The 57,013-nt window shown below is 62.5% G+C and carries 52 protein-coding genes and 4 pseudogenes (2 of these 56 only partly in view); 18 read left to right on the plus strand and 38 right to left on the minus strand.

Annotated features, from left to right (window positions below; all coding sequences use genetic code 11):
* Positions 1 to 360, plus strand: partial view of a hypothetical protein gene (locus OKW43_RS02955; RefSeq protein ID WP_429445137.1) — the 3' portion only. The gene continues 9 nt to the left of window position 1, outside the view; 360 of the gene's 369 nt are visible here — the last part of the coding sequence; its start codon lies beyond the left edge, outside the window; it ends in the stop codon at positions 358 to 360.
* 41 nt (positions 361 to 401) lie between these two features.
* Here the strand turns inward: OKW43_RS02955 and OKW43_RS02960 are convergent, their stop codons facing one another.
* The 4 genes from OKW43_RS02960 to OKW43_RS02975 are packed head-to-tail and all read right to left on the minus strand — an operon-like array spanning position 402 to position 4,812.
* Positions 402 to 740, minus strand: coding sequence for a hypothetical protein (locus OKW43_RS02960; protein ID WP_429445139.1), 339 nt, complete (start codon positions 738 to 740; stop codon positions 402 to 404).
* A gap of 36 nt (positions 741 to 776) precedes the next feature.
* On the minus strand, positions 777 to 1,862 hold the full coding sequence (locus tag OKW43_RS02965; RefSeq protein ID WP_429445141.1) for a sugar-transfer associated ATP-grasp domain-containing protein: 1,086 nt from the start codon (positions 1,860 to 1,862) through the stop codon (positions 777 to 779).
* 2 nt (positions 1,863 to 1,864) lie between these two features.
* A complete protein-coding gene (locus OKW43_RS02970) occupies positions 1,865 to 3,247 on the minus strand; it encodes an undecaprenyl-phosphate glucose phosphotransferase (RefSeq protein ID WP_187633491.1) in 1,383 nt (460 codons plus the stop codon).
* Between the two features lie 44 nt (positions 3,248 to 3,291).
* Positions 3,292 to 4,812 carry a mannose-1-phosphate guanylyltransferase/mannose-6-phosphate isomerase gene (locus tag OKW43_RS02975; RefSeq protein ID WP_429445143.1) on the minus strand — a complete coding sequence of 507 codons (1,521 nt, stop codon included), beginning with the start codon at positions 4,810 to 4,812 and terminating at the stop codon, positions 3,292 to 3,294.
* A gap of 638 nt (positions 4,813 to 5,450) precedes the next feature.
* On the opposite strand from OKW43_RS02975, the gene OKW43_RS02980 reads away from it, so the two are divergent.
* Positions 5,451 to 6,764, plus strand: a complete 1,314-nt coding sequence (locus OKW43_RS02980) for an O-antigen ligase family protein (protein WP_429445145.1) — start codon at positions 5,451 to 5,453, stop codon at positions 6,762 to 6,764.
* On the opposite strand, the gene OKW43_RS02985 is transcribed toward OKW43_RS02980, so the two are convergent.
* The 6 genes from OKW43_RS02985 to OKW43_RS03010 all read right to left on the minus strand — a co-directional run bounded on the left by OKW43_RS02985 (position 6,740) and on the right by OKW43_RS03010 (position 15,383).
* Complete coding sequence (locus OKW43_RS02985) at positions 6,740 to 7,930, minus strand: glycosyltransferase family 4 protein (protein WP_429445147.1); 1,191 nt, start codon at positions 7,928 to 7,930, stop codon at positions 6,740 to 6,742. The two genes, OKW43_RS02980 and OKW43_RS02985, sit on opposite strands and share 25 nt — an antisense overlap.
* Before the next feature lie 52 nt (positions 7,931 to 7,982).
* Positions 7,983 to 9,299 (minus strand): lipopolysaccharide biosynthesis protein, encoded by a 1,317-nt coding sequence (locus OKW43_RS02990; RefSeq protein ID WP_187633247.1) that lies wholly within the window; start codon positions 9,297 to 9,299, stop codon positions 7,983 to 7,985.
* A gap of 16 nt (positions 9,300 to 9,315) precedes the next feature.
* Positions 9,316 to 10,326 carry a glycosyltransferase family 2 protein gene (locus OKW43_RS02995; protein ID WP_429445149.1) on the minus strand — a complete coding sequence of 337 codons (1,011 nt, stop codon included), beginning with the start codon at positions 10,324 to 10,326 and terminating at the stop codon, positions 9,316 to 9,318.
* 69 nt (positions 10,327 to 10,395) lie between these two features.
* Positions 10,396 to 11,865 carry a hypothetical protein gene (locus OKW43_RS03000; protein WP_429445152.1) on the minus strand — a complete coding sequence of 490 codons (1,470 nt, stop codon included), beginning with the start codon at positions 11,863 to 11,865 and terminating at the stop codon, positions 10,396 to 10,398.
* Between the two features lie 18 nt (positions 11,866 to 11,883).
* Positions 11,884 to 12,999, minus strand: coding sequence for a glycosyltransferase family 4 protein (locus OKW43_RS03005; protein ID WP_429445154.1), 1,116 nt, complete (start codon positions 12,997 to 12,999; stop codon positions 11,884 to 11,886).
* A 59-nt stretch (positions 13,000 to 13,058) separates the two neighbouring features.
* Entirely contained in the window at positions 13,059 to 15,383 is a 2,325-nt protein-coding gene (locus OKW43_RS03010; protein WP_429445156.1) for a polysaccharide biosynthesis tyrosine autokinase, read from the minus strand.
* An 813-nt stretch (positions 15,384 to 16,196) separates the two neighbouring features.
* On the opposite strand from OKW43_RS03010, the gene OKW43_RS03015 reads away from it, so the two are divergent.
* Positions 16,197 to 17,129 (plus strand): helix-turn-helix domain-containing protein, encoded by a 933-nt coding sequence (locus OKW43_RS03015; RefSeq protein WP_187633252.1) that lies wholly within the window; start codon positions 16,197 to 16,199, stop codon positions 17,127 to 17,129.
* Positions 17,130 to 17,188: 59 nt separating this feature from the next.
* The gene (locus OKW43_RS03020) at positions 17,189 to 18,205 is read left to right on the plus strand and encodes an ATP-grasp fold amidoligase family protein (RefSeq protein ID WP_429445158.1); all 1,017 of its coding nucleotides are present in this window, start codon (positions 17,189 to 17,191) and stop codon (positions 18,203 to 18,205) included.
* A gap of 49 nt (positions 18,206 to 18,254) precedes the next feature.
* Here the strand turns inward: OKW43_RS03020 and OKW43_RS03025 are convergent, their stop codons facing one another.
* The 4 genes from OKW43_RS03025 to OKW43_RS03040 all read right to left on the minus strand — a co-directional run bounded on the left by OKW43_RS03025 (position 18,255) and on the right by OKW43_RS03040 (position 22,109).
* Positions 18,255 to 18,971: a substrate-binding domain-containing protein gene (locus tag OKW43_RS03025; protein WP_429445160.1), complete on the minus strand. Its 717-nt coding sequence runs from the start codon at positions 18,969 to 18,971 to the stop codon at positions 18,255 to 18,257.
* Positions 18,972 to 18,976: 5 nt separating this feature from the next.
* Entirely contained in the window at positions 18,977 to 19,660 is a 684-nt protein-coding gene (gene ligK, locus OKW43_RS03030) for a 4-carboxy-4-hydroxy-2-oxoadipate aldolase/oxaloacetate decarboxylase (protein ID WP_429445162.1), read from the minus strand.
* Positions 19,661 to 19,662: 2 nt separating this feature from the next.
* On the minus strand, positions 19,663 to 20,688 hold the full coding sequence (locus OKW43_RS03035; RefSeq protein WP_429445164.1) for an amidohydrolase family protein: 1,026 nt from the start codon (positions 20,686 to 20,688) through the stop codon (positions 19,663 to 19,665).
* Positions 20,689 to 20,759: 71 nt separating this feature from the next.
* Positions 20,760 to 22,109, minus strand: coding sequence for an MFS transporter (locus OKW43_RS03040; protein ID WP_429447308.1), 1,350 nt, complete (start codon positions 22,107 to 22,109; stop codon positions 20,760 to 20,762).
* Between the two features lie 959 nt (positions 22,110 to 23,068).
* Here OKW43_RS03040 and OKW43_RS03045 point away from each other — a divergent pair.
* From OKW43_RS03045 to OKW43_RS03065, 5 genes and pseudogenes are all read left to right on the plus strand, one after another.
* Positions 23,069 to 24,162: pseudogene (locus OKW43_RS03045) on the plus strand (porin).
* A gap of 292 nt (positions 24,163 to 24,454) precedes the next feature.
* Positions 24,455 to 25,036, plus strand: coding sequence for a cytochrome b/b6 domain-containing protein (locus OKW43_RS03050; protein ID WP_429445166.1), 582 nt, complete (start codon positions 24,455 to 24,457; stop codon positions 25,034 to 25,036).
* A 3-nt stretch (positions 25,037 to 25,039) separates the two neighbouring features.
* The gene (locus OKW43_RS03055) at positions 25,040 to 25,834 is read left to right on the plus strand and encodes a molybdopterin-dependent oxidoreductase (RefSeq protein ID WP_429445168.1); all 795 of its coding nucleotides are present in this window, start codon (positions 25,040 to 25,042) and stop codon (positions 25,832 to 25,834) included.
* A 48-nt stretch (positions 25,835 to 25,882) separates the two neighbouring features.
* Positions 25,883 to 26,497: a hypothetical protein gene (locus tag OKW43_RS03060; RefSeq protein WP_429445170.1), complete on the plus strand. Its 615-nt coding sequence runs from the start codon at positions 25,883 to 25,885 to the stop codon at positions 26,495 to 26,497.
* 218 nt (positions 26,498 to 26,715) lie between these two features.
* Positions 26,716 to 27,117: a DUF3597 domain-containing protein gene (locus OKW43_RS03065; protein WP_090809158.1), complete on the plus strand. Its 402-nt coding sequence runs from the start codon at positions 26,716 to 26,718 to the stop codon at positions 27,115 to 27,117.
* Positions 27,118 to 27,272: 155 nt separating this feature from the next.
* On the opposite strand, the gene OKW43_RS03070 is transcribed toward OKW43_RS03065, so the two are convergent.
* Both OKW43_RS03070 and OKW43_RS03075 read right to left on the minus strand, forming a co-directional pair.
* Positions 27,273 to 27,545 (minus strand): hypothetical protein, encoded by a 273-nt coding sequence (locus OKW43_RS03070; RefSeq protein ID WP_187633261.1) that lies wholly within the window; start codon positions 27,543 to 27,545, stop codon positions 27,273 to 27,275.
* Between the two features lie 271 nt (positions 27,546 to 27,816).
* The gene (locus OKW43_RS03075) at positions 27,817 to 29,508 is read right to left on the minus strand and encodes a Na/Pi cotransporter family protein (protein ID WP_429445172.1); all 1,692 of its coding nucleotides are present in this window, start codon (positions 29,506 to 29,508) and stop codon (positions 27,817 to 27,819) included.
* A 378-nt stretch (positions 29,509 to 29,886) separates the two neighbouring features.
* Between OKW43_RS03075 and OKW43_RS03080 the strand changes: the two genes are divergently transcribed.
* Positions 29,887 to 30,627, plus strand: a complete 741-nt coding sequence (locus tag OKW43_RS03080; RefSeq protein ID WP_429445174.1) for a 3-ketoacyl-ACP reductase — start codon at positions 29,887 to 29,889, stop codon at positions 30,625 to 30,627.
* 108 nt (positions 30,628 to 30,735) lie between these two features.
* Entirely contained in the window at positions 30,736 to 31,206 is a 471-nt protein-coding gene (locus OKW43_RS03085) for a Fis family transcriptional regulator (RefSeq protein ID WP_246529978.1), read from the plus strand.
* A 15-nt stretch (positions 31,207 to 31,221) separates the two neighbouring features.
* Here the strand turns inward: OKW43_RS03085 and OKW43_RS03090 are convergent.
* From OKW43_RS03090 to coxB, 5 genes and pseudogenes are all read right to left on the minus strand, one after another.
* Positions 31,222 to 32,596, minus strand: a pseudogene (locus OKW43_RS03090) (c-type cytochrome).
* Positions 32,581 to 32,997: a hypothetical protein gene (locus tag OKW43_RS03095; protein WP_187633265.1), complete on the minus strand. Its 417-nt coding sequence runs from the start codon at positions 32,995 to 32,997 to the stop codon at positions 32,581 to 32,583. The pseudogene OKW43_RS03090 and the gene OKW43_RS03095 overlap by 16 nt, the downstream one beginning before the upstream one ends.
* Positions 32,994 to 33,635, minus strand: coding sequence for a cytochrome c oxidase subunit 3 (locus OKW43_RS03100; RefSeq protein ID WP_429445176.1), 642 nt, complete (start codon positions 33,633 to 33,635; stop codon positions 32,994 to 32,996). The genes OKW43_RS03095 and OKW43_RS03100 overlap by 4 nt, the downstream gene beginning before the upstream one ends.
* 1 nt (position 33,636) lies before the next feature.
* Positions 33,637 to 35,634: a cytochrome c oxidase subunit I gene (ctaD, locus tag OKW43_RS03105; protein ID WP_429445179.1), complete on the minus strand. Its 1,998-nt coding sequence runs from the start codon at positions 35,632 to 35,634 to the stop codon at positions 33,637 to 33,639.
* Positions 35,635 to 35,662: 28 nt separating this feature from the next.
* Complete coding sequence (gene coxB, locus OKW43_RS03110; RefSeq protein ID WP_429447310.1) at positions 35,663 to 36,652, minus strand: cytochrome c oxidase subunit II; 990 nt, start codon at positions 36,650 to 36,652, stop codon at positions 35,663 to 35,665.
* A gap of 427 nt (positions 36,653 to 37,079) precedes the next feature.
* Between coxB and OKW43_RS03115 the strand changes: the two genes are divergently transcribed.
* A complete protein-coding gene (locus OKW43_RS03115) occupies positions 37,080 to 37,517 on the plus strand; it encodes a DUF2778 domain-containing protein (protein WP_429447312.1) in 438 nt (145 codons plus the stop codon).
* Entirely contained in the window at positions 37,514 to 37,789 is a 276-nt protein-coding gene (locus OKW43_RS03120; RefSeq protein ID WP_187633268.1) for a hypothetical protein, read from the plus strand. The genes OKW43_RS03115 and OKW43_RS03120 overlap by 4 nt, the downstream gene beginning before the upstream one ends.
* Positions 37,790 to 37,977: 188 nt before the next feature.
* On the opposite strand, the gene OKW43_RS03125 is transcribed toward OKW43_RS03120, so the two are convergent.
* On the minus strand, positions 37,978 to 38,373 hold the full coding sequence (locus tag OKW43_RS03125; protein ID WP_429445181.1) for a hypothetical protein: 396 nt from the start codon (positions 38,371 to 38,373) through the stop codon (positions 37,978 to 37,980).
* A gap of 193 nt (positions 38,374 to 38,566) precedes the next feature.
* Between OKW43_RS03125 and OKW43_RS03130 the strand changes: the two genes are divergently transcribed.
* Positions 38,567 to 41,023, plus strand: coding sequence for a penicillin acylase family protein (locus tag OKW43_RS03130; RefSeq protein WP_429445183.1), 2,457 nt, complete (start codon positions 38,567 to 38,569; stop codon positions 41,021 to 41,023).
* 43 nt (positions 41,024 to 41,066) lie between these two features.
* Here the strand turns inward: OKW43_RS03130 and OKW43_RS03135 are convergent, their stop codons facing one another.
* Together OKW43_RS03135 and OKW43_RS03140 are read right to left on the minus strand one after the other, a co-directional pair.
* Complete coding sequence (locus tag OKW43_RS03135) at positions 41,067 to 42,032, minus strand: PDR/VanB family oxidoreductase (protein WP_429445185.1); 966 nt, start codon at positions 42,030 to 42,032, stop codon at positions 41,067 to 41,069.
* Positions 42,029 to 43,114, minus strand: a pseudogene (locus tag OKW43_RS03140) (Rieske 2Fe-2S domain-containing protein). Before OKW43_RS03140 ends, OKW43_RS03135 begins: the two are co-directional and overlap by 4 nt.
* A 182-nt stretch (positions 43,115 to 43,296) precedes the next feature.
* Between OKW43_RS03140 and OKW43_RS03145 the strand changes: the two are divergent.
* Positions 43,297 to 43,797 carry a MarR family winged helix-turn-helix transcriptional regulator gene (locus tag OKW43_RS03145; RefSeq protein WP_187633273.1) on the plus strand — a complete coding sequence of 167 codons (501 nt, stop codon included), beginning with the start codon at positions 43,297 to 43,299 and terminating at the stop codon, positions 43,795 to 43,797.
* Positions 43,798 to 43,816: 19 nt separating this feature from the next.
* Here the strand turns inward: OKW43_RS03145 and OKW43_RS03150 are convergent, their stop codons facing one another.
* Positions 43,817 to 44,755, minus strand: a complete 939-nt coding sequence (locus OKW43_RS03150) for an NADP-dependent oxidoreductase (RefSeq protein WP_187633274.1) — start codon at positions 44,753 to 44,755, stop codon at positions 43,817 to 43,819.
* A 237-nt stretch (positions 44,756 to 44,992) separates the two neighbouring features.
* Here OKW43_RS03150 and OKW43_RS03155 point away from each other — a divergent pair, with 237 nt between their 5' ends.
* Both OKW43_RS03155 and OKW43_RS03160 read left to right on the plus strand, forming a co-directional pair.
* A complete protein-coding gene (locus OKW43_RS03155; protein ID WP_187633275.1) occupies positions 44,993 to 45,226 on the plus strand; it encodes a DUF2795 domain-containing protein in 234 nt (77 codons plus the stop codon).
* 79 nt (positions 45,227 to 45,305) lie between these two features.
* Entirely contained in the window at positions 45,306 to 46,217 is a 912-nt protein-coding gene (locus tag OKW43_RS03160) for a DUF72 domain-containing protein (protein WP_187633276.1), read from the plus strand.
* Here OKW43_RS03160 and OKW43_RS03165 read toward each other — a convergent pair.
* From OKW43_RS03165 to OKW43_RS03200, 8 genes and pseudogenes are all read right to left on the minus strand, one after another.
* On the minus strand, positions 46,209 to 46,877 hold the full coding sequence (locus OKW43_RS03165; RefSeq protein WP_187633277.1) for a UdgX family uracil-DNA binding protein: 669 nt from the start codon (positions 46,875 to 46,877) through the stop codon (positions 46,209 to 46,211). The genes OKW43_RS03160 and OKW43_RS03165 overlap by 9 nt on opposite strands.
* Before the next feature lie 27 nt (positions 46,878 to 46,904).
* Positions 46,905 to 47,057 (minus strand): DUF6496 domain-containing protein, encoded by a 153-nt coding sequence (locus OKW43_RS03170; protein ID WP_018437257.1) that lies wholly within the window; start codon positions 47,055 to 47,057, stop codon positions 46,905 to 46,907.
* A gap of 115 nt (positions 47,058 to 47,172) precedes the next feature.
* Positions 47,173 to 47,844, minus strand: a complete 672-nt coding sequence (locus OKW43_RS03175; RefSeq protein WP_312892494.1) for a hypothetical protein — start codon at positions 47,842 to 47,844, stop codon at positions 47,173 to 47,175.
* 8 nt (positions 47,845 to 47,852) lie between these two features.
* A complete protein-coding gene (locus tag OKW43_RS03180; protein ID WP_429445189.1) occupies positions 47,853 to 49,259 on the minus strand; it encodes a selenium-binding protein SBP56-related protein in 1,407 nt (468 codons plus the stop codon).
* A gap of 126 nt (positions 49,260 to 49,385) precedes the next feature.
* Positions 49,386 to 49,499: pseudogene (locus tag OKW43_RS03185) on the minus strand (ABC transporter permease); the annotation flags it as partial.
* Positions 49,500 to 49,614: 115 nt separating this feature from the next.
* Complete coding sequence (locus OKW43_RS03190) at positions 49,615 to 50,499, minus strand: TauD/TfdA dioxygenase family protein (protein ID WP_429445191.1); 885 nt, start codon at positions 50,497 to 50,499, stop codon at positions 49,615 to 49,617.
* Between the two features lie 166 nt (positions 50,500 to 50,665).
* A complete protein-coding gene (locus OKW43_RS03195; RefSeq protein ID WP_429445193.1) occupies positions 50,666 to 51,106 on the minus strand; it encodes a zinc-finger-containing protein in 441 nt (146 codons plus the stop codon).
* A 113-nt stretch (positions 51,107 to 51,219) separates the two neighbouring features.
* Positions 51,220 to 51,903, minus strand: a complete 684-nt coding sequence (locus OKW43_RS03200) for a DJ-1/PfpI family protein (RefSeq protein ID WP_429445195.1) — start codon at positions 51,901 to 51,903, stop codon at positions 51,220 to 51,222.
* A gap of 151 nt (positions 51,904 to 52,054) precedes the next feature.
* Between OKW43_RS03200 and OKW43_RS03205 the strand changes: the two genes are divergently transcribed.
* Positions 52,055 to 53,029 (plus strand): GlxA family transcriptional regulator, encoded by a 975-nt coding sequence (locus tag OKW43_RS03205; RefSeq protein WP_429445197.1) that lies wholly within the window; start codon positions 52,055 to 52,057, stop codon positions 53,027 to 53,029.
* Positions 53,030 to 53,070: 41 nt separating this feature from the next.
* Here OKW43_RS03205 and OKW43_RS03210 read toward each other — a convergent pair whose 3' ends face one another.
* From OKW43_RS03210 to OKW43_RS03230, 5 genes are all read right to left on the minus strand, one after another.
* Entirely contained in the window at positions 53,071 to 53,631 is a 561-nt protein-coding gene (locus OKW43_RS03210) for a hypothetical protein (RefSeq protein ID WP_429445200.1), read from the minus strand.
* Positions 53,632 to 53,932: 301 nt separating this feature from the next.
* Complete coding sequence (locus tag OKW43_RS03215) at positions 53,933 to 54,928, minus strand: MxaL protein (protein WP_429445202.1); 996 nt, start codon at positions 54,926 to 54,928, stop codon at positions 53,933 to 53,935.
* Positions 54,925 to 55,470, minus strand: a complete 546-nt coding sequence (locus tag OKW43_RS03220) for a tetratricopeptide repeat protein (RefSeq protein WP_187633286.1) — start codon at positions 55,468 to 55,470, stop codon at positions 54,925 to 54,927. Before OKW43_RS03220 ends, OKW43_RS03215 begins: the two co-directional genes overlap by 4 nt.
* The gene (locus tag OKW43_RS03225) at positions 55,467 to 56,453 is read right to left on the minus strand and encodes a vWA domain-containing protein (RefSeq protein WP_429445205.1); all 987 of its coding nucleotides are present in this window, start codon (positions 56,451 to 56,453) and stop codon (positions 55,467 to 55,469) included. The genes OKW43_RS03220 and OKW43_RS03225 overlap by 4 nt, the downstream gene beginning before the upstream one ends.
* On the minus strand, positions 56,450 to 57,013 hold the 3' portion of the coding sequence (locus OKW43_RS03230) for a calcium incorporation protein MxaA (RefSeq protein WP_429445207.1). Its footprint extends 360 nt past the window's final position; 564 of the gene's 924 nt are visible here — the last part of the coding sequence; its start codon lies beyond the right edge, outside the window; it ends in the stop codon at positions 56,450 to 56,452. Before OKW43_RS03230 ends, OKW43_RS03225 begins: the two co-directional genes overlap by 4 nt.

The following is a 57,013-nucleotide window of genomic DNA, read 5'->3' on the forward strand; positions in this document are numbered from 1 at the left end:
GGTGAAACCGGTAAAACCATGAGGGTACGATTCCTGACCTTCGGCCTGCTGCTCGCCAGCGCGCATGCGATGGCATCGGGGCGGGCGATCCTAACAGCGGATCAGGCAGCGGACCGGGCAGCCGAAGTCACCCAGACCTACCACCTATCCTCCAACCGCACCCAATGCCTGCTGTTCGACGTATCGGACGAGAAAAGCTATTTCATGGTCGGCGTTCACGAGAAACATACGCCCGAATGTGCCGGCGATCCGAATACGGCGCCTGTGCTCTTCTTTATGAAGTTACACAAGCGAGATGGCTATATCGTTACCAATCGACGTGATGGAGAACATTTCGCGCCACTCCCCCGCAAACCGTGATCCAGGACCCGCCATCATTGCCGAGGCGGGCTCGTACCGGGTCATGCATCGTCCTTGCCCGTGCGCGCGACGCTCAGCAGTTCTCTGACGCGTCGCGCGAGATTGGCCAGCCCACCGCCGCCAGACCGCGCGACGGCCTGTTGTTTGTGCGGCATACGTTGCAGATCGTGCCAGTCGTCATCGAGCGCTCTTGCGTGGGCGTCGGCGCTATACGGCCATTCGACCACCACCGCGCGCAGGCGGGCGGCACGCGAGCTTCTGTCGGCACGATCGATATACGCATTGATCTCCGATGCCTCGCTCCGCGCCGCTTCCTCCGAATCGACGGCAATGAAGTCGTTCAGTCCTTCAATGTGGACGCACCATAACTGTTCGCTCACGTCGTGTCTCCCGCTGCGTTTTTTTGGCCTGCCCGATCAGCCTGGCGGCAGCCGTGCAGACTCGGGTTCGGCTCTGAGCCGTTCCCAGTTCAGATCCGCGAAGCACGGACCTTGCGTAGCCTCACTGAATTTGACGTCGTTGTGCTTGCCGTTCCACTCCATCACCTTGACCTGGTCGTTCGCATCGACCGTGACGTCCCAGCCGATGCAGCGCGCAAATGGAATCTGCCTGTGCAGGCGTAGTACGGTGGTCATGCATTTGTCGAAACACGGAATCTTTACACCCGCAAAGCGCGCGCCCGAGTCTGGATGCGCATCCACCGCCCCCCAGTCGCTCATATACCCGTCGTCGCACAACTCGCCCGTTTCGAGTTTGACCGGCACGCATACCTCGCGATCGCTCAGCACATGCGTATCGTCCGCTCTGCCGAGCCGCAAGTAGCAGGCCCGAATCGAAATGCGGCCGGCGTCGTCCACCACGGTCGTGAAGCGCAATGTCGCCACGGGCTTCGAAGCAAACGTAGTGAACAGACGGTGCTGGTCGATGAACGTCTGAATCACGCCATTGCCGAGCGACCGGATGACCGCCGGGTCGAAGTTGGCGCGGTCGAAGAAATAGACGCCATTGCCCTGACCGGAGCCGTCGAGCTTGAATACGACGCGCTCGGCATGCTCGAACACGACGTCTTTCAGATCGCGCTCGGGCACCACGACGCTTTTATCCGTAAAGAACAGCCCATTGGCAAAGTACGCGACGTCCGGCAATTCGTCGCCGTCGAAGATCAGCCGTGAAATCGGCTTCAGGCTCGAAATCTTGCCGTACCAGCCTTGCAGATGCGGCACGACGACGATGCCGTAGTAGTTGTCGGGAATCCAGCCTTCCTTGAACGTGCCGCGAAACGCGGTATAAACGCGCAGCCAGGGTGCGTAGACCGCGTCGCCGAACACGTCTCGCGCGTAGGTGTCTGCAAGCCGCAGGTTGTTCGGATCGGGTTTGCCGTACCTGCTTTCGAGTCGCTGCAATATTTTTCTCGCCTGCAAACCGTGATCATGATGGAAGCGGTACAGCGAAACCCGCTTCGCGGTTCGTCTCACTACCTTCTCAACGCCAGATAGCATCATGCTCAGTATGCGTTTGGATGATGAAGTCCCTTGAAAATCGTGGCCAGAATGATCTTCACGTCGAGCCAGAACGACCAGTTGCGCAGGTAGTACAGATCGTGTGCGACGCGGCCCTCCATCTTTTCGAGGCGATCGGTCTCGCCGCGATAGCCGTTGATCTGCGCCCAGCCGGTGATGCCGGGTTTGATCCGATAACGGTGGATATAGCCCGACACGATGTTCTGGTACAGAACGTCGTGTTCGAGCGCATGCGGACGCGGCCCCACTACCGACATATCGCCGCGCAGCACGTTGAAGAACTGCGGCAGTTCGTCGAGACTCGTGCGGCGCAGGAACGCGCCGACGGTCGTGATGCGTGGATCGCCGCGCGTGGCCTGTTCGAGAATGCCCGGCTTCTGCTCGTGCAAGCGCATCGTACGGAACTTGTAGATCGTAAATACGCGGCCGTCCGCCCCTTTGCGGCGCTGCCTGAAAAACACCGGCCCGCGCGAACTCAGTTTGACGGCAATCGCGCAGCCCAGCAGAATCGGCGCAATCGCGATCAATGCGACGAGCGCGAACAGACGGTCGAACAGTTCTTTCTGCACCAGCGCATTCGGCGGCAGCGGCGACGCGGCGAGATTGATCGTCGGCAAGCCAAGCAACTCGGTCATGCTCCCTTCGAATAGCGCGAGCGTGCGCACGTCGGGCATGAAGCGCACATTGATCAGGTCGTTGCGAAACTCCGCGGCCAGCTTGAGAATCGCGCGCTCCTCGGTGAGCGGCAGTGCCAGCCACACTTCGCCGATCTGCTGTTCCCGCACGTAGCGCGCGAACTCGGCCTGCTGTTCGAAGACCGGTACCGACGAACGCGGCGGGATGCAGCAGCCGGGATGCAGGTTATACAACGCATTCGCGCGAAAGCCGGCGGCGGGCGACATCTCGATCTTGCGGATGATCTCATCGCAATGTTCGCCGCACGCCGCCACCGCGACGTGTTGCAGATTGATCCCGGCGTGGCGCATGCGGCCGAGCAGCGCATGCGTGGCCATCCGGCCGGCCATCATCGCCGCGCCCGAGATGCCGGTCCAGTACACGAACCAGAGCCGCGACACGAAGTCGATCTGGTGCAACGAGAACATCAACGCCATCGCGCAAGCCTGGACGACGAGCCAACCGAGCGCCACATGGCTCGCGAGCGCTCTTTTCGAGCGGCCGCGCCACGACTCGTAGACGCCGAGCGCCGGAAAGACCGCCAGAGCAAACGCCGCGGCGAAGGCGACGAACGCGAAGTAGAAGTTTCTTTGCGAGCCGCCGTCGAAGCGGATCTGCGAGGCCGCGCAGGCGCCCCCCACAATCATCGCGACGTCGAAAATTCTCGCCAGTAGACCGCTTAGCAAGCGCATCACAGCCCCCTCATAGCCGGTATCGGGTCGACTCCGCGGCATCATCAGTCACAGCGCCCGTACTTGTCGTCGAAACGGACGATGTCGTCTTCGCCGAGATAAGTACCCGACTGCACCTCGATGATCTGCAGCGGCACCCGGCCCGGATTTTCGAGCCGATGGCGAACACCCAACGGGATGTAGGTCGATTCGTTTTCGCCGAGAAGAAACTGCTCTTCTCCGCGCGTGACGAGTGCCGTTCCGCATACCACGACCCAATGCTCGGCGCGATGATGATGCATCTGCAACGACAGGCGGCCGCCTGGCATCACGACGATGCGCTTCACCTGAAAGCGATCGCCATGATCGATCGAGTCGTAAAAGCCCCACGGGCGGCGGACTTTTCTGTGCGCATCGGCTTCCGGAGATTTTTCGCGTCTGATCCGCGACACGAGTCCCTTGACGTCCTGCACATGCGAGCGATCCGCGACGAGCACCGCGTCGTCGGTTTCGATCACGATCATGTTGTTGGTGCCGACGCAGGCAAGAAGCCTGCCTCCTTGCGAGCGTGCATATGTCGCGGTGGCCCCTTCAAACAGCACACGGCCGCTCGCGGCGTTGCCGCAGTCGTCCTTGTCCATCGCTTGCCAGACGGCATCCCACGAGCCGAGATCGGACCAACCTGCTTCGAGCGGCACCACCACGCCGGAAAACGCCGACTCCGGTTTGCCAAGCTGCTCCATCACCGCATAGTCGATCGAGTCGGACGGAGAACGCAGAAACCCGTCAGCGTCCGGCATGATGCATTCTTCAGTCTTCTTCGCATCGCGGCACGCCTGAACGCAGGCCGCGTGCATGTCCGGCTGAAACTGTTCGATGATCGATAGCCACACCGACGCGCGTACCACGAAGATGCCGCTATTCCACCAGTAACTGCCCGATGCGACGTATTGGGCCGCGAGTTCCGCCGCAGGCTTCTCGACGAAGCGCTCGATGCGGCGCGCACCATCGGGCAACGCATCGCCGAGGCGGATGTAACCAAAGCCCGCGTCGGGCCGTTCAGGCGGCACGCCTAGCGTGACGATCGCGCCGTCGCGCGCATGCGTCGCGGCGATGTCGAGCGCGTGATGAAGCGCTTCCAGATTCGCGATCGCATGATCGGCGGGCATCGCGACGAGGATCGCGTCTTCGTCTTCCGCGCATGCCGTCAGCGCGGCAAGCGTCAGTGCCGGCGCCGTGTCGCGACGGCCGGGCTCGACCACGATCCGCGCGTTCACGCCGATCTCGCGTGCCTGTTCGTAAGTGGCGAAATAATGCTCGGTGCCGCAGACGATCACGGGATCGGCCGCGATGTTCCATGCGCCATCGAAACCCGCCATGCGCCCCATCGTCGCTTGCAGCAAAGTCTGATTGCCGATCACGTCGATCAGCTGCTTTGGAAACTGTTCGCGCGACACCGGCCACAACCGGGTGCCGGAACCACCAGCGAGAATCACCTGCACGAGCGTCGGAAACTCCAACTCGGCAGAGTCCGGCCGTATCGTTTCGACATCCAGCGCGGCCGCTGCCGCCGTAACCTTGCCCATTGCCAACTCCTTCGCATTGAAACCGCCCAGGAACGCCTCTGCCTGGACGACACCGTATAACGCGGTGTGCCGCGATCCACGCAAATGCTGTCTCATGCGATTTATCGACAGGGCGTCCGCATCGAACGGACCAAGACCAGCAGTTCAGTTCGCAGTGACAACATGCATGCGCCGACAGCGAATCCGGTTCGACCGGGAGGTACGGAAACTGACTGGCGGGATCGCAGTAGTCTGCTCGACAACGACGATCGGAAAACGATTGAAATCGAAAGAACGAGTGCGGCAAGACGTGCATCGAATCCTGTCGACGTCGTGCCCCGATGAATTCATCATAGTGAGGCCGCGTTGCGACGCGGCCCATCTGGCGCGAAGCGCGGAAGTTTTGGCGGCGCTCGCGGACTGCGTTTAGCAAGCTTGCGAACGAGCTTGCACTTGTATTGCAGTGGAAGCGCGCGATTGGAAATAACCGCTCACACGTGCTACCGTTTGATGAACGTGCCGCGGCATTCATGTCAAAGACAAACAATGGTGTGATGCTGCGCGGCCACACTGTGAGTTTTCCGCTTTTCCCAATCTCGCCATCGTCCAGCGCATGGGCACAACCCAACCGGCGCGCCATCCGCTATTCTGGAGTTGCAATGGCCTATCTCTCGCTACTCGCACTTTTCCTGACGGTCACGAACTTCGTGCCCATCAGTGCGATCGGCTTTGTTCCGCTGCTATTGCTCGCATGGCGCTTTTACGGCCGCAGTTACCCGGCGTTCATCACGCCGCTCACCGCTTTTTCGGCGCTCGCGATCGTCTCGACGCTGCTCTATGATCCGCAGTCGTTCGTCGACTTCGACTTCTATCGGCGCGATGGCAATTTTTTCATCTCCTATGCGCCCATTTTTGCCGGCTGCGTGTACGCCCATCGCTGGGATCTGAACAGGATCCTGCGCGCGTTGTTCATTTTCGCGGTCCTCGTCAATCTGCCGATGTACGCCTATTACATCGCCACGAACGGGCTGTTCAGCATCTTCGTGAACCCGGCCGACAGTTTCGGCAGCTACTTCATTGCCCGCAACGCGGCCGGCGGCTTTCTGGCGATGCTGTTCTGTCTCGGCGTAGCCTGCTACCTCCAAAAGCGCAGCAAACTGCTGATCGCGCTGCTCGTCTGCAATGTGCTGATGCTGTTTTCGACCTATAGCCGCGGCTCGCTGCTTGGCGCCGCGGCGGTTCTGCCCTATCTGTACTTTGGCCGCAAGCGCTGGATTCTGGGCTCGCTGATCGCCGCGCTGCTGGCCGCCTCGCTCGCCATCGCGATCTACCATACCGAGCCGAACGTCGACTACATGGGCTATACGTTCGCGTTTCACGCCAATGACGCCAAGGTCAACAACCTGAACATTCGCTACGAGTGGTTGTGGCCGCGAGCGCTCGCGTATTTCGAGCAAAGCCCGCTCGTCGGTCTCGGCTTCGGCTCCTTCGACGACCATATCGGCAGCCTCGCTTCGTACTTTCATCTGTTCGCGGTGCCGTCCGACATCGTGATCGAGCACAGCGACTCGCATGCTCACAACTCGTTCCTGAATATCCTGGCAGAGCTCGGCGCCCTCGGCTTGACGCTGATCCTCGCGTTCTTCTGGAGACTGATCGACTGGAGCAAGCAGGGGGCGGCGTATGCCGCGTTGGTCGCGGGGGGCCGGCAGTTCGCGGCGTTCCGCTTCGTTGAGATTTCGTCGGTTTGCCTGCTGGTGATGTCGGCAACCGAGCATCGGCTGGTCACGCCGTCGAATGTATTGATTCTTTCTCTGGTGATCTCGCTGCTGCTCGCCGCGCGTCCGCTAGCGGTCACCGCATTCCGGCCCGGTCCGCGCGGAGCGCGCAAGGCGGGCATCGCGGGTACGCGAGCTACACAACCCCCGCTCGTACCCCAGCGCCCGACTCACGGCGTAACGTCGGCAAGATGACGCTCTTCTGCCGGCAGCGACTGACTCGGCGCATAGGGAAGAAACTGTTCGACGCACGCATACGGAAGCCGGGCGTCGACGAAGCCCATCAGCGCGTTCTTGAAATTCTCCGACGAAAAACGCTCGGCATTCTTGCGGCACACGCGTGCGTCGAATAAGGCTACGTTGCTCTCGAACCGGCTAACGGCTTCGAGCAAGGACCCAGTGGTTTGCTCACCGAAGAAAACGCCGGTGGGTCGTTCTAGCGGCAATCCCACCACCGATTCAAGCGCGCCGCCGCGGCCGAAGGCGATCACCGGCGTGCCGCATGCCTGCGCTTCGACCACCGAAATGCCGAAGTCTTCTTCCGCCGCGAACACGAATGCGCGCGCGCGCCGCAAATGATCGACCAGCACATCGGAGGGCTGATGCCCGAGAATCTGTACGTTACCGCCGGCCGCCGATTTGATCTTCTTCATCTCGGGACCGTCGCCGATCACGACCAGTTTGCGCTCGGGCGTTTGCGAAAAGGCCTGAACGATCAGATCGATACGCTTATAAGGCACCATCCGCGACGCCGTCACGTAGAAATCCTCTTTCTCCGTACCAATGGACATATTCGCCAGATCGACCGGCGGATAGATCACGGTCGCTTCGCGCTGATAGGCCTTTTTTATGCGGCGCGCAATGAACTGAGAATTCGCGACGAGATGATCGACGCCGTTCGCGGAACGCGAATCCCAGCCTCGAATGTAATGAAGCAGCACCCGCGCCAAGACCGAGCGCAGACCTGTGTCCAGATGAGATTCGCGCAGGTACTGGTGTTGCAGATCCCACGCATAGCGGATCGGCGAATGAATGTAGCTGATATGCACCTGGTTCGGCCCGGTCAACACACCTTTGGCGACCGCGTGCGAACTCGAAATGACGAGATCGTAGCCGGACAGATCCACCTGCTCGATCGCGATCGGCATCAACGGCAGATAGGCGCGGTATCGTCTTCGCGCAAAGGGCATCTTCTGGATGAACGACGTGTTGACGGACTTCCCCTTCACGCAATCGCGGTCTTCGAGAAAATCGACAATCGAAAAGACGTCCGCGTCCGGAAAGCACTCGATGATGTTCTTCAATACTTTCTCGGCGCCGCCGGACACTACCAGCCAATCGTGAACAATAGCGACTTTCACTTCGACCTCCTGGTCACGAACCAACCAAACTTCCGCACACCCACGCGCTACTTCAGTCGTCCTTTGCGCCGCCCGCCTGCGTACGAAGCCCACACACCACCCGCACCCGCGCTAGTGCCCTCTCGGCGCCGGGCAACAGGCCGACCAGCTCGAGGTGAATCAATACGCTGAGCAGCGTCACCGACAACGCCGCTTCGCCGATCACCCGAGCAGACGCCATGCCAATCGCGCCGAAACGCGGCGCGAGAACCAGCGCCGACGCGAGATTGACCAGCGCCGCGGCGGCGCCGGCAATCGCGAGCACCCGGTCTTTCCTGCGCGGCACGAATACATAGAATGCGACCAGCTCATTGAAGGCCGCGAACGGGAACATCCATGCGAACACCTGCAATACATGCACACTCGGCTCGAACGCAGCGCCGAGGATCAGCGGCAACACGAAGGGCGAAAGCGTCAACGCGCCGCACAACACGAGTACGCCGTAGCCGATCAGCAACATGGCGCCGCGCCGCGTCGTGACATGCGCGCCTGCCTTGTCGCCCTGCGCGAGTTGCCGGGTTATCGTCGGAATAAAGACCTGCGCCGCGGGGGCCATCAGGCCCAGTCCGATCGTCGCGAAACGCTCAGCCGCGCCGAAATAGCCGACCTGCGCGGGCGTTGAGAACAAGGTCAGCAAATACGTCGACGATGCCGTCAACACGATCGAGCCAGACGAATAGCAGAACAGCATCGTCGAGTTGCGCACGAGCGGCACGACGCCGGAAAACCTGAGACGTGGCAAGCCGAGTTGCCATGTCGCCAATCCATACGAAACGATCGACGACGCGATAGCCGCGATCAGCGAACTCGCCAACACCCATACGGCGTCATCCGGTCCTTTGACGAGCGTCAGCACCAGCGCGAGACTCAGAGCGAAGCCGAACACTTCGATGATGATCGGCGTGCGAAAGTAATGCCGCCCCTGATATAGCCAGCCGAGATTCAGCGCCTGCACGATGCCGAGCAAGGTCGCGAGCAGGCCGATCAGCGGCTGCTCCGACAAGACCGGCGAGCTCCACGTCGCGACGATGCCGATGACCGCGCCGATCGCGGCGAGCACCAGGCGCGCGCTGACATGCAGCGAGTAAATCGCATTGCATTCCCGCGGCGACCGCGCTTTCGCCATCTCGCGCATGCCGACGAACGTGAAGCCGAAGCTGACGAGCATCCATATCACGTTCGACAGCGACATCGATGCGAGCACCCGCCCATACTCCGCCACACCCAGCACTCTTCCATAGAACGGCACGACAATGAGGAGGTACACATACCTCAACAGGTAGCCGCCGTACATAAATGCGATTACGTTTGCGCTCGCTCGTCTATCCATGCCGTCCCCCTTCGCCTCAGCGTCCTGCGACACGATGGCGCGCAAGCGGGTTCGCGATATAACGCACCGCGAAATCCGACAGCGGCGAGTAAGGCACGAGACATAGACTCGACAGTACGAGCGTGCCGAGCTTCTTCTTCAGGCTCCAGAACGGATTCGCGATGATCGTATGCAGATAGTTGCGCGAATCGAGCAGCATCCAATGCCAACGCCTGAAAAGCGTGGCGCGATAAACGGAAGAGCAGAACCTCGCTTTCTCGTGCGAGAAGTCGAGAAATGTCGCCGGTAGTTCGATGTCGAGCCGGACGTTGGCAATGTTGCGCAGGATGGCCCAGCGCATGTTGAACGCGCGCGGCGCTTTGGTCAGTTGTTCCGAGTTCGCGAACGACACGGATTCACTGCCCGCGTTATGCACCCGATAGCCGCCTAGCGACTTCGGCACGGTCGCGACAGGTCCAGTCAGCGCGACGCCATAGATTGCGTAAAAGTCCGCGCCATAGCGATTCACGCCCTCTTCGGGGACCGGGAAGATCTGCTTGAGCGCACTCACCCGGTAAGCATTGCCGGAGGCGGGCGGCGACGGATAAAGCCAACCGCGGCGCAACAGCCTGCCGCAGTCGTGTGGCGGCTCGCTATGCGGCACGTAGGCCCCCGTCAATGCACCTTCGTGGTCCATCACGTCGAGCCGGAATTGCACCTTGGCCCACTCGCCGTCCTCGAAAAAGCGCATCACTTCGGTGACCGCGGAGGGGTACAGCACGTCGTCGGAATCGAGAAAGATCACATACCCGGTGGTGAGCGACGCGATTGCGCAGTTGTAGGCGGATACCTGTCCGCCATTCTTCTTGCACAGCGGCAGCACGCGATCGCCATAGCTTGCGATGATTTCGCGTGAAGCGTCGGTCGAGCCATCGTCGACGACGATCACCGTGGTTGCCGGATAGTCCTGCGCGAGCGCCGAGTCGATCGCCGCGGCCAGATAGCGCTCGTAGTTGTAATTGCAAATCGCAATGGTGACCTGTTTCATGATGTGTCAACGCTATCCATCAGGTTCGATCCGCCGGCTCCCGGCGGCCGTCAAGCTCGCGAAATATCGCTATGCCACTCCCTGCGTCACACGACGTACCACCAGATAAGCCAGATGTTTGGGCGGATTGTTACCTGCGCCGTTCACCTGGTCGGGTACCTTGAATCGCACGTTCATCAAATCGTTGTCCCAATTCAATACAACATTGCCCGATGTGCTCGCCTCGCCGCTCAGCGCGTCGATGAAATCGGCCTGTACCGCGCGCGCGCGCAGCGCTTGCAGCCCGCCGATGGAAATGTTCTGCCAGCCCGCGCTGCTGCTCACCTGCATCACGAGGTCGCTGTCGGAAAGCAAGGAATTCGCAGCAACCCCCGGAGCGCACTGCAGCGGCTTCGAAAAACTCGCCAGATGCCCACCCGCGGTTTGATGCAACACGATCAAGCTTCGACCGGAAACGTTGTAGGTTCGTTCAGGCGGACCGGGATGCGTGAGGCGAAACGGTTCATAGCCGTCCCAGTGATAGATCATCGACACGTACTTGTCCGGATCGTCCCAATTCCTGCCGAGCGCCCACACCGCGAAATCGAAGAAATAGCGCGGCAAATAGTGCGGGTCTTTGATGTACTCGTTGCCAATCTCCGTTTGCCAGATGCCGCGCGCGGGACCGTTCTTCACGTATTGCTGATACAGCGATTCCATATCGGCGACCGGCAGATAATGCGTGTCGATGTAGTCGACCCAGTCGAGCATGCGCTCTTTCAATATGGGGCTGCGGTATTCGAGCCAGCGGCGGAAGTTGTCGAGTCCGCCCTGATCCGGCCAGCCGCCATAGACCACATACGAGCGATAACTGCGAATGATGCGTGCCGCCGGAATATGAACGCGCTCGACGTAATCCTGCATCGCGCGTTCGTACGGTTTCGAGCGCTTTTCGTCCTTGCTGAACTCCGGGCCGTGCCAGAACACGGACTGCGGCAAGCCGCCGGACAACTTGCCGGCCGCCTCGTTCCAGATCTGGAAATAGCGCAGGTTATAAGGCGGCGCAGAATACTTGCGGACCACCGCGTCGACATACCGCTTCCACGCGCCCACATCGACCGGTGCCGAATTGCTGTCGCCCGGCACACTCGCATTCCATCTCGGCGTAAAGCCGAGCAGCAGCAGCGAACCGATTCCATTGCGTTCGTTTCGCAACAGTGCCGGCGGCAGATCGCCATTGAACGCCGAGCCCGTTTTGTCGATGCGCATCGCCTCGCCGGGCCCATGAGGCTGACCGGGGCCGACCGTGTCGCGCCCCCAACTGATGCCCATCGCTCGCCACATCTCGATGTCAGCGGCCGATCCGGCCCAGCCGTTCGCGCCGATCAGATCGGTGATCATGCGGGCGCGCGCGTTGGCGGGCGCTGCGTCCCGTACCAATGCGACAGCGGGCCTGAGATTCGACAACGGCCCGGCCGCACCCGCCGCCAACGCGGCGAGTGTGCGCAATGCACGTCTTCTGCCAGCACGGGTCTTCATGCGATCCATGTTCGTACTCATGTTCGTGCTCACCCATCGCTAGCTCGTCGACGCGCGCGGCGTCAGTTCGGACAGCCGTTCGCCGGTCTTGACATCGAGGATGTCGAGCACCGTTTGCGCCGCGCGCTCCCAGCGAAACTCGCGCGCATGCAGCAGCCCCGCGTTGCGGTAACGTTGACGAAGATCGGCGTCGCTCATCATCTGCGCGATCCTTGCGGCGATGTCGTCCGCAGACGTCGCGTCGCAGTACATCGCGGCGTCTCCGCAGGCTTCCGGTATCGACGTGCGCGCGGACGCGATCACCGGACAGCCGCAATACATCGCTTCCAGAGGCGGCAAGCCGAAGCCTTCGTACAACGACGGAAACACGAGGCATCCAGCGTTCTCGTACAGCCCCTTCAGCTCCGCGTCCGACACGAATCCGGCCCACACCACCTGCCGCGAATGCACCGGATGCTCGACGCCTGCACTGCTGAAGATGCGCGGATACTGTTTTCCCACAATGACGAATTTGACGTCGCTCAGATGCCCGAGCCGCACGATCGCATCGAGCACGCCGCGCAGATTCTTGCGCGGGTCGAGACTGCCGACGACCACGCAATAAGCGTCCCTGTTCAATTCGAGCCGTTGCAACACCGAGGGGTCGGCAACGATACGGTCGAGATGATCTGCGCCGGGTGCCACCACTTTCACACGCGATTCGTCGATCTTCAGATGATGGCAGATACGCATTTTCGAAAACGTCGACACCGTAAGAACGATCGGACGCGTGCGGGGCAATAGAGCGAAACAGATGCGATACCAGAGCCGGAATTTCCTCGAGAAGCCTTGCGGCACGTCAAAGATGGCCATGTCGTGAACCATCACGACCTGATGGTGCTTGAACAGTGGATTCGTATTGCACAAACTCAGCAGTGTGACGCCGCGTGCGGCGATCGGCAGCGTGATCTGCTCCCACAACGTGCCGCGCAGCCACGGAAAGCGCCGTTGCCGCTTGAGCAATGCGCCCGGCTCGATCGTATTTTGCGGCACGAACACCTCGGGTTCGTCACCCGGTGCGGCGCGCATCTGCATGGCCCTCGTCAGCTCATACGCAACGCGTTGAACCCCCGTGACGGGCTGCGAAGTAAACTTTCCGTTGATTGCAAAGGCCATCTGATTCTCCGTTTTACGCCATCGCGAACCCGCGTTACCGCGTTGATGTTCCCCCACGCTCAGGCGCGTCGCGGCGCTTGCTGCTCGACGTCGTTGTTGCCAAAATCGCTGGCATAGTTCGTTTCGTAGCCATAGTTCTTGGTGCTTCGACGCAGCGGAATGCCGTTGAACACCGCGCCCGCAATGCGCCCTTCCGCGCGCTCCACCTTTCTGAGCGTGTCGGCGATCTCCTCCTCGCTTTGCATGCCCGAGCGCAACACGAGCAAGGACGCGCCCGCCTCGTTCGCGACGATCGATGCGTCGGTCACCGCGAGGAAAGGCGGCGTATCGATGATCACCAGATCGAACTGGGTCGACAGCCGCTCCAGTACATCCTTCAGGCGCGGCCTCATCAACAGCGCGGCGGGGTTCTCCGGGCGCACGCCGCACGACAGGAACGTCAATCCGTCGATAGGAGTCGCGCGCAACGCATTGCGTAGCGGCAAGCGTTCCGACAGCACTTCCGAAAGACCGCCACGATTGCTCTCGTTGAATAGCGAGGCGAGATGACCGCGCCGCATATCGGCATCGATCAGTACCACGCGCGAACCGATTTCCGCGTGCAGGATCGCCAGATTCGCGGCGACGAAGCTCTTGCCGGCGGACGGCGTGGGCCCGATGATCATCACGATGTTGTTGCGCGCGTGCGCGAGATCGCGCGTGAGGGCGGTCCGTACGCTGCGCAGCGCTTCGACCGACGTGTCGTGCGGAAAGCGCGCGGCGAGAATCCTGCTCTGCCCGCCGGCATCGAGCTGAATGTCGTGCAGACTTTTCGGCACCGGTGGATGGGCACGCCCGGCCATTGACGGCAGCGATTTGCGCCCCGCTGTCGTCGCATCCCGATCGAGCAGCAGTTGCTGATGGCTGAACAGAATCTCGCCAAACATCGGCACGCTCAACTCACGCTCGACGTAGCGCGGATCCGTCACGCCGATCATCACGTGGCGGCGCATGAAGACCAACATGACACCGGACACGATACCGAGTACCAGGCCACCGCCGAGCACGAGAATCGGCTGCGGCCTGACCGGCATATGCGGTCTCATCGCCTGGTCGAGAATGTGCGCGCCACCCGTCGTGCTGGCGCGGCGCACCTGCAATTGCTCGGCTTTCTGCACCATGCCGAGATAAACCGTTTCCGCAACCTTCTGCGCACGGATCAGATCGACGCTCGCGCGCTCCGACGCCGGCATGCCGTTGAAATGGTCGGAGAATTTCGCTTTCGCTTCTTTCAACTGCGTCAGTTGCTCGTCGACGTTCTGCACCCAGCGGCTCTGTTCGGTGTAGCGCTCGAGCAATTGCGTGCGCTGCAATTGCAGCGCCGCGATCTGCTTGTCGAGATCCAGACCGCCCTGCAAATAGGCTTGCGCCTCGTTGGTCGGCTGCATCGATTGCGCGTTCGAGCGGAAGTTCTTCAGCGCTTCCTCGGCTTTTCGCAGATCGCCGAGTAGGCGCGGAAGCTCACCGTTAATGAACGCGAGCGTCTGCGTGTCGTTCGATTGCCGGCTCGCCACCGCGTATGCGAGGTATTGCTCTCCCAATGCATTGGCGACGGCCGCGGCTTTGTCCGGACTCTTGTCGCGGTACTGTATCTGCAGCAGCCCCGAGTCCTTCACCTTGTCGCCGATCTTGACGAGACCCGTGAAGCGCTTGATGGCATCCAGTTCGTTCCAGCGGATCACTTCGAACTTCGTGCCCGGCCGCGCGTCGAGTTCCTTCACGAGCATCGACACGCCGTTCTGCTTGACCGGCATGCCGACCACGCCTGTCGCCAGCAACTCGCCGGACGGGGCGTGCAATTCGTAGGCGCCGTGCTCGAGCGCGGTCAAGGTCAGCTTCTCCTCCTCGAGTTCGCGCGGTACGTCGAGCGCGGCGATCTGCACACGCTCGCCGCCCCATGCATACGATTTCAGCCCGAGCCACGGCGCAGAAGGCTGTCCTGGCGTAGCGAATTTTTCGGCAATGTCGCCGAGCACCGGAAGCTTGTGCGGCTTCACCGAAATGTCGAAACGGAACTGGTCGATGACCGGCTGCAAAACCGACCGGCTTTCCATGACCGCCATTTCGGTGACAGACGACGGCGCCGGCGGCGGCATCAGTTCCTGGTTTTGCAACGCGAGTCCGAGCGCGTTCGGTTCAGGCGGGTCCACGCGGACGATTACGTCGGCAGAATAGATAGGTGTGGCAATCATAAGATACGCGACAGCGAGCGTGAGGACGACGACCGTCGTCACCACGATCTCCCAGATGTGGTCGCGCATTAACGTGAGCATCCCGCTGGCAGTCAGCTGTCTGCGCTCGGTATCAACAGCGGGATAGAGCGAGTTTTGCGGATAGTAATCCACCGGTCTGATCCTTGCAGGTTGATGAAACAAAACGATCGGAGATCGCCTTGCGTCGCCACGTCGTCGCCGTTTATGCCGCCGGCCGGATAGGCCCTCGATTGGCTGGCAGCACGGCGAAGCGACGTGCTGTGTCGGGTTAGGTCGGGGAGCCGTGTTCGGGGACCTCTCGAACCACGGAAGGCTACACACCTATTGCTTATCCACCGCGGCATTGCCGATTGTTCTTCTCACGAATCAGGGAACGCGAAGCCCGCCATTCACGTAATCCGCGATTGACAATTTCTCTCTCGATGTTGCGGTGAAGCATAGTCCGCAAAGGATCAAGGCATTCGCCGGCGGCCCAAAGTAAGGTGCTATTGGCCGATAACGCGGAGCCTTTTACAAATGAAACAGAAGCCAGAAAGGCTTGTTGCGATCTGCAATTGCTGTAACAGAGTTATACGGCAAGCACCGTTCATCGCGACAGAACGCGAATTGCACGGTCTATGTGCGAGAAATGACGCCGTTATCCCGCTAATCGCGCCGAAACCATGCCACTCGGCGCATTCCGTTGATCCCGGTTGATTTCGCTTGCAAGAATCGCGCTAATCGATCGGGAAAAAAATGCCGCGCAACGTTAATTGGTAGCACGCATTTCAGCGAATAGCGAGGTAATAATTTCTGCGATCCTGTCGATTACGCCAAAACACCCACGCATGCCGGCCAAGCTCGTCTCGCCCAATTCGATGCGCTAATCTCAATGCGTAGATTTTCCTGACTGGAGAAGCTCGCGTGATGAAGCACATTGGTCTATTCGTCTTTCAGGATTGTTCGATGGCAAGTACCGGCGCGATCGGCGACGCGTTCCGGCTTGCCAATGAGTGCAAGAGAACGGCTGGCGAAGAGGCGCCATACCGGTTTACCGTGGTATCCGACGGCGGCGGTCTCGTGACCAGTTCCTCTGGCATATCGATCTGGACGCAAGGACTCGAACGGTACTGTCTCGCCGATTTCCACGCGTTCTTCGTCGCGTGCCGCGACGTCACCGAAGTCGCGGAATCCAACGACCGCTTTCTATCGTGGATCTCGCTGCAAGGATCGATCGCATCGTTCGGCATGCAACAGGGCGCCAATCTGGCGGTCGTCTGCAACGATCCGCTGCAATCGATCGTGCCGATCTTTCTGTTCGATGACAGCGGTGACGCCGCGCGCACGCAAAGCAATGTGACGCCGACCGATCTTGCGCTTGCGCAGATCGAACGCGACATCAATACCGATACCGCCCGCAAGATCGGCCGCGTCCTGCAAACCGGCTACGCCGAGAAAAGCCGCTCGGAGTTCGACGACGTCAACATCACGACGACGACGGAGAAGATTCGCGAATCGGCGCGCTGGATAAAGGAGAACTACAGCAAGGCAATTTCGGTTGCGCAGGCCGCCGAATCGGTTGCAATGAGCAAGCGCAACTTCCAGCGCCGCTTTAAATGCGAGTTCGGCATGACGCCGCTCGAATATCTGCTGCGCACACGCTTCGAGATCGTTCGCTCGATGCTGAAGAACACCGATTTGCCGGTCGACAAGATCGCGCGCCGCTGCGGAATGGGCGACGGCAATCGGCTCGGGCGGCTATTCAAGGAGCGCTATGGCATGTCGCCGACGCAATTCCGCGCGCAACAGCATGTCGATGCGGAGGACCGCTGGCTGACGCCGGAGGAAAGCTGGAGCGCCGCGACCGAGATGTTGCGGCAGGCACCGCTGACACTTTGATTTCAATTCCCTGTTACTCCGAGGACGATTCGTCGACTCGACCGCAAAGGGATTAGAACATGACAATCATCAAATCGGCCCGGCTAGCCGCGGACGACGGGGCCGTCGCGCCGGAAAACATGGCCTCCCTACCGACCGGCGACGACGCCTTGTCCTCGCCCGGCGAGCGGCCGGGGCTGCACGCCGGTGCGCATGCCTCGCACGGGGAATCGCCGTCGACCGTGAGAAAGGTCAAGGAAGCGGCGAAAACGCTGTTGCCGGACGCCCTTTTCCTAAGCCTGTTACATCACAAATGCATTGGCCGCTATCCGAACCTGATTCGTCCAGTGACGTTCAACGAGAAGATCCTGCAGCGCAATCTTCACCCGGATCCGCGGTATATCGCGCTGACCGACAAGCTGCTGGTGCGCGAATATGTTGCCCGGAAGATCGGCGACCAGCATTTGATACCGCTGATCGCGGCGCCCGATGCGTTCACGCCCGAAGTGTTCGACGCGCTCCCCGATGCTTTCGTGATGAAAGCCAATCACGGCAGCAGCTACGTCGAACTGGTGAGAAGCAAATCGGAGACCTCGTTCGAGAAGCTGAAGAAGCTCGCCGACCAATGGCTGCGCGCCGAATTCTATTACGTCGGGCGCGAGCGGCACTATCGGAAGATCAAGCCACGCATTTTCTTCGAGCAACTGCTGCTCGATCAGCGCGGCCAGATTCCGGCCGATTTCAAGCTGCACTGCTTCGGCGGGCGGCCCGGGCGGCCGATCATCTATATCCTCGTGATCTCGGATCGATTCGGTAACGCGACGCACGGCGACGTGTACGACATCGACTGGAATCATCTCGACATCGCAATCGGCGACTACAAGCGCAGCGCGGCGCCCGCTCCGCGCCCGCCGCATCTGCAGGCCGTGCTCGATGTCGCGGCCCGTCTGTGCGAAGACTTCGACTACGTACGCGTCGACCTGTATGCGCCGGATAATCTCGTTTATTTCGGCGAACTGACGTTTACGCCCGGCGCGGGCGTGCTGCCCTTCACGCCGGACAGTATCGATTACGAGTGGGGCAAGCTGTTGGCCTGAACGCGCTTTCATGCTTAGATCGGTCCACCGCGGCGAGCGCGGCCGGCGATCAAGCCGGCGACATGCCGTTTTGCAGCTTCGCGCCGTCGGCCTCGCGTGATGCCAGAAACGCCAGCAGCGCCTGCGCCGCTTCGCGCTGGCGCGCCGCCGTGCAGATCGCGGCGGTGAAGCTCGTCGTGGACTGGACGGCGGCCGGAAGCTCGCCGAGCACGTCGACGCCCGGTACGTGAATCAATTCGCTCATCTGCTGAAGGCCAAGCGCGACTTCTCCACGCGCGACGAGCGTGCCGACCGGCACTCCGGGCGGCGCCTTCACGAGGCGCGACGCAATTTGCCGGGCAATGCCCCAGCGTTCGAACAGCTTCTGCAGATACGTGCCGCTCGGCCCCGTCGAGTAACCGATGCTGCGCGCACCGAGAATCGCGTCTCGCAGCGCCGCTTCGGTCGCGATGTCCGGGCGCGGTTCTCCGGCCGCGACCGCGACCGCGATGCCCGAGCGCGCCAGCCCGACGCGGCTCGTCGCATCGACGCGGCCTGCCGCCACGAGCCGCTCGATCGCGCCCGTGGCGAGCACGACGACATCGAATACTTCGTCATCCTCGACACGGCGCGCCGCGTCGACGCCGCCAACCGATTCGATCGCGACGCCCTGCCCCGTGCGCCGCGCGTATGACGCGGCGAGTTCGGCCAGCACGTGGCGCGTGGCCATCGACGAAATGCCGGTGATCGGCGCGCGCGTGGCTTGATCGTTGATTACTGGTACCACGCCTGTCAGTCCTTGTAATGCAGTCCGGCCTGTTCGAGCGGCCCGCGCATGTTGTACATGTCGAGACCGAGCACGCCCGAGGCGAGTTTCGCGCGTTTAGCGGCTTCGTTGGCCTCGCGCGCCGCGGCCTTGTCGAGCACCGCCTGCGCGGCGGCCGCCGGCACCACGGCCACGCCATCGTCATCGGCGACGACGACGTCGCCCGGCGCAACGAGTGCGCCCGCGCACACGACCGGAATGTTCACCGAGCCGAGCGTCGCCTTGACCGTGCCTTTCGCGGAAATGGCCTTGCTCCAGACCGGGAAGTTCATTTCGGTTAGCACGCTGACGTCGCGCACGCCGGCGTCGATGATCAACGCATGCGCGCCGCGCGCCTTGAAGCTGGTTGCGAGCAGATCGCCGAAGTAGCCGTCAGTGCTCTCCGCGGTGACGCCCGCGACCACGACGTCGCCCGGCCGGATCTGTTCGGCCGCGACGTGCAGCATCCAGTTGTCGCCCGGTTGCAGCAGCACCGTGACGGCCGTGCCGCTCGCGCGCGCGCCGGTATAGATCGGACGCATATACGGTTTGAGCAGGCCCGTGCGGCCCATGGCTTCATGCACGGTGGCCGAACCGAGCACGCCGAGTTTCGCGGCAACGTCCGCATCCGCGCGCTGGACGTTGCGATAGACGACTCCGATTTCATACATGATTACAGCCCCTTCGTTTTCAACAAGGCATCGAGACGCGGATAAACCCGCCGCGCGTTCCCTTCGTAGATCTTGTGACGCTCTTCTACGTCGACGTGCGCCGCTTCGATATAACGCTTGGTGTCGTCGAAATAGTGACCGGTTTCCGGATCGATGCCGCGCACCGCGCCGATCATCTCACTCGCGAACAGGATGTTGTCCACCGGGATCACGCGGGTGAGCAGATCGATACCCGGCTGATGATAGACACAGGTGTCGAAAAACACGTTGTTCAGCAGGTGATCCTTCAGCAACGGCTTTTTCAGTTCCTGCGCGAGGCCCCGGAAACGACCCCAGTGATACGGCACCGCGCCGCCGCCGTGCGGAATCACGAAACGCAGCGTCGGGAAATCGCGGAACAGGTCCGAACTCAGGCATTGCATGAACGCGGTGGTATCCGCATTCAGGTAGTGCGAACCCGTGGTGTGAAAGCAGGCATTGCAACTCGTGCTCACGTGAATCATCGCGGGAAGGTCGTACTCGACCATCTTCTCGTAGATCGGGTACCAGTAGCGCTCAGACAGCGGCGGGCTGGTCCAGTGGCCCCCCGAAGGATCGGGATTCAGATTGATCGCGACGTTGCCGTACTGTTCGACGCATTTGACGAGTTCGGGAATGCAGGTGGCCGCATCGACACCCGGACTTTGCGGCAGCATCGCGGCCGGCACGAAGTTCTTGGGAAATAGCTGGCTCACGCGATAGCACAGATCGTTGCAGATCGCGGCCCACGTGCTCGAGATTTCGAAGTCGCCGATGTGGTGCGCCATAAAGCTCGCGCGCGGACTGAAAATCGTCAGATCGAGACCGCGCTCGCGCATCAGTTTCAGCTGGTTGCTTTCGATCGACTCGCGCAGCTCGTCGTCGCTGATCTGCAATTCCGACACCTTCGGCATCCCGGACGGATTCCTGATGCCTGCGATCTGGCGGTTACGCCACGTCTCCAACGCTTTGGGCGCGGTGGTGTAGTGGCCGTGAATGTCGATGATCACCGTGATTCCTCAGTAGATGAATTTGACCAGCGGCGCGCGCCAAACGCTCGCGCGCCGCGTTCCTGCCTGCATCAATGCGCCGTATTCGGCTGGGCCACCACTTCGCCGCCGCCCACACGCTGGCTCGCCAGGATGGCGATGGCGGCCAGTGTGGCGGGAATCGCGAGCATCGCCAGGATCGCGCCGAACTGCCAGCCGAGGCCGAGCAGCGCGCCACCGATCGCCGAGCCGAAGATGCTGCCGAAGCGGCCCATGCCGAGCATCCAGCTCACACCGGTCGCGCGCGCAACGGTCGGGTAACGGCCGGGCGCAAATGCGTTCAGGCCGGTTTGCGCGCCGCTCATGCAGAAGCCCGCGGCAAACACGAGCAGGGCGAGCGACGAAGACAGCGCGCCGATGTAGCCGAGCCCGAGCACGCACAGTGCCCCGCCGATATACGCGGCGCTGATGACCGGCGCCGGACGCGTCTTGTCCATGATCCAGCCGACGAGGATCGCGCCGATCGTACCGCCGATCTGGAACATCGCCGTGACGTTGGCCGCGGTCGTGACGGACAGGCCCGCATCCTTCATCAGCGTCGGCAGCCAGCCGGTCAGCAGATAGATCACGAGCAGGCCCATGAAATACGTGACCCATAGCGCGATCGTCATCGAGCCATAACCTTGCGAGAACAGCACGCCAATAGGCTTGCGAGTCGGCAGCGGCGGTTCGTTCGACACGAACACTTCATTGCCGGTGAAGTGCACGCCGCACACCCGGCCGAGCACCTTGCCGATGCGCTGCACAGGCGCACCGCGCACCGCGAGCAGACGGGCCGACTCAGGCAGCAGCCAGATCTGGAACGGGATCAGCACGAGCGGCAGCGCGCCGCCGAAAATCAGCACCGAGCGCCAGTCATGAACCGGAATCAGCCAGCCGGCTGCGAAACCGATCAATGCCGAGCCGAGATTGAAGCCCGTAAACATCACGGTGATCAGCAACGCGCGCTTGCGTTGCGGCGCGTACTCGGACAGCAGCGTCGTCGAGTTCGGCATTGCGGCACCCAGGCCGATACCGCTCAACAGACGCAGCGCCGCCATCGAAAACGGCGATTGCGTGAACGCAGTTGCGATCGTGAACACGCCGAACACAAACACCGACGTAATCAACACCCACTTGCGGCCGATGCGATCCGACGCCGGACCCGCGAACAATGCGCCGATCACGAGACCGATCGGCGCCGCGCTCATCACGAGCCCGAATTCAGGGCGCGAAATCGCCCATTCATGAATGATGGACGGCGCGACGAAACCCATGATCGCGACGTCCATTCCGTCGGCGGTTACGATCAGAAAGCACAGCGCTACCAATAGCCACTGGTAGCGCGAAATAGGCCGTTCGTCGATGAACGCCTTGATATCAATCCGGTTACCGCTGGTAATACTCGTCATCGAAACTCTCCTGTCTCCTTCATTGGTCTCATCGCGTGCCCGAAGCGGGTTGCTTCGCAAACTACGTCGATCCCGTAACCATCGTGGCGATGGGTCCTTACACGCCTTACTCAAGTAACTGGCGTGAAGGTACGTTTCGTCTTTCGCGGGCCAAAGCGCGGGTTAACCATGTGATCGAAGCGAGTATCCGCATTTTCACCGTTCCGCATAGCGCCGGCGAAGCGGGGCCGATTCGCGCAAAGCCCCGTCGGACAAGCGCTCAGGTCAGACCGCAGGCCCTTGGCAGCGGGCTCGCCGAGTGCGACTTTGTGCACACCCTGATAAACACAACAGATGACTCGGGAACGAACTCGCATAACCGGTGTACCTGGCGACCGCCGGGTACGGATAGACCGGACGCGACGCCGTCACGTTGCTCGACGAATCGGTCTGATACGCCATCACGGAAGTCGGCACCTTGGCTTCTTCGGCGGCTCTCCGATACGCCGGCTCGTCCATCCAGATTACGCTCGGCACCATCGACATCTTGTGCGACTGCACGCCATAACTTTTTTAGATGCGAAAAGAAACAAATTGAAATGCATTGGGCCGCGATGAGTCGCGCTGAGATTTTCGAGTACTTCTTCGATCCCTATTGATCCGACTCGAACATAAAACTTTTATCTTTCAATGAACTACGATGCATACCAGGAAATGATGTGATCAGCGCGCCGCCGTTCGAGTTCGCATAAACCCCGCGATGTCAAACAGCCTGCTGTTCAATCAGTTGCGCTTTTCGGACCGGCCGCGCCACTTCCTCATCAACATCGCGCCGACTATATTGAGCCTCGTTCACCGGTGCTCGACTTGTTTTGCACCACGAAGACCAACCGAGATTTTCGTGATCCGCCAACACGGCACAGCTATACGGCTTCGTTTGGCAAAGCTAAATATAAAAGGAGATCATTTCGATGAAGAAGACGCAGATCGCGCTCGCCGTTCTCGCGCGTACCTCGATGTCGACGGCAGCGCATGCGCAAAGCAGCGTCACCCTCTTCGGCCTCATGGATACCGGGGCGACGTATGTGAGCAACCAGGGGGCAAAAGCAACATCAAGATGGATGACGGCGTCAACGGCCCGAACCTGTGGGGCATCAGAGGTTCGGAAGATCTCGGCGGTGGCACCAAGGCCATCTTCGAGCTCGTGAACCAGTACCAGTTGAACAACGGGCAATTCATGCCTAATTCGAGCTTGTTCAGGCGTCTTTCGTACATGGGGCTCGTCAACGATCGCCTCGGCCAGTTCACGCTCGGTAACCAGTACGACTTCATGACGGACTCGCTGTTCGCCAGCGGTAACGATCCCGCCAACGTTTCCGGCCACTTCTACGCATTCCGCGCGGGTCCGTTCCAGAAACTCGCTCTGCCGCAGAATCCGACCGGCGCCTTCGACTGGGACCGCATAACCGGCGTCAGTCTCAATGACTCCGTCAAATATCAGTCGCCAGTGTTCGGCGGGTTCAGCGCGGGCGCGATGTATGGCTTCGGCAACGTATCGGGCTCCATCGGCGCGGGCAATGCGACCAGCTTCGCGCTCAACTATGCGGCGAATTCTTTCTGCGCCAACGCCGCCTATACGAATGTGAAGTACTACACCGCGGGCTCGCCGCAGGTCAGCGTGCGTAACAGGGGTCTCGGCGTGCACTACCGGTTCGGCGCGTGGTTCACCAACGCGCTGTTCACGACCGTGCACAACTCGGCGAATGGCTGCTCGGTCTATGAAGGCTCGGTCGGTGCGCAGTACCGGTTCACACCGGCACTCACCACGGGCGCGTCGTATATGTACATGAAGGGCAATTCGGTCGTCGACAATCATCACGCTCACCAGGTCGCGGCGATCGTCGACTACTCGCTGTCGACGCGCACGAGCGTCTATGTGATGGGCCTGTATCAGCGCGCAAGCTCGGGTGGCCTGGCGCAGATCAACGGCACGAACAGCGCGAACGGCTCGTCGAGCGGCCAGACGCAGGCAGTCGCACGCGTCGGCTTGCATACGCACTTCTGATTCAACAAGTATTCGTGAATGGCCTGAAGGGCGAAGCCGCCACTCAGGTCATTTTTATTTTGCGGCGGCATAACGCGCCCCATCGCCCGGTGAAACCATCGAACCCTCTGCGCTGCAACCTTCGAGCCAGCGTCTGCCCGTCGTCAGGAATGTCGCATGCTGCGTTTCCCAAGCGGCGGGACGGCGTTCCTGTGCGGTGTGAATCCGTACCGACGCCGACGGCGTCCGCGTTGACGGCTCCCGCGGCACCGGAATGATCGTCAACAAGCATGGAGCGGTCTTGAGGCGCAACATGGTTCAACCCGGATGGGTGCGAATTACGCACTGGATCAATGCCGTCGCGGTCGTGCTGATGGTAATGAGCGGCTGGCAGATTTACGACGCGTCGCCGATCTTTCCCGCAATTGAGTTTCCACCTTCGATCACGCTTGGCGGCTGGCTCGCCGGAGCGCTGCAATGGCATTTCGCGATGATGTGGCTGCTGGTCGCCAATTTCATCGTCTATCTGGCGCTGAATCTGGCGTCCGGACGCTTTCGACGCAAGCTGCTGCCGGTCCGGCCGAAACAGCTGGCCGCCGATCTGCTCGCTGCGCTGCGCGGGCGCCTGAAACACGACGACCTCGCGCACTACAACTCGGTGCAAAAGTTTGCCTATCTCGTCGTGATCGCGGACATCCTGCTGATCGTGTTGTCGGGGCTCGCCATTTGGAAGTCGGTGCAGTTCCCGCTGCTGCGCACGCTGATGGGCGGATATGACAACGCGCGCGTGGTGCACTTCATGTGTATGAGCGTACTGGTGGTGTTTTTCCTCATTCACGTTGCGATGGTTGCGCTCGTGCCGCGCTCACTGCTGCTGATGCTACGCGGACGGTAGATCATGACGATCCGAAAACGAACCCCGCAACAAGGCACCTTCCTCGCGACGCATGGCGAATCGATCATTCGCGATGCTCAGCGCGAACTCAAATCGCCTGCGCGCCGGCTGTTCGGCCGGCGGCTGCTGACGTTAGGCGGCATCGCGCTGCTGTCCGGTTGCGATCTGACCGACGACAAGGCGGTGAACACCGCGCTGCGCCGCATCTCGTTCTTCAACGACGACGTGCAGGCACTGCTGTTCGATCCGAACAAGCTGGCACCCACGTATCCGGCATCGATGATCACACGGCCGTTTCCGTTCAATGCGTTCTATGGCGTCGACGAGGTGCCCGAGATCGATGCCGCGACCTACCGTCTGCAGGTCAGCGGCCTCGCGCACGGCAAGCGTACGTGGGCGCTCGACGAACTGCGCGCGCTGCCGCAGGAAAGCCAGATCACGCGTCTTATCTGTGTCGAAGGATGGAGCGCGATCGGTCGCTGGGGCGGCGTGCGCTTTTCTGATTTCCTGCGCCGCGCGGGTGCGGACACGAGTGCAAAGTACGTGTCGCTTCATTGCGCGGACTACAACTACTGGACGAGCATCGACATGCCGACGGCGCTCCACCCGCAGACGCTGCTCACGCTGACTTACGACGGCGACGTGCTGCCGCCGAAATATGGCTTCCCGATAAGGCTGCGCGTGCCGACCAAGCTCGGCTTCAAGAATCCCAAGCATGTCGTCGCTATCGAGATCACGAACCAGTATCCGGGCGGCTATTGGGAGAACCAGGGCTACAACTGGTTCAGCGGCTCGTGACGCAATGAGGTTTTTCTCCTTCCATTAACCATCCCGTTAGGAGTTCCTATGTCATTCCTCATCAAATCAGGCGCAGCCTTGTTGACCGCAACGCTCGTGGGCGCTGCTTTCGCGCAGGCGCCAGCCACGAACTCCGCGCGCATCCGGGGCGAAATCGTGTCGCACGACGGTGACACGCTCAAGGTCCATCGACGCAGCGGCGATACCGTGTCGATCGATACGAAGCCGGCAGCGAGCGTTTCGGCTGTGAAGACGATGCAGCTATCGGATATCAAGCCGGGCACATTTATCGGCACGGCTGCAACCACGGGCACCGACGGCAAGCTGACAGCAACGGAAGTGGTCGTGTTCCCAGAGTCCGCGCGCGGCACGGGTGAAGGACATTACGCGTGGGACCTGGGCCCGAAAAGCTCGATGACGAACGCGAATGTCGACACCGTCGTGCAGAGCACGAGCGGCCGGGATCTGAAGCTGTCGTACAAGGGCGGCAGCAATGTGGTGACGGTGCCGCCCAACGTGCCCATCGTCACGTTCACGCCCGCGGAGCGCAGCGACCTTACGCCGGGCAAGAAGGTGTTCATAGTCGCTACGCCCGCGTCGCAGGGGACTTATGTTGCGCAACGCGTCGTGGTCGAAAAGGACGGCGTGGTGCCGCCGATGTGAAGGCTGAGCTGGGCCTCGGATAGCGCCGCGCACGGCGTCATGTGTTGAGGTGACGCGGGCTGAGTCGTGTCAGGATCATTGCGCGCGGACCAACACGAGCAGTCGACGGATTGACAAAATATTACGTTTTTCACCGTGGTAGATCGCGTAGCATAGTGGGGGCATGTCCTGCGAGCGCCCCCACTCGCATTCGTCATTCAACCGCGGAGATTTCGGAAATGAGTATTTTTGGTGACATCGTGCACAAGCTGTTCGGCAAAGCGAAGCCGGACCAACCTCCCCCCGCGACAGAACCCACCCCCGACCCGGCCGCCGCGCAAGCCGCGACGCCCAGCGCTCCCGCGGCGCCCGCGCCGCTGACCGACGTCGACGTGGCCGCCGTGATGGACCAACTCGTCAGCGAAAGCGGACAGACGTTGAACTGGCGTACGTCGATTGTCGACACGATGAAGGCACTCGGCGTCGACAGCAGTCTCGAACACCGCAAGCAACTTGCGCAGGAATTGAAGTACAGCGGGGACATGAACGACTCCGCGAGCATGAACATCTGGCTGCATAAGCAGGTGATGCAGGCGCTCGCGGCAAACGGCGGCAAGCTGCCGCCCGATCTGGCAAGTTGAGCAGGACGAAACAGGCGTTTCGCTGTAGGCGAAGCGCAGTGGAAGTCGCGCAGTAAAAGTCAAACACTCAGAGCAGGTTGCCCGGTCGAAGCACGAAACCGGGCAACCGGGAACTTCTCCGCGCGGCTGAACACATTCCGATGGAAGACACGCGGCTATTGCGCCGCGGTGAGCTTGAGTCCCGGCCGCAACGGCTGGGGAGGCTCTTGAGGAGCCTTGCGTTCGTCCGATACCTGTTCGATGCCCTTTCTCGTGACTTCTTCGAGGAAGGTCAGGCGAGCCCGATAGTAATCGGCACGCAGCTGTGCGTCGAGCACCAGCTGTTCGGCCTGAAACAGTTCCATGCGCAAGTTGTTCAGCGCGCGTTCGGCCTGTTTCTCGGGAGTAGGAGCATGTTGTGAAGCCCAGTTAGCAAGCCACCTGATCATGGTGAAGCCCTCCTTGAGTTCAGTGCTCTGCGGCGACACAGGCTATCAAATTCCGGACGCGATGTGTGTTAATTCACTACTGATACCACAACACGCGCGAAGCGAAAAAAAGCCCGCACAGCAAAGGCGGGCAATCCCACTCTCCGTGAAAGCCTGTCACGAGGATGACACGCTGAGATCTTAGCGTTCTCGCAACGTGAGCGTCCGTGTGCTGGCGATCACTTCCGCGCGAATATATCGATCGTTGGTCCTCGCTCGCGCGCGATGGAAGCTACTGAAGCGCCGCCACATTTTTCGCAATGGCCCGCGCAAACTGCGCGATCTGCCGACCCTGCTCGATCAGATCCATCGCGAGCCGGAACGTGACCACGTCCGCCTTGTCCGCCAGCTGAAGCTTCGCGAGCACGACCTGACGCGCGGTCGCGGCGAGCTTGTCGATGCCGGCTTTCGCGTCGATCACCTTCGCGACTTCCTCCGGATCGGGCGCCTCGATCGTGCGGATCGCCTGCTCCAGATTGCGGATCACGGCCTCGGAAAACTGCGTAGTCGTCGCATCGCGCAGGCGCAGCAGGTCGATCTGCTGCGTCATTCGCTGCTGCCCGACGTTCATCAACGTCGTGCCGACAATGCCGCTGATGCTCTCGAGATGGCTCGTGACCTGCGTATAACCGACTATCTGCTGACCTTCGTCCTCAGAGTGCTGCCCCTGCGACAGGCGGCCGATATATTGAAGAATCTCGAAGGCGAGCCGGTCGCTTTCCCTGTCCTGGTCGAGCATCTGATTGATCTCTTCCATCGTGCCCGTGGACACCATCTGTGAGCCGCGTTGCACGACCTCGAGCACCTGCGCGCCGAGCCGGGTCAGCTCGATACGCACGCGCTGCAGTCCAAGCGCCGGCACGGTCAACGACGACTCGTCGAGATACTGCGGATCGCCCGCGGGTTTGGCCGCCTTCGTGCGCCTCGGCACGACCCGTTGCGCGAACCGCGCGATCGGACCGGTAAACCAGATCAGCAGCAGCGTGTTCGCCACGCTGAAAAGCGTATGCACATTCGCGACCTGCCGCGGCGCCTCGGCCGACAGGCGCGCGAGGCCTTGCAGTTCCGGATGCGACGGCGAGACCCAGCGCACGAACTCGGCCATCTGCGGAATCAGGAAGAGCGCGATCACGACGCCGAGCACATTGAACACCAGATGCACGACGCCGACCTGCACCGCCTCCGGTGGCTTGCCGATCGAGGCGAGCAATGCCGTGCCGCAGGTGCCGACATTCGCGCCGAGAATCAGCGTGATGGCGGCTTCGAGCGGCATCAGGCCCTGGCCGCTCAACGCAATGACGATCGCGAGCGTCGCCGCCGAGCTTTGCACGATCGCGGTGAAGACCGCCCCCACGATGACGCCGACGAGCGGATTGCGCATGTCCTGCATTGCGTCGATGAACGGCTGGTAGGTGCGCAGCGGATGCGTAGCCTCTCCCATCAGCTGGATGCCCATGAACAGCAGCCCTAGCCCCATCACGACGCGGCCGATCTCCCGCAGCAGTTCGCGCGGACCAAACGCGTGCAGCACGAAGCCGATCGCCAGCATGAATGGCGTCAGACGCGAAACGTCGAAGGCGATGATCTGCGCGGTGATGGTCGAGCCGATGTTCGCGCCCATGATCATCGGCACCGCCTGGGCCAGCGTCATCAGGCCGGCGGACACGAAGCCGACCATCAGCACCGTCGTGATGGTCGACGAGTTCAGCAGCGCGGTCACGACGGCGCCCGCCACCACGCCGCGAAACCGGTTCGCGGTCAGCACGCCGATCAGCGACTGCAGTCTCGATCCCGCGATCGCCTTCAGGCCGCCGGTCAGGAACTCCAGACCGAGAAGAAACAGCGCGAGGCCGCCGATCAACAGCCCGAAGATCCCAACGAAGTTCAATTTGCCGGGATCGATGTCAGCAAGGTAATCAGACATCCTGATGTGCCTCTGATGGTCACACGAATAGACACAGGAACGATGGACGGCTTTGCGCCCTGAATCGACGATCGTGCAGGCAGTCTGTTGCACTGTGTCCGGGGCACGTACTTAAGGCTAACGCTAAGGGTAAGAGGAAGATGGCGCGCAGGCAAGGACAGGAGGCCGGCCGGCGGGATCGGGCTACCCGGAGTTCGCAAAGCGCTGATCCGGCAATCGACGTAAATCATTGCGCCGTCAAGCAACCCTTCCGCACCTGATTTGGCAGTTAACCCGTAGGTGAAAATGCCCATCGTGCGGCCCGTTGGCGGCTGCCAATAATAGCTTCATCCTCCAATCGAACCTGCTCCAACTCACCCGAGACAACAAGGAGGACTCATGGCAAATCGTATTGCATACGTAACTGGCGGGATGGGTGGTATCGGAACCGCCATCTGCCAGCGCTTGCACAAAGAGAACTACACCGTCATCGCGGGCTGCGGCCCGAACTCGGCGCGCAAAGCCCGATGGCTGGAAGAACAGAAAGCGCTCGGCTATGACTTCGTCGCTTCGGAAGGTAACGTCGCGGATTGGGAATCCACCACGAAAGCGTTCGAGAAGGTCAAGAATGAAGTGGGTGAAGTCGACGTGCTCGTCAACAACGCGGGCATCACGCGCGACGGCATGTTCCGCAAGATGACGTACGAAGACTGGCAAACGGTGATCGACACCAATCTCACGAGCCTGTTCAACGTGACCAAGCAGGTCATCGAGGGCATGGTCGAACGAGGCTTTGGCCGCATCATCAATATCTCGTCGGTCAACGGCCAGAAAGGCCAGTTCGGGCAAACCAACTACTCCACGGCCAAGGCCGGCATTCACGGCTTCACGATGGCACTCGCGCAGGAAGTCGCCACCAAGAACGTGACGGTCAACACCGTGTCGCCGGGCTACATCGGCACCGACATGATCAAGGCCATTCGTCCGGAGGTGCTGGAAAAAATCGTCGCGACGATTCCGGTGCGGCGCCTCGGCACGCCGGATGAAATCGCGTCGATCGTCGCGTGGATCGCATCGGATCAGGCGGGCTTTGCGACCGGAGCGGACTTTTCGCTGAACGGCGGTCTGCATATGGGCTAACGGGAACGGCGCCGCGCGGTACGCGGCGCAACCGTTTTCCGTTATCGCCGTTGTCGGGTTCCGTGATGATGTCGCGGTCCGGCGCAAGCCGGACGCGTCAGTAAGCTTATGGCCAGAAAAGCGAGCCCCACTCGCGATGCAAACGCGAAGTCGCCGCGCCCGCGCCCGAAGGCGATGCTGCGGCCGATCGTACCTGCCAAAGCGGGCGAGATCTCGCTCGACTATCACATGACGCTCGAGGCATTGCGCAGCGGCGTCGCTAATCAATATCACGTCGGCAGCATGGCGCAGGCCATTTACATGGCGATGCTGCTGAATCAGCGCGGCTATGGCCCGGCCGTACCCGAGCTGTTTCGCGACGCGGAGGGCGCGATTCTGCGCTGCCGGCAGGCGGGACTCGAAACCGGCGTCTGCGTCGTCGATCACGACGCATACGCGCTACTCGGTCAGGTTCTCACGCTCTTCGATCAGCAGCTCGCGGCGGCGCCGGTGCAGGAGCTGATCGCGGTCAACGCGAAGCTGAAGACGCTGTTCAGCGAGGCCAACGGGCAATGCGACGGCAACGACAACACCGCATAACGAGCGCGTGGGCCTTCACTTGTGCAATGCGCCGCGCACGCTCGACACGTCGTTTCGCGTCACCGGTCCGGCCGTATTTCCCCATGTATTTCGAACAAACGTGAGCACGCGCGCCATTTCTGTATCCGTCAGCTTGCCGGCGAAAGACGGCATCTTGCGCGGCTCCGGTCCCGACCCGGTATGCGGACTGCCCCCGCCTTCGACCAGCAGGCGCACCAGTGACACGCTCGACGCCGACAGCACCGCGGGGTTGCCCGCGAGGCGCGGATACTTTTGCGGCACCCCCGCCCCATCCATCTGATGACAGCGCGCGCAATATGACGCGTAAATGCCCGCGCCGGGTCTTTCCACATCCCCGGTTTTCAGCGCCTGCACCGTTTGCAGCGCGGCGCTGGAGCGCGCATTGAAAAAGCCGCCTGGCGCATGCGGCGGCAGGCTCTTCAGATACGCGGCGATCGCCGCGAGATCGTCGTCGCTCAGGTACTGCGTGCTGTCTTCGACGACCTGCACCATGCTGCCGAACGGGATGAGTCCGCCGCCGTGGCCGTTTCGAAGGAAGTCGACGATGTCGGTCGCGGAACTGCGGCCGAGCCCCGAGCCCGGATCGGCGCTCAGGTTCGGCGCGAACCAGTAATCGTTGGTGCCTCCCGTCAGATAGGCCGATGCCGACTCGTCGTAGCCGCGCTCTTCGTACGCCGGTCCGCGCGGCGTGTGGCAGGCGCCGCAATGGCCGAGCGATTGCACCAGATACGCGCCGCGATTCCATTGCGCATCGCGTTTCGCATCGGCCTTGAACTGGCTTTTCGGCGCGAATGCCCAGTCCCAGAACATCAATACCCAGCGCTGGTTGAATGGAAACGGCAAGCGCGTTTGTGGGGCGGGCGCCGCGACCGGTTGCACGCCGTGCATGAAGTACGCGTAGAGTGCGTGCATGTCGTCGTCGGTGATCTTCGCGAACGACGGGTACGGCATCGCCGGATAAAGCCGCTTGCCACCGGGCGCGATGCCTTCGCGCAACGCGCGCGCGAAATCGTCATAGCTGTAGCGGCCGATGCCGTATTGCGGGTCCGGCGTGATGTTCGACGTATAGATCGTGCCAAACGGTGAACCCATGCCGAGGCCGCCGGCAAACGGCGGGCGTAGCGACCGGCGCCGCGCCCGGATGCGAGACGCGAGGCGCGGCTGTGTGGCAACCCGCGCAATCGGCGGCTTTGGCGAGGTACGCGCCGCGCGCCACCTGCGCGGCGTCCGTGGATGCGCTCGCGGCGTTCGCGGTGGCGTCGCCCGCGGCGGCGGCGTTTGCCGTCGCCGCTATCGTCAGCGCGCATGCGGCCGCGATGACGAAGCTGGCCGGGTTGAAAACGTTGTGCTTCATCACCACCACCTGCACGGCGACACGATCGCGACCGCGACATCCGTCGCGATCAATGCGAACAGAAACAGCGCGCTGCACATCACTGCGACGTGCGTCAGGAACCAGTCGAGTTCGGCACGCGTGCGGCGCTCGCCGTTCAGCGTACCCAGCTTCAGCGGCGCGACACGGCGAAGATTGCGCCACGCGACCCACGTGCCGAATACGCCCGCGACCAGACACAGCGTGCCGAGCGCGACCATCGCAGCACGCATCCACGGCACGAGCGGCGCGCCGAGCGGATGGTTGTACGGATAGCAGGCCTGCGCGGCGAGCGTCTCCGCGACCAACGTCTGCAACAGCCACGCGAACGGCGCCGCGAGCAAGCCGATCAGCACGTAAGGCATCGAGATGCGGGAGTCCCTGGGCACCGTCATCATGACCACTCCCGGAACAGATAGGGCGTCAGATAAAGCGTGCTGAAAATGAACAGCCACACGACGTCGACGAAGTGCCAATACAGCCCGCCGATCGACAGCGCCGCGCAGCGCTTGTCGCCGAAATAGCCGAGCGCGGTCCAGATCAGCAACAGCGTCAGCACGACGATCCCGACCAGCACGTGCGCCATATGAAAGCCGGTAATCGTGAAGTACAACGAGCCATACAGATGCGAGGTCAGGCCATACGGATGGTTGCGCCATTCGCGCAACTGGATGACCATGAAGATGCACCCCAGCACGATGCCAACCGCCATCGACGCGACACCCAGCCGCAACCGCCGCCGACGCACGCAGCGCTCGCAGAACCAGACGAACACGCTGCTCGATAGCAGAATGACCGTGTTCGCACCGCCGAGCCCGAGCTTCGGCAACCCCTCGGACGGCCAATGCTGCTGGCTCTGCGACGCCAGATACAGATACGAGAAGATCAGATAACCGAACAGCGCGCCTTCGGTCGTGATCAGCGTGAAGCAGCCCCACCAGCCGCTCGATCGCTCGCCCGCGCTGCCAACCGGCAACGCACGCGCGGTCTCGTCCGGTTCTCTCGACGAGCGATTCAGATCCAGCGCATCGCTCATGTCAGCCTCCCGCATCCTCGACCGCGACCGGCTCGCGCTGGAGCAGCGCGCGCTCGGGCCACAGCCACACGATGATCGACACTGCGCAGCCGGCCAGCATCGCACCCACGAAAGCCCAGGCGGTCAACGCGAGCCCCACGAACAGCAGCGCGGCGAAGACCGCGAGCCAGAACGGCGCGTACGAGTCTTCCGGCATCTTCAGGATCACGTCGGGACTCGCCTCGAGAGCGGTCGTACCCAGCGCTTCGCGACCTTGCGCGAGCAAATAGCCTTCGTCGAGTTGCGAGCGCGTCTGATCCGCGACGCCCGGCTTGTCGATTCGGCCCTCCCACAACGGATGCCGGCTCGCGAGCGTCGGCACCACCGCGAAGTTATACGGCGGCGGTGGCGAGCTGATCGACCATTCGAGCGTCGGCGCATCCCACGGATTGTTGCTGGCGAGCTTGCCGCGTTTCAGGCTCACCGCGATATCGATCAGAAACAGCAGCACGCCGGCGGCGAACAGGAACGAACCGAGCGACGTGACGAGATTCACCGTGTTCCAGCCCATGTCGGCGGGATACGTGTACATACGGCGCGGCATGCCGAGCAGCCCCGCGATGTGCATCGGGAAGAACGCGATGTTGAAGCCGATGAAGAGCACCCAGAACGCGAGCTTGCCGAGCCGTTCGTTGGTCATCCGACCGGTGAATTTTGGGAACCAGAAGTAGATACCGCCGATCACCGGAAACACGTTGATGCCAAGCAGCACGTAGTGCAGATGCGCGACGACGAAGTACGTGTCGGTGAGTTGCCAGTCGAACGGCACCGCGGCCGTCATCACGCCCGAGACGCCGCCGATCACGAACAGCAGCACGAAGCCCGCGAAAAACAGGAACGGCACGCGATACACGGGTCGGCCGGTCCAGATCGTCGCAATCCAGGCGAACGTCGCGACCGCGCTCGGCACCGCGATGACCATGCTGGCCGAGCCGAAGAACGACAGCGCGAGCGCGGGGATACCGGTCGCGAACATGTGGTGAATCCACACGGCAAAGCCGATCACCATCGTCGCGACCGTCGCCAACGCGACCGGCCCGTAACCGACCAGCGGCCGGCGGCAAAAGACCGGCAACGCATCCGACACGATGCCCATGGCCGGCAACACGACCACATAGACCCACGGGTGCGCGAAAATCCAGAACAGGTGCTGCCATAGCAGGGGGCGCCCGCTATTGAGCACGTCAAAGAAATGCGTACCGATGCGGCGGTCCATCCACAGCATCAGAAACGCGAGGCTCACCGACGGCACCGCCAGCAGATTGCCCCCGGACGCGGTCAGCGTGCCCCACACGAGCACCGGCACACGATCGAGCGACATGCCCGGCGCGCGCATCCTCAGCAGCGTGACGACGAAGTTCATCGCGCCGACCGTCGTCGAGATGCCGAGCAGCACCATGCCGAGCGCGTACACGTCGATATTCGGGCCACTGCTGTACTCGAGGCCGGACAGCGGCACGTAGTTGAACCAGCCGGCGTCCGGCGCCTGGCCCGTCGGAAAACCCGCATACAGGAAGATGCCGGCGAACAGGAACACCCAGTACGACAGCGCGTTCAGGCGCGGAAAAGCCATATCTCGGGCGCCTAGCACGAGCGGCCATAGATAGTTCGAGAAGCCGGACAGAACAGGCAGCGCGTACAGAAAGATCATCGTCAGTCCGTGCATCGTGAACAGTTGGTTGTACTGTTCGGGCGTCAGCACGGTTGCGTTGGGACGCGCCAGTTGAACGCGCATGATCAGCGCTTCGACGCCGCCCATCAGCAGAAAGATGAACGCGGTCACCAGGTAGCGCAGGCCGATCGCCTTGTGATCGACCGTCGAGAACCAGCCGCGCCAGCCGGGCCGCGACTCCCAGATTTCGCGCAGCCGCTTTTCCTGCTCGCTGCCGGGCTCGACACGGCCGCGCCGCGGCGTGCGGGTCAGCGCGGGTAGCGAAGCGGAAGCGGGATGATCGGACATTGAACGGGTTCCTCGAGTGCTGTGCGCTTCAATGCAGCGTCGCGAGATACGCCGACAACGCGGCGGCCTCGCTGGTGGTCAGCGCGATACTGGGCATCAATGCATCGGGTTTGATCTGCTGCGCGTGCTCGATCCAGTCGAGCAGATGGTCGGGCGTATTGCTCAGCGCGCCCGCCGCGATCATGCGACGCGAGCCGAGATGTGTCAGATCGGGCGCCTGCAGACCGGTGGCCTTGGTGCCGCGAATCGTGTGGCAACCCGCGCAGCGCTCTTCGAACAGATGCCGGCCGGCCGCGACCGCTGCGTCTGTCGGGGGCGGGCTGGCCGCGCGTCCCTGCGCGTCGCGCCAGGCGTTGAACGCGGCGGCGTCCTGCGCGATCACTTCGAATGCCATATGCGCGTGCTGCGCGCCGCAGAACTGCGAGCATTGCCCGCGATAAATGCCTGGACGGTCCGCCTGAATCCACTGCTCGTTGGTTTGCCCGGGAATCGTCTGCGTCTTGCCCGCGAGTTGCGGTACCCAGAAAGCGTGCACGACGTCCGCGCTTTTGAGCTGGATCTTCACCGGCTCACCGACCGGAATATGAATCTCGTTCGCCGTGCTGAAGTTGCGGGCCGGATTCGGGTCGCCGCTGTAATCGGCTCGCCACCACCAGTCGTAAGCGGTCACGGTGATCGTCAATTGCGGATGCGACGCGGGCGACGCCACCGATTCGAGCGTGATCAGCGCATAGATCAGCATCGCCAGCAGCACGACCGACGACACGGCGGTGCCGATGAACACCCAGCGTATGCCGCCGGGCTCGGCGCTCAGCGCATCCGGTTGCGCCGCGGGACGCTTGCGGACCATCGCGCCGATCAACAGGCCGGCGACGATCAGCGTGACCAGCGTCACGATCGCGGTGAATACCCAGCCGAGGTACAGCGTCGGACGGGCCGCTGGGCCGGCCGCGTGCAGGAAGTAGTTCAGCGGCGCCACCGGGTTCGCGTGGGCGGCGTGCGCGGAAGCGATGGCCAGCGCTGGTAACCACGTGACGCTGCCGCGCGTGACGCGCCGCCTTGACGTTCCGGATGCTGCCGCTGCTGTCACCGAGGACCCCGCTGATAGTGATGAGCTTTCAACACGCGTCGTCCCCTGCGAACGAAGCGACGCCCAAGCAGGTCAGCAAAAATCAGGCCGCGTATGGCGCGGGTGCGGGGGGAGGTTCGCGCTGACTGCGGCATGTCAGCAGAAGGGTGCATTCGCTCGGTTATGGGAATGCGTAAACCAGTCGTTGCATAGGCGTGGATTACTGCCGCAAGACTTTATTTTGATATTGGTCTTCTCAAAATAAATGGCCTTTAAAATGCGCGCTCGGCACAACTTGATTATCTATTCGTTCACTGTTATCGGTCGATCTGGAGGACTGATGTTTCAATGCGCGTTCGAATTGAATGGCAAGCCAATGAGCGAATCTTGGATTGGCGCCCTATCGTTTCCCGCATACTCTGGACAAGGGAGTTATATCAATAAAGCGGCGGGAATGTGCACGCCGACGTATGGTGCCATCCCCGTGGGCAGGTATTACATTTTTGATAGAAGGTCCGGAGGCGCTCTCGGCCGGTGGAAAGATCGGCTTAATCTGAATGGCAATAACAAGAGCGAATGGTTCGCGCTGTACGCTATCGACGGCGATATTGACGATGACAAACTCTTATGCGACGGCATCATTCGTGGCCGATTCCGATTGCATCCTAAGGGACGATTGGGGAAAAGCGAGGGCTGCATAACTATCGACCAACTCGCAGACTGGCATCATATACGTTCTATATTTACCAACACGCCGAAAGTATCCGTGCCTGGATCGGAACTTGAAGCGTACGGTGAAGTGATTGTGAGATGAAAAAATTCCTCATCTGCCTCTCGGTCGGCTTGAACTTACTGTTCGCAATCGTTGTCAATGCGCTGTGGTGGATGATGTATCCAGAAGCGCCGTTGAACTTTTCGAATCCGATATGGAAATGGGCGGTTCGCATGTACGGGGTCACGACGGCATATCAGGAATCCGACTTGGCGTTCTTCATGTCGTCGGCCGCTATCGTGCTAGGGTTCGCCGCAGTCGTGCTGGTTTTCCGATGGAGCATGAAGCGCGGTCAGCGAAAAGTTGGCGACTAGCCATCTCCGGTGGAAATAGTCGCTGCGTCAGCACCAAAAGATTCGCCCGAAGCCCGCCGCCCAGCGGGCTTCACTCGGCTAGCCCCTCTCGCACGTCCGGTCGCGCAGTTCTGAAAAACGTGTCGTGCCATTGCCGGCGCCCAGCGCTTTCGACAAGGCTTCTTGCGCTCGTCGACTGTGAACATTCTTCAGGGTAGTTTTGCCTTGACACGGTCCCACCATGACGGCGGTAGCTCGATTTCTCCATCCTCGCTCGCCGCCGATGTGTCATATATCAGATAGTCGTCGGTCCATAAAAGCCTGATTCGCTCGGGATATCGATAGACTCGCTCGGCAAGCAACTCCTTCGTAGCAGTCCGGTAGAGCCTCAAGGCAATGCGGTCGCGGGGCGGGTATGCATACCGGGCGATGTATTTCCCGTCATCCGATCTCTGATCATGAAAAGTGGCTTCTGTCATTTGCTTGACCGCGGTTCGATAGCCGAGCGCCGCCAGCGCGAGAATCACAGTCAGGGTGACGATAATCAGCCTGGCGGGAACCGACAGCGATGTCTTGATCTTGCAGACAAAAATTTCATTAGGCACGGTATCGCTTCTCGCTTTAGATTCAACGTTCGTCAATGACCTATGACCGGAATGCAGCACCACTGCTTCTAGCCACACGATATTAATAGCTAACTGACGGTTCGAAAGAAATCAGAGCACGCCTAAACGGCGATGATTCACAATCTTCTTCGCACGCTCGTCATCGCTCAACGTCCGCCCAACCAAAAAAGCCATGCGTTCGAACGTCTCCCCGCTCCGCTGCCTCGCCGCCCTGCTGATCGCGCTGCCCGTTGCCGCCGCTCTGCAAAGCTGCGCGAGCCCCGATGCGGACAATGTCGCGCACACCGGCCCGTATCGAGCCGACATCCGCCGCACCGCGCTCGGCATTCCGCACATCAACGCCGACAACTGGGGCAGCCTCGGCTACGGATACGGCTACGCGCAGGCGCAAGACAATCTGTGCACGATGGCCGAAAGCTTCGTCACCTATCGCGGCGAACGCTCGCGCTTCTTCGGCGCCGACGCGCGGCCCACGCTCGCCGCGACGTTCGGCCAGCCCGACAATCTCAATTCGGATTTCTTCTTCCGTTTCATCGTCGACGATGCCACCGTCGCGCGCTTCCGCAAGAGTCAGACCGACGACATGCGTGCGTTGATCGACGGCTTCGTCGCCGGCTATAACCGCTACCTCGCCGATCTCGCGCATGGCGATTTCCCGGGCGCGCATGCGGCCTGCCGCGCGGCGCCGTGGCTCGGCAAGATCAGCAACGCGGACTTGTACCGGCGTCAGATCGCGGCGAATCTGGCCGGTGGCGAGGCGCGCTTCATCAACGCGATCGCGACCGCGCAACCGCCCCAGGCGATGCCGGTGCCGCCGCAAAGCGCGTTGCACGACGACGCCCCCGTCGACCCACCGCTCGCCGAATTCGGCGGCCATGCGGGCATCGGCAGCAACGCACTCGCGTTCGGCGCGGACGCGACGCACACGGGCAGCGCGCTGCTGCTCGGCAATCCGCACTGGTTCTGGACCGGCCCAGATCGCTTCTACCAGGCTCAACTCACTATTCCCGGCAAGCTGAACGTCAGCGGCGTGTCGTTTCTCGGCGTGCCAGTGATCATGATCGGCTTCAACGACAACGTCGCATGGACGCATACCGTGTCCACCGCGAAGCGCTTCGGCCTGTTCAAGCTGACGCTCGTGCCTGGCGCGCCGACCCGGTATCAGGTCGACGGCAACAGCGAAGCGATGACGCCGACGCGCGTGAACGTCGAAGTGCGCGCGCCCGACGGTTCGCTGCATACGGTGTCACGCACGCTGTACCGCTCGCGCTTCGGGCCGCTCGTCAACCTCGGCGCGATGTCGCCCGCGCTAGCGTGGAGTGCGCAGCAGGCGTTCGCGCTGCGCGATATCAACGACGATAACTTCCGCGTGTTGGAAAACTTCCTCGAATGGAATCAGGCGACTTCGCTCGACGATTTCATCCGCATCCAGAAGAAGAACGCGGGTATGCCGTGGGTCAACACGCTCGCAATCGGCCGCGACGATCCGCGCGTCTGGTACGCGGATATCGGCGCGATTCCTGACGTGCCCGACGAACTCGCGCAGCGCTGCACGCCGCCAGTCGGCAAGGCACTGGCGCAGGCCATGCCCGGCGTGCCGGTCCTTGACGGTTCGCGCAGCGACTGCGACTGGCGCGACGAGCCGGGAGCGGTACAGCATCGTGCGTTGCCGGTCGCGCAGATGCCGTCGCTGCTTCGGCGCGACTATGTCGGCAATTTCAACGACAGTTACTGGCTCAGCAACCCGGCCGAACCGATGACCGGCTACGCGAAGATCATCGGTCCGACCGGCACGCCGCAGTCGCTGCGCACACGGCTCGGCCATACGATTGCCGCGCAATTGCAGAACGATCCGCAGGGCGTGAGCGCCGATGCGCTCGGCCGCGCCGCGCTCGACAGCCGCTCGATGTCGGCGTTGCTATTCAAGCAGCCCGTGCTCGACCGTCTGTGCGGTAGCGACGCGCTGGCGGCCCTGCCGGCCGATCCGAACGCCGACCAACAGCGCTCCGCGTGCCAGGTACTCGCCGCATGGGACGATACGGCCGCGGCGGGCGCAGTGGGTGCAACGTTGTGGGACGAACTCTGGCGGCGGCTGCTGACGATTCCGCCCGCGCAACTCTATGCGGTGCCATTCGACCGCGCGAAGCCGTTGACCACGCCCGCGGGCATCGCCGCCGATCCGGCGAAGCTCGCCGCCGCGCTGCATGACGCGCTCGCGGCACTGCAACGCGCCGGCATCGCTATCGATGCGCCGCGCGGTGCGGCGCTCTATGTGCAACGCGACCACGAACGCATTCCGCTATACGGGGGTTGCGACGCGGGCGGCTATTTCACCGCGGCGTGTGCCGCCCATCCATTTGATGCGAGCGGCTATTCGATGAACGTCAAGCCAATGGGCGACACGTATCTTCAGATCGCGTCGTTCGCCGGCGATTGGGTGATCGCACGCACGCTGCTCGCGCCATCCGAATCGGACGATCCGGCGTCGCCGCACTATGCCGACGGCACACGCGATTACGCCGCCCAACGCTGGACGATTATTCCGTTCTCCGAAGAAGCGATTGCGCACGATCCGGCGTTGAGTGTGCGCACGGTAGGTTCGTCGGATTCTGAGGGAAAAGCGCAATAAATAAGCGGTACGACGGGCAACAGTCCCGTCGTCCGCAAAAAGATCACAGATCCAGCACCAGCAGCGGCGATTTCGCGCGCGAGCAGCACGGCAGGAACTGATCGTTCGCCGCGCGTTCCTCGTCGGTCAGATAGGAATCCTGGTGATCCGGCTCGCCGCTCAGCACCCGCGTCAGACAGGTGCCGCACACGCCCTGCTCGCACGACGTGATGACTTCGATGCCATGCGCGGCCAGCGCCTGCACGACCGTGCATTGCGGCGGCACGTCGATCGTCGCGCCGCTACTCGCGATGCGCACCTGGAAGCTGCCGCCCGTCGCCGCCTGATTCGCGGCCGCGCCGAAGAACTCGTAGTGCAGCCTGTGTTCCGGCCAGCCCTTGGCGCGCGCGGTCGCGAGCACGAAGTCCATGAAGCCGCGCGGGCCGCACACATACAGATGCGTGCCGGCCGGCGCATGGCTCAACGTCTGCTCGATATCGAACGTCGAGCCGCCCGGATGGTCGTCGTGATGAAGCTGGACCGACTTCGCAAAACCAGCCCGCGCGAGACGCTCGACGAATGCAGTGCGTTCCTTCGAGCGCGTGCAATAGTGCATGTCGAACGAAGTGCCGGTGGCGGCAAGCCGCTCCGCCATGCAAAGAATCGGCGTGACGCCGATCCCGCCCGCGAGCAGCAGATGATGTGCTGCATCGTCGGCGAGCGCGAAATGATTGCGCGGCGCGCTGATCCGCAGGCGATCGCCTTCGCGGACCAGATCATGCACCGCTTTCGATCCGCCGCGCCCCGCTTCGTCACGCACCACCGCGATCAGGTAGCGATGCGTATCGCGCGGGTCGTTGCACAACGAGTACTGACGCACGAGCCCATTGGGCAAATGCACGTCGACGTGCGAGCCGGCGTCGAAAGCGGGCAACGCCTGACCGTTTTCGCTCGCCAGTTCGAAGCTCGCGATACCGGGCGCTTCGTCGCGGCGGCGCGCGACCACCACATTCAGCACGGGATCATTCATGTTGCCGTCCGCACCGGAATGACGCGTGTCGCTTCAGCCTGCGGCACGCCCGTCTGCCCGCGTTCCTGCGCGACAAGACGATCGATCACGCGACGCGACATCACACCGCCCGCATCGATATTGAGTTTCAACAGATTGCGTTCGGGTCAGCGCAGCAGGTTCTGCTGCTGACGTTCGAGCATCTGCAGATCTTCGCTGAAGATCTTCCCCTGCCCTTCACGGATGCTTGCGGTCAGCGCGGCATCGTCGGGCCGGAAATTGCGCGCCATGCCCCAGAAATACCAGATCGACGTTTCAGTTTCCGGCGTGATGAAATCCACCACGATCGACGACGCCTTTTTGTCGGCCGGCGCGTGATAGCCGCCATGTCCGGCATGCGCGACGCCGACCTCGATCAGCACATGACTCGGCGGCGTGAAGTGGCAGACCTGCCAACGGTCGACGGGCACGTCGTCGGCGAGACCATTGCCGCGCAATGCCATCTGCCAGAACGGCGGCGCCGCGACGTTTTCCATGAAACGGCTGGTGCGCACGGCATCCCCTTCGGCAACCGTTTTCGGCGCGGCTTCGTCGATTTCCTTTTGTCCGATGCTGTTCGCGTGCACATAGGTCTCGTGCGTCAGATCCATCAGGTTGTCGATCATCAGCCGGTAGTCGCAGCCAATGTGATAAAGGCCGCCGCCGTACGCCCATTCGGCGCTCTCCGCCCACTCCAGATGATGCAGTTTGGCCGCATCGGCCTGCGCCGCATCGCCGGGCCACACCCAGACAAAGCCGTAACGCTCGATGACCGGATAGCTGCGGATCGACGGAAAGCCGTTCACGCGTTGCCCCGGCATGCCGGTCGCCTTACCCTGACAGCCCATTTCGAGGCCGTGATAGCCACACACCAGCGTGCCCTCGCGCACGAAACCGAGCGACAGCGGCGCGCCGCGATGCGGACAGAAGTCTTCGAGCGCCACCACGGCGCCTTCGGCATTGCGATAGAAAACCATCGGCTCGCCGCAGATCTGCCGGCCCAGCGGCTTGTCCGCCACTTCATCGGGCATACATGCGACGTACCACGCATTCTTGGGGAACATGTCCGTCTTTCTCCGGGTTTATTTCCGCGTATTCATTCCGTACACTTATTGAGATTCAGTGTACTCAATGCGGCTTTGATGATTAAATAAGGTTTTCCCCTGGACGAACTTTCAATCGGATAACACGACAGCCGCCTGTCATTTCCATTCGTTGCGAAAGGGGCGCGCGGTTCTCAGAACATATGGTCACTTCAACCGATACCAGCACTTGCGCGATCAGCCTCGATCTATACGACCAGCCCGGCCATCTGATCCGACGCGCGCATCAGATTTCCGTATCCATGTTTCATGATCTGGTCGGGCGTGAGGTGACGCCCGTGCAGTATGCGGTGCTCAGAATGCTGCAGGAATTGCCCGGCCTCGATCAGGTCACGCTCGCGCAACGGGTCGGCCTCGACACGTCGACCACCGCCGATATCGCGGTCCGGCTAGAAGCGAAAGGCTGGATCGTGCGCGAAGTTCTGCCGCGCCGTCAGCGTCGTCTATTGCTGACGCCGGCTGGAGAGCAGTTGCTTGATGAACTGATCCCCGGCGTCAACGCGCTCAATCACGGTTTGCTCGACGGCATGGGAGACGAGGACGCGCAACAGCTATTAAGGCTGCTAAGAAAGTTCGTGCATCTGAACAACGATCAGAGCCGCGCGCCGCTGCGCAGTGCGAGCGACGACGCGAATCCGGGCTAGCGCACAACGCGCTCTCTTACTACGACGCGACTTGCACCGCGATCTTGCCGCGCAGGTGGCCTTTCGCGAGCCGTTCCAGCGCCTTGGCCGTCGCATCGAACGCGAACCGTTCGGCGACGACGACGCGCACGCTGCCCGTGTCGATCAACGACGCGATCTCCGTCAATTGCCGGCCATCGGGTCGCGCGGTATACCGCGCTGCCCGTGCGCCGCGGTTCGACGCCTCGGTCTGCGACGGCTCGATGAGCGTCGAGATCAGCGCGCCGCCCGGCGCGACGGCCGACCACGAGCGGCGCTGCGTATCGCCGCCGATCAGATCGAACACCAGGTCCATGTCGCGCGCGACATCTTCGAAACGCTGCGCGTGATAGTCGATCACCCGATCCGCGCCGAGCGAGCGCACGAACTCGATGCCGTCACCGGACGCCGTCGCGAATACTTCCGCGTCCTTCTGCTTCGCGAACTGCACGGCGAAATGTCCCACCCCGCCCGCGCCTGCATGAATCAGCACGCGGCCGCCCGCTTCGAGGCAGCCGTGATCGAAGAGGCCTTGCCATGCGGTCAACGCGGCGAGCGGCACGGCGCCCGCGCTCACCGCATCGAGCTTTTGCGGCGCACGCGCTAGCGCGCTCGCGGGCACGACGACGAATTCCGCGTAAGCGCCCTGCCCATGGCCAACAAAGCCATACACCTGCTCGCCCGCGCGCCATTGCGCGACGCCCGGGCCGACCCGTTCGACCACACCGGAAAAATCGCGCCCCAGCGTATAGGGCAGTTGGTCTTCGCGAATCAACGGGTACTGGCCCGAACGCGTCTTCAGGTCAACCGGATTGGCGCCGGCCGCGCGCACGCGCACCAGCACTTCGCCGGCGCCAGGCTCGGGGATATCGATCTTCTCGGCCTTAAACACCTCGGGGCCGCCGAAGCTGTGAATGCGATAGGCGAGCATCGTGCTCATGACGGCCTCCTTGCAAGGTCAGGTGTCAGCGGCGCTACGGTGTGAGGCTGCGCGCAAGCCGCGTTCCTCATCGCGCCTTGTGTTTCGTTGTCCTTGATTCGCAGATCGTTTCGCACGCGTTACCGCTGAAAAAAGCGCCCGCAGGCGATCGGCACTTCGCCGAACGCGGCGAGGCACGACATATGCGGCATGAACCCGTAGGCGCGCAGTCGTGATGTACTCATCCAAGGAGGAATCATGTCACAGCACCCCGCTCATTCCCAGGATCATCGTCACCCCGGTCAACCGCATCCCGCTGACGTCGAAAAAGCACTCGATGGTGTCAAATACCCGACCACGCGAGAAAAGCTCGTCGAGCAGGCGCGCAAGAATAACGCGAATACCGACATCATCGATCTGGTCGACCGTCTGCCCGATCACAATTTCGACAGCCCGGCCTCGGTCGCGAAGGAAATCGCGCGTATTCAATGACGCCGCGATCCGTCGCGTCGCAGAACACGCTGAGGTCGGCGCACGACAAGAATCCCATTCCACCGGAGTGGACGCGCAAATGAAGAAAAGCGGCGATGTGCGTATCGGTATTTCCGGCTGGCGCTATCAAGGATGGCGCGGTAGCTTTTACCCCGAGGATCTCAAGCAGGCAGCCGAATTACAGTATGCGTCAGCGCTATTTGGCACGATCGAAATCAACGGCACGCATTACAGCCTTCAATCGCTCGATAGCTGGCAGCGCTGGTATGCGCAAACGCCCGATGGCTTCGTGTTTGGCATCAAAGGCGCGCGTTATCTGACGCATATGCTGCGGTTTCGCGATGCAAGGGCCCGGGTTGGCATCGCGAACTTCTTCGCGCAGGGGCTACTCGCGTTGAACGAAAAGCTCGGTCCGATCCTGTGGCAATTTCCGCCGTCCCTGCGCTTCGAGCCCGCGGCGATGGAGCGCTTTCTGCGCGTGTTGCCGCCCGACACCGCGAGCGCATCGGCGCTCGCGAAGCAACACGATCAGCGCGTGAAGACGCCTTACGTCGAGATCGATCGCAAGCGTGTGTTGCGCCACGCGGTCGAAGTGCGTCACGCGAGCTTTGTCGATCCGGCGTTCGTGAGCCTGCTTCGGCAATACGGCGTCGCGCTCGTCGTTTCCGATTCCACCGAACCGTGGCCGGTCGCCGAAGATCTGACGGCCGACTTCATCTATATCCGCCTGCACGGCAGCGAAGCCAAATACTCAGGTTCATACCGGGACGAAGCTTTGCAACGATGGGCCGAGCGACTCGATGCATGGCGCAGCGGCTCGCAGCCGGCCGACGCGCGATTGATCGCGCCGCAACTGGCGCCGGCTCGCCGAGCGGCGCGAGACGTCTACTGCTACTTCGACAACGATGTGAAAGCGCGCGCACCCTTCGACGCCCAGCGACTGATCAAAGACCTCGGATTACAAGCGACACGCGCGCCGGCGTTACCCTGAGCCTGAGCGCTTGCCGCCGTGGGCCAGCTTCTGTGCGGTGCGCAGCGCGGCGACGATTCGCTCGTACACCTCGCGGCGCGTTTCAGGGTCCGGCGCGCGCAGCGCATACGACGGATGGTACGTCGCGACCACGTGTTGCTCGCCGCGCTCGAGCGTCTTGTCGAACGCGTCCAGCAAGCGCGCGCGCGAATCGTGGAGAACCGCTTTCAACGCGGTCGCGCCCAGTGCGACGACCACGCGCACATCCGGCATGCCGAGCTCCTGCTCGAGCCAATAGCTGCACGCATCGAGTTCGCGCTGCGCGGGCGTTTTGTGCAAGCGACGCTTGCCGCGCGCAATCCACTTGAAATGCTTGACCGCATTCGTCACATACACGTCGTTACGCTTGACGCCCGCTTCTTCGAGCGCTTTGTCGAGCAACGCGCCGGCCGGCCCGACAAAGGGCTTGCCCTGCAGATCTTCCATGTCGCCGGGCTGCTCGCCGACCAGCACGATCGACGCATGCCGCCGCCCTTCACCGGGTACGGCCTGCGTCGCGTTGCGCCAGAGCGCGCAACGGCGGCAATCGTCGAGCTTCGCCGGATGCTGGTCGGGGTCGACATCCGGTTGCTCCGATTGCGCGTCGCCCTGCGCGCGCTTTTTCGGCGGCCTGTCGGTCATGGGTGCGACCGCGCGTGCTGAAGCAGCTTATTTTTCGCTCTTCTTCGGAATCTTCGCGCCCGACTTGCGCGCCTGATTCAATGCGATCGCGACAGCCTGCTTGTGCGGCTTGCCATGCTTCGACTCGGTCTTGATGTTGTGCGACACGGTCTCTTTCGATGTACCTTTCTTCAGCGGCATGATCTTCTCCGGTTTAGGTGACGACAGGAAAAATCAGGACCCGCACGCAATTGCGTTCCTGCACCTGGACTGGCCAGCATACGCTGTGCCCACGACCGCATCGGCCGCGTCCGGATCACCCCGAAAAACCCGCCGCCGCCGCATTCAACGCCAGCGACACGCCCCCCACCAGAATCAGACTCGACGCCCACACTGCATCGAGATTGAACCAGCTGCGCGACACGAACTTGAGCCCGAGGTAGCGATACACGAGCCATGCGAGCACGCCACCGGCCATCGTCATCGCAGCCGCATGCACCGCGGAAACCGACAGCGCCATGCGCAGACTCGTTTCGATCAGCGCTTGGGCGGCTCTGTGCGCGCTGTCCATGTCGTCGGCGCGGCACAGACCGAGGTAGATCGGCACCAGCATCAAGCCAGCGCCGTGCGCGATCGCCACCGCAAAAGACCATAGCGCGAGCCGCGACGGCGGAATTCTCGCCAGCACGCGCGGATGACGCCGGCGCATCAGCAACACCAGACCGAAGCCGATCACGAGCACGCTCGCGCCGATCTGCATCTGGCGCTGCCATGCGAGCACGCTCGCGAGCATCGCGAACGGCAGCATCATCAGCAGTATGGCGAGCGCGTGTCCCGCCGCCAGATAAAGAAGCGCCACCAGCAGCGCTTGCGAGCGCCGCTGCATCAGCGCGTTCGACACCGCGAGGGGCCACCCCATCGCCGGATTAAGTCCGTGATACACACCGCTCGCGACGACGGCCAGCCACAGTGCCGCTTGCGGCGACACCGCGCCGCTCAAACGCCCACCGACGGATAGCAGAACGAATCGGTCGAGCAGTCGCCGCCTTCGAGGCGGATCTGGTGCGCGCGATAGCCGGCGGGAAACTCGACGAAGTAGTCTTCGGCGAGCTTCAGACCGCCATCAGAATCGGCATGCGCCATCACTTGCACGCCGGGCACACCATCTGGGTAGAACTGGTCGTCCCACGTCGAGTAGAGCGAGTTGGTCCAGTAAATGCGCTTGCCGTCGCGGCTGATCTCGACCATCTGCGGACCGCCGGTAAAAGGCTTGCCGTTCGGATGCGGCGTGCAACGTTCGATGCCACCGATGCGCACCGAACCCGCCAATGTCGGCTTGCGCGGTTCGGTCACATCGTACTGGCGCATCTCGCCGGTGCCCCAGCACGACACGTAGAGGAATTTATCGTCGATCGAAAGATCGATGTCGGTGACGAGCGGCGGCACCGCGCCGAAACCTTGCAGCAGCGGCGGCAATTCGTCGGCATGCGCGGGCTCCGGTGGAATGGTCGCGGTCTTTTCGATGTGGAAGTGGCCGCCTTCGCGCCACCAGGTCCAGATCGACCCTTCCAGATTCGTCGTATCAACCACGACGCCGATAAAGCCGTACTCGCGGCTCGGATCGTGCGCGGGCCGCACTTCGAGCGCCATCTGATGATTCGCGCCGAGGTCGAGCGTCTGCACGTTGCGCCTGCCGCGCAGATCCCAGAAGTGCACGCGGTGGCCGTATTTGTTCGCGAGCAGATCTTCGGGCACGATACCGTTTTCGAATTGCGGCGGCAGCGCCCATTCGGTCGATACCATGTAATCGCGCGGCAGATTCCACCAGAAGTCGTAATGCTTTTCCTGCGCACCGCGCTCGATCTCCCAGCGGCCCAGCACCTCGAATGTTTGGCAGTCGATGATGAAGATGCCGGGCGGCCCGTCGGTGCCGTCTTTGCCGCCACCGCCGAGCGTGCTGACGTAGATGCCCTCCGGTCCGCAATGCACGGTGTGCGGACGCGAATAGCCGGTTTTGCGGAAGATTTCCTCCGGCTCGATGATCTTGTGAATCTTCGCCTGAGTCGGATGCGGTTTCGTATCGACGATGTAGATGCGCGACGAGCGCATGCCCGGAATGATCAGATAGCGTCGCTCCAGAAACGCGTGGCCCGTCAACGGCGAGAGCGCGGACGAACATGCGTTCCAGCCGAAGTGATGGAATTCGTCGCCTTTGTTCGGCACCGGCACCGTGTGGACCACCTGGCTATAGGTCGGCGAACCGGGTTTCACGTCGATCACGGCGAGCGCGTCGGGCTGCGAGAAATCCGGACTGAGCAGCACCGTGTACGCGTATTCTTCCGCCGGCGCATCCATCGCGAGCTTCGGCGATGCATGAAAGGTAGGATCGGGGCGCATTCCCATGACGGCACTCTCCCTGTCGTTCTGAACGGAAACCCGGCCCGCCAGGAATCGAGCCAGCGCGTAACCTTAAATTTGTAGTCCACACCAGCGACGGACGCAACCGGAAATTTTCGCCGACGCAACGCGTTACTGCTGCACGCCCCAGCGCCGCACAGTCACGCGTTCGAGCGTATCGAACACAAGATGCTCGACGAGCAGACCGATCACGATCACCGCGGCAAGCCCGACCTTGTCGAGGTAATGCAGCGCGCGTTCGTGGGCTTCGGCCTTCGACAGCGGGCGAAATCGGCTCAGCATCGAAACTCCAGTCGGCGCGCGGTGCGATGGGTGTCGTTGCGATCGAAAACTTCGCGCTTCAGAACGGCACGTCGCCCTCGATCGTCGTGCGATACAGCTTGCGGCGCAGATGATCGGGTGTGCCGGCGGCGAGATGCATCACCGAGCGGTTGTCCCAGAACACCATGTCGTGCTGGGCCCATCGATGCCGGTATAGATGCTCGGGCCGCACGCTGTGCGCGAAGAGTTCGTCGAGCAAAGCGTTGCTGTCGTGTTCCGGCAAACCGATCACGCGCGTCGTGAAGTGCTCGCTGACGAATAGCGCGCGGCGCCCCGTCTCCGGATGCGTGCGCACGATCGGATGCACGACCGGCTTTACCTGCGCGATCTGCTCGGCCGACAGATTCGGCCGCCACGGGCTGCGTTTTTGCAATTCCGCGTACCTGGCCAGATAGGTGTGCTCCGCGCTGCGTCCTTCGACTGCGCTGCGCAGATGCGCGGGCAACGTGTCCCACGCCAGATGCATGTTCGCGAACAGCGTATCGCCGCCCTCGGCCGGCAGTTCCTGCGCGTGCAGCAACGAGCCGAGGCTCGGCTTGTCCTTGTACGACAGGTCGGAGTGCCAGTAGTGACCGGCGTCGCCGAGACCGATCGGCTTGCCGTTCTCGATCACGTTCGAGACGACCAGCACCTCGGGATAGCCGGGCAGACCGAACTGATTCAGCACGTGAATCTGCAGCGGGCCGAAGCGGCGGCTGAACGCGATCTGCTGCTCCGGCGTGATGCGCTGGTCGCGAAACACCAGGACGTGATAGTCCAGATGCGCGCGGTGAATTCGCGCGAAATCGTCGTCGCCGAGCGGCTGGCCGAGATCCAGTCCGACCACTTCGGCGCCGAGCGGCGCATCGAATGCGCGGATCTCGAAGGATTGAGCGGCAGCGGCAAAAGCATCACCGGTAGTCATCACAGGACTCTCTTCGTCGAAACTATTCAGCGGGCGCCTAATGGCGCGGTCATTGCGACGAATGTACCGGCCCGCGCGCGCGATGCCAACGAAGGAAATGCTATACGGTTATCTGCCGGAGTGATAAACCCGTTGTTGGGGCAGTTGGTCGGCTGGCCGCATCGCGCTATCGCGTGCGCCGAGCCTCGATAAAAGCCTCGACATAACGCAACGCCTGTTCGCACTGCTCAGGCGTGAACGCGTGAATACTCGCCGGAACCGGATCGAAACCAAGCTCGGTCGCGACCCACCGGATCGCTTTCGCGCGGGCTTCGAACGCGTTGACGCCATCGCGGCGCACCTTCCCGGCAACGAGCGGTTCAAGCGCATCGTGCAGCTTGCTCTTCGCCTCGCGCAACGTCGCGTCGGCGAGGCGGCCGAGCGGCAGGTTATGTTTGCTGCGCGAATAAACGCCGATCCACGCCTGACACGAAGTGCAGATCCACAGCGGCCCTTGATCGCTGCGATACGGGTACGACTCGTCGCCGTAACGCGCGAGCAATGCGCGGTTGCCGCAGTAGTCGCATGACGGCTGCGGCAGGGCCTTGACGGGCTTGCCTACGCGCATCGGGAGGGCTCCCGGGCAAATTCGCAGTGCTTCATCGCATCAATCCGGCTGGCGCAAACGGGTAGAGCCACACAGTTTAATGGAATGCCCGCACCCGCATGCAAGACTCGCAATCACCGAGCCTGCGTCTGCACGATCTCCATCACTACCCGGCGCCGCGCGGCCAAGCCTTCAGCCGACCGTCGCCGGACCAGTTCCACCACCGCTTGCGGCGCCAACGCCGGATCGCCGGCGTCGAACGGCGGCGCTGGCGCATATTCGAGTTCTAGCTGAATCGCCTGCGCCTCTTCGACGCCCGCCAGTTCGGCAGCCACGGTCAAGCCGAAGTCGATGCCCGCCGTCACGCCGCCGCCCGTAATCAGATTGCCGTCGCGGACCACACGCGCATGCGTCGGTATCGCGCCGAGCGGTTCCAGCAACGAGTGGAACGCCCAGTGAGTCGTCGCGCGTCGCCCGCGCAGCAAACCGGCCGCGCCAAGCAGCAATGCGCCGGTGCAGACCGACGTCACGTAGCGCGCGCTGGCGGCCTGGCGGCGAACGAAGTCGATCGTTTGCGCGTCTTGCATCAGGTCCGTCACGCCGCTTCCGCCCGGCACACAGATCACGTCGAGCGGCGGGCAGCTTTCGTAGGTCGTGCTCGGTGTCAGCACGAGCCCGTTGCTCGACACCACGGACTCCCGCGTCTTCCAGACCAGATGCATCGTGGCGCCCGGCAACGATGCGAGCACGTCATGCGGGCCAGTCAGATCGAGTTGCTGTACTTTCGGAAACACCAGAAAACCGATTTGCAGGTTCATAGGGATGCCTTATCGAAGGAGAAATCGAAACCTGTCGTCTGCCACTTCTTGCAGGTGGACGGATCGATTCTATGCGGGTAGGCTGTGGCAAGACTGCCATTCAGCCCTTGGTTTCTGCCACACGCTGTCACGGCCCTCATCCACACCCGACATGTCCAGCGCTCCCCGCTCCATCGTGCTGCTCGCGTTCCCCAACATGCAACTGCTGGACGTCAGCGGTCCGCTTCAGGCATTTGCTTCCGCCAATGAACTCGTCGCGCAGCGCGGGCTCGACAAACTTTACGCGCCACGCGTCGTGGCAGCCGAAGCCGGCCCCGTCACGTCGTCGTCAGGACTCGCGGTAATTGCCGGTTCGCTACGCTCGGTGAAGGCGCCGGTCGATACGCTGATCGTTCCGGGCGGCTGGGGGATTCGCGACGCATCGGCCGATCAGCGTCTGATCCGCTGGACGCAGCGCCACGCGCCGCATTGCAGACGCGTCGCCTCGGTCTGCTCGGGCGCGTTCGTGCTCGCGGAGGCGGGGCTGCTGGACGGCCGGCGCGTCGCCACGCATTGGGGGCGTTGCGACGAACTCGCGCAGGCGTATCCGCAACTGCATGTCGAAGCCGATCCGATCTTCATTCGCGACGGCGCGATCTGGACGTCGGCGGGCGTCACGGCCGGTATCGACCTCGCGCTGGCCATGCTCGAAGAAGATCACGGACGCGCGTTGGCGCTCGACGTCGCGCGCGAACTCGTCGTGTTTCTGAAGCGGCCGGGTGGTCAGTCGCAATTCAGCGCGACGCTGTCGCTGCAACATGCCGACGACCGTTTCGGCGAATTGCATGCATGGATGACGTCGCATCTCGCATCCGACCTGTCGGTCCCCGCGCTCGCGCGACGGCTTCATATGAGTGAGCGCAGCTTCATGCGCCACTACAAGGCGCAAACGGGCCGCACGCCCGCCCGCGCGGTCGAGCAGCTGCGCATCGAAACGGCGCAGCGCTTGCTGAGCGAAACATCCTGGTCGATCAAACGGATCGCGGCGCGATGTGGATTCGGCAGCGAGGAAACGATGCGCTGCAGCTTCGTGCGTCAGCTGCGCGTGGCGCCGCAGGTGTATCGCGAGCGTTTTTCGTCGACGTGACGTCCTCGGCCGGCGCGCGAGGCACGCCCGCTCCACATCAGTCAGAAGCGATGTTTGACGATGAGCGTCGCGCCCGTATCGTGCGAATGCAGAATCGCCACGCGCGCGGTGCCGGAAAACACCCAGTCGTTGATCGTCAACGACAAACGTCGTTGCGGTGACGCACCGATCGACAACACGGAACCGTTCATCTGAACGATGGACACTTGCGGCCCGGTCGATGGCCCCAGATGCAAAGGATTCGTGGCATCCTGCGCGGCAGCCCGCGCGCCTGATTCGGACACCGGCGCGAACTCCGGTCCGGACGACGCCAGCGCCTTCGCGGTAGCGAGCTGGACATCGCGCGTCACGTCCACGCTATAGAAGTTCTGCATTTGCGGATAGAACGGCTTGCCCTGATCCCCCTGATACTCCATCGCATAGCGCCGCTGCTCGAAGTAGTGCCGAGGCTCGGGAATCGGCGGCACGACTTCGACGGGGGACGCGACGATGTTGGCAACCATCATCCGTTCGGGCGCATCGCCAGTGGGGCCGCCCGCAAACGCGTAGCCGCTCATCACGATGCATATCGCTCCGACCACCCTCTCGTTTTGGCACGCCATCCATGCCTCCGTGAAGGAATTGAAACGTCACATGACTCAGCGCTCAGGTCGAACCGCGCGTGTTACAGCGCCGCTTGCATTCAGACATTGTAGTCAGTCATTTGCGGACCGATAGGTCAATGTGTGAGGTGATGCACGGAAGCGCTTTCAGGCATCGAAGACCGGCAAAAGCGACTTGAGCAAGCCTCGCGAGTCGAACGATCCCGGCAACTCTTGCGAGGTTCCGGAAGCAACTATGCGATTCGGCTGGATGCCTGCACGTTCAACCGTTGCAACATCAACGGTCGCGCGCTCGCGGTATTCAATCGACCCGTGTCGGCCGGCCATTGAATGCCGGCGCAACGAGCGAAACGATCGTTCGAATGCGCTGTCGCCAGCCGCGCTGCCAGGCGAGAACGGCATCGGGCATGAAGCGCGCGACGAGCAGCAACAACGCGAGCAGCGCGGGACACCAGCGCAGATCGGTCGGCACCGGTTCGCGGCGGGCGAAGTGTGCATCGAGCAACGCATCGCCGAATGAAGTCACGTTCAGCAGGCGCCGATAATCGAGGCCGGTCTGCCCGGCCACCGCCGTCAGGTACTCGCCTTGCAATTCCGACAATTCCTCGTGCGTTTGCGCCTGCCCACCGGAGCCTGGCGCGGGCGGGGCCTGGATCACGTCGTCGGCCTGCCAGTAGCCGATCCGGTTGCCGTCGGCGTCGGTCTTCGGGATCGCCGCGGGCTGGTCGCCGCCAACGCCGATCAGCCAGCCCCTGATCCGTGCGGCGTTGATGCCCTCCATCAGCGGACGCGACGCCGACACCGGCGGCGCCTCCTGCCCATCGGTGACGAACGCGATGGCCGCGCCGCCGCCCACCTGCTGCGCGACGCGCACGGCCGAATAGACGCCGCCCTCGGCGATGCGACTCCAGTTGGTCCAGCGCATGCGCCCGTCGATGCCGTCGAGCGACACCAGCAACGCATCGTAGTTGCGGCAGACTTCGACCGGCGACATCAGCAGCAACACCCGCTGCCCGGTGAAGACGCTCCAGCCCACCTTCGAGCCGCACGGCAAGCGCCCGAGCGCGTCGCGCATCGCGGCCTGTGCGAACTTGAGCCGGCTGACCGGGGCGCCGTCGAGCACCACGTCCTCGACGTCCATGCTTTGCGTAATATCGAACGTCACGATGTAGTTGAACGTGTCGCGCGGCAACGTGACGTCCGGCATCGCGACCGCCGCGATCAACGCGGCGAGCGCGAGCGGCGTCAACGCGTGACGCAAGCTCGCGAAGCCGCGCTCGCGCGAGACGCCGCTCATGGCAAGTCCTGGCTCTGCGGATCGCGCAGGGTGACGTTGTGCTGCTCTTTGACATCGGGACCGGCGAGCGCGGACGGCGTTTCCGGCGCAAGCCACAGCGCGCGCTCGAGGTTATAGCGCGCGTCCCAATCGTCAGGCGCCGCGCGCAGCGCGAGCCGATAGCGCGCCTTCGCCTCGCCGATCATCGCGAGCGATCTGACGGCCTGCGCGGTGTCGCCGCTGCCTTCGCGCAGGTACAGGTTGCCGAGATCGAACAGCGCCGCGCGGCCGACTTCGTCAGGCGGGCTGCCCTCGGGGATCAGACCGTTATAAAGCCGCGCCGCCGCGTCATAGGCGCCCGCCTTCGACAGCGCTATCGCGCGGGCCAATTGAACCTCGCGCGCGTCGTCGCCGGCACGCCGGTCGCGCGCAGCGGCGTTCGTCGCACGAATGGCCTGATCGACCTGCTCCGCGTGCTGCAAACGAACGAAGCCATACGCGGCCCACGCGGCGCAGCAGATCGCCACGGTGCCGAACAGCGTGTGGATCAACGTGCGCCTCATGTCCAGCTCCTGACCTGCAACTGGTGCAGCAGCACCAGCAGCGCCGTACAGAACAGCGCGAGCGCGAAACAGTACGGACTCAGCGCCTGGCGAGGCAGATGTTCGACGAACGTCGTCGTCGCGTTCTGCTGCCTGTTGATCTCCGCGATCGCCGCCATCATCGCCTTCGGGTCTTCGGCCTGAAACAGCCGGTAGGGCGTCCTCAGGGTAAGAAAGAAGCGATGCAGTTGCGCTTCGGCCGAGGTTCCGCTGACCGGCAGCGCCGCGTTCAGATTGGGACTGAAGACGCTGCTGCGCAGGTAGATGAAGTACAGCGCGATCTGGTCGCGCCGCAGTCCCGACTCGATGCGCCGTCGCATCGGTTCGTCGAGCAGCGCGCCGCCATCGGACACGAGCACGATCGCGCGGCGCCCCGACGACAGGCGCCCGTCGAATTGCGCGATCGCCGCGAGCATGCCGCGATCGAGCTCGGTATCCGGCATGCCGCGGCCAATCGCCGTGGCCGCGACCGCAGCCTCGATCACGCGATGGTTGTACGTGAACGGCATCGCCAGCACGGGGTTGGTGCCGAACATCATGAACGCGAGCCGGTCATTCGGCCGCTGCTCGACGAAGCGCGTCAACGCGGTGCGCGCCACATGGTTCTTCGAGTCGCCGCGCGGCGACTCGACACCCTTGCTGCCCATCGGCTCGTCCATGCTCGCGCTGCGGTCCATCAGGATCAGGATCTGCGCGCCGCTGCCCGTGCGCAGTACCTGCAACTGCGAGCGCCCCGGCCCCGCCAGCCCGACGACGATCGCCGCGATCGCCAGCGCCGCGCCGCCGCGCGCGAGCCAACCGGCCACGCACCCGAGCTCGTCGGCGGGCAGCCATGCGACGCTCGAAAACACCAGCGTGTCGCTGCGTCGCCGCAGCAGCGGCAGCGCGGCGAGCGGCAGCAGCACCAGCATCCACGGATAGGCGAAGTCGAGACTCATGGTCATCGCTGATGGCGCCTCTCCGCCCGATACAACGCAAGGCACAGCGCGTGCAACGACAACCCGGCGGGATGGTCGACGGCATTCGGCGCGGGCGTGAAAAAACGCTCGGACGACGCCTGATAGAAACCTTCGAGCTGCGCGCGCAGCGGTTGCAGATACGGCGCGCGAGCGAGCAACGCGGATAGCGAGGCCAGATGCACGACTTGGCCGGCGGTTTCGTTCAGCGCACGATGCAGGCAGACCCACGCTTCGCTCGATGCAGCGGCTGACGCCTCAGGCAGCCGTTGCATCTGCCGCCATGCCCGCGCGAACGGCAGCCGCGCCGACTCGCGCAGGTTGCGCGCCCACCACCAGCCCGCCCACGCGAGCAGCGTCGCGATCAGCAGGCCGAGCGCCCACGTGATCTGCCGACGCCAGCCGGCCGTACCCAGCATCGGCGCCTGACGATCGGGCCGCAGCGGCTGCAAGTCCCCCGCGGCGAACGCCGTTTGCGGCGTCAACGGTCCGATGCTCGCCGGCCATTCGGCGATCCGCAATTGCGTGCCCGCCGCCGACGTCAACAT

It is taken from the genome of Paraburkholderia sp. WC7.3g (assembly GCF_050436345.1).
Lineage (GTDB): Bacteria > Pseudomonadota > Gammaproteobacteria > Burkholderiales > Burkholderiaceae > Paraburkholderia > Paraburkholderia podalyriae.

What these genes read in the sequence shown, in the direction of transcription:
- OKW43_RS02965 (WP_429445141.1), bottom strand. Translation starts at nt 1,862, where the DNA reads ATGATGCTATCTGGCGTTGAGAAGGTAGTGAGACGAACCGCGAAGCGG.
- OKW43_RS02970 (WP_187633491.1), bottom strand. Translation starts at nt 3,247, where the DNA reads ATGCGCTTGCTAAGCGGTCTACTGGCGAGAATTTTCGACGTCGCGATG.
- OKW43_RS02975 (WP_429445143.1), bottom strand. Translation starts at nt 4,812, where the DNA reads ATGGGCAAGGTTACGGCGGCAGCGGCCGCGCTGGATGTCGAAACGATA.
- OKW43_RS02980 (WP_429445145.1), top strand. Translation starts at nt 5,451, where the DNA reads ATGGCCTATCTCTCGCTACTCGCACTTTTCCTGACGGTCACGAACTTC.
- OKW43_RS02990 (WP_187633247.1), bottom strand. Translation starts at nt 9,299, where the DNA reads ATGGATAGACGAGCGAGCGCAAACGTAATCGCATTTATGTACGGCGGC.
- OKW43_RS02995 (WP_429445149.1), bottom strand. Translation starts at nt 10,326, where the DNA reads ATGAAACAGGTCACCATTGCGATTTGCAATTACAACTACGAGCGCTAT.
- OKW43_RS03000 (WP_429445152.1), bottom strand. Translation starts at nt 11,865, where the DNA reads ATGAGTACGAACATGGATCGCATGAAGACCCGTGCTGGCAGAAGACGT.
- OKW43_RS03005 (WP_429445154.1), bottom strand. Translation starts at nt 12,999, where the DNA reads ATGGCCTTTGCAATCAACGGAAAGTTTACTTCGCAGCCCGTCACGGGG.
- OKW43_RS03015 (WP_187633252.1), top strand. Translation starts at nt 16,197, where the DNA reads ATGGCAAGTACCGGCGCGATCGGCGACGCGTTCCGGCTTGCCAATGAG.
- OKW43_RS03020 (WP_429445158.1), top strand. Translation starts at nt 17,189, where the DNA reads ATGACAATCATCAAATCGGCCCGGCTAGCCGCGGACGACGGGGCCGTC.
- ligK (WP_429445162.1), bottom strand. Translation starts at nt 19,660, where the DNA reads ATGTATGAAATCGGAGTCGTCTATCGCAACGTCCAGCGCGCGGATGCG.
- OKW43_RS03050 (WP_429445166.1), top strand. Translation starts at nt 24,455, where the DNA reads ATGGTTCAACCCGGATGGGTGCGAATTACGCACTGGATCAATGCCGTC.
- OKW43_RS03055 (WP_429445168.1), top strand. Translation starts at nt 25,040, where the DNA reads ATGACGATCCGAAAACGAACCCCGCAACAAGGCACCTTCCTCGCGACG.
- OKW43_RS03060 (WP_429445170.1), top strand. Translation starts at nt 25,883, where the DNA reads ATGTCATTCCTCATCAAATCAGGCGCAGCCTTGTTGACCGCAACGCTC.
- OKW43_RS03065 (WP_090809158.1), top strand. Translation starts at nt 26,716, where the DNA reads ATGAGTATTTTTGGTGACATCGTGCACAAGCTGTTCGGCAAAGCGAAG.
- OKW43_RS03070 (WP_187633261.1), bottom strand. Translation starts at nt 27,545, where the DNA reads ATGATCAGGTGGCTTGCTAACTGGGCTTCACAACATGCTCCTACTCCC.
- OKW43_RS03075 (WP_429445172.1), bottom strand. Translation starts at nt 29,508, where the DNA reads ATGTCTGATTACCTTGCTGACATCGATCCCGGCAAATTGAACTTCGTT.
- OKW43_RS03080 (WP_429445174.1), top strand. Translation starts at nt 29,887, where the DNA reads ATGGCAAATCGTATTGCATACGTAACTGGCGGGATGGGTGGTATCGGA.
- OKW43_RS03085 (WP_246529978.1), top strand. Translation starts at nt 30,736, where the DNA reads ATGGCCAGAAAAGCGAGCCCCACTCGCGATGCAAACGCGAAGTCGCCG.
- OKW43_RS03095 (WP_187633265.1), bottom strand. Translation starts at nt 32,997, where the DNA reads ATGATGACGGTGCCCAGGGACTCCCGCATCTCGATGCCTTACGTGCTG.
- OKW43_RS03100 (WP_429445176.1), bottom strand. Translation starts at nt 33,635, where the DNA reads ATGAGCGATGCGCTGGATCTGAATCGCTCGTCGAGAGAACCGGACGAG.
- ctaD (WP_429445179.1), bottom strand. Translation starts at nt 35,634, where the DNA reads ATGTCCGATCATCCCGCTTCCGCTTCGCTACCCGCGCTGACCCGCACG.
- OKW43_RS03115 (WP_429447312.1), top strand. Translation starts at nt 37,080, where the DNA reads ATGAGCGAATCTTGGATTGGCGCCCTATCGTTTCCCGCATACTCTGGA.
- OKW43_RS03120 (WP_187633268.1), top strand. Translation starts at nt 37,514, where the DNA reads ATGAAAAAATTCCTCATCTGCCTCTCGGTCGGCTTGAACTTACTGTTC.
- OKW43_RS03130 (WP_429445183.1), top strand. Translation starts at nt 38,567, where the DNA reads ATGCGTTCGAACGTCTCCCCGCTCCGCTGCCTCGCCGCCCTGCTGATC.
- OKW43_RS03135 (WP_429445185.1), bottom strand. Translation starts at nt 42,032, where the DNA reads ATGAATGATCCCGTGCTGAATGTGGTGGTCGCGCGCCGCCGCGACGAA.
- OKW43_RS03145 (WP_187633273.1), top strand. Translation starts at nt 43,297, where the DNA reads ATGGTCACTTCAACCGATACCAGCACTTGCGCGATCAGCCTCGATCTA.
- OKW43_RS03150 (WP_187633274.1), bottom strand. Translation starts at nt 44,755, where the DNA reads ATGAGCACGATGCTCGCCTATCGCATTCACAGCTTCGGCGGCCCCGAG.
- OKW43_RS03155 (WP_187633275.1), top strand. Translation starts at nt 44,993, where the DNA reads ATGTCACAGCACCCCGCTCATTCCCAGGATCATCGTCACCCCGGTCAA.
- OKW43_RS03160 (WP_187633276.1), top strand. Translation starts at nt 45,306, where the DNA reads ATGAAGAAAAGCGGCGATGTGCGTATCGGTATTTCCGGCTGGCGCTAT.
- OKW43_RS03165 (WP_187633277.1), bottom strand. Translation starts at nt 46,877, where the DNA reads ATGACCGACAGGCCGCCGAAAAAGCGCGCGCAGGGCGACGCGCAATCG.
- OKW43_RS03170 (WP_018437257.1), bottom strand. Translation starts at nt 47,057, where the DNA reads ATGCCGCTGAAGAAAGGTACATCGAAAGAGACCGTGTCGCACAACATC.
- OKW43_RS03180 (WP_429445189.1), bottom strand. Translation starts at nt 49,259, where the DNA reads ATGGGAATGCGCCCCGATCCTACCTTTCATGCATCGCCGAAGCTCGCG.
- OKW43_RS03190 (WP_429445191.1), bottom strand. Translation starts at nt 50,499, where the DNA reads ATGACTACCGGTGATGCTTTTGCCGCTGCCGCTCAATCCTTCGAGATC.
- OKW43_RS03195 (WP_429445193.1), bottom strand. Translation starts at nt 51,106, where the DNA reads ATGCGCGTAGGCAAGCCCGTCAAGGCCCTGCCGCAGCCGTCATGCGAC.
- OKW43_RS03200 (WP_429445195.1), bottom strand. Translation starts at nt 51,903, where the DNA reads ATGAACCTGCAAATCGGTTTTCTGGTGTTTCCGAAAGTACAGCAACTC.
- OKW43_RS03205 (WP_429445197.1), top strand. Translation starts at nt 52,055, where the DNA reads ATGTCCAGCGCTCCCCGCTCCATCGTGCTGCTCGCGTTCCCCAACATG.
- OKW43_RS03210 (WP_429445200.1), bottom strand. Translation starts at nt 53,631, where the DNA reads ATGGCGTGCCAAAACGAGAGGGTGGTCGGAGCGATATGCATCGTGATG.
- OKW43_RS03215 (WP_429445202.1), bottom strand. Translation starts at nt 54,928, where the DNA reads ATGAGCGGCGTCTCGCGCGAGCGCGGCTTCGCGAGCTTGCGTCACGCG.
- OKW43_RS03220 (WP_187633286.1), bottom strand. Translation starts at nt 55,470, where the DNA reads ATGAGGCGCACGTTGATCCACACGCTGTTCGGCACCGTGGCGATCTGC.
- OKW43_RS03225 (WP_429445205.1), bottom strand. Translation starts at nt 56,453, where the DNA reads ATGACCATGAGTCTCGACTTCGCCTATCCGTGGATGCTGGTGCTGCTG.